This is a genomic window from Psychroflexus montanilacus (genome assembly GCF_020164535.1).
Classification (GTDB): domain Bacteria; phylum Bacteroidota; class Bacteroidia; order Flavobacteriales; family Flavobacteriaceae; genus Psychroflexus; species Psychroflexus montanilacus.
On record NZ_JAIQZC010000002.1, the window covers coordinates 1 to 57671 of the forward strand.

Sequence of the window (57671 nt, forward strand, 5' to 3'; positions counted from 1 at the left end):
AAAACAGAAGTTAAATCTACTTTACCTCTGTGTTAACCTTACTCCAATACCTCAATTAGCGGGGTGCAAAATTACAACTCTTTCCCACTACCAACCAAACTTTTTTGAAGGTTTTTTTGAGATAATTCATAACTCACACAACTCCTTTCTATTAGAGCAAAAAAATAATGGCAGGCTGTGAAAAATTGATTAAAAAAAAAGACTTTGGCTTGGTTGATATTATTAATTTATAAACTTGCAATATGAATTGGGATTTAATAGTCATGTCAATAATGTATGCTTTTGCGGGCATCATGCATTTTATAAAACCAAAGGCTTATATAAAAGTAATGCCCAGGTATCTAAAAGCAAGAAAATCTCTTGTACTACTTTCAGGAGTCTTTGAAATTGCTCTGGGTGTTGGTTTATTATTTGATGCCACAAGAAGCATTTCTGCTTTAGGCATCATATTGATGCTTATTGTTTTCTTACTCGTACATTTTAATATGCTACGTGGTAAAAAATATGCAGTTGGAGTCCCTAGGTGGGTTTTGATTTTAAGAATACCACTTCAATTTGTATTAATTTGGTGGGCATACCTATATATATAATAAGATGGAAAAGGAATTTACAGAAAGAGAGTTAGATAGAATTATAGAGATGGCCTGGGAAGACAGAACACCATTTGAAGCTATAGAATTTCAATTTGGTGTTACAGAAAAGGAAGTCATTAAAATCATGCAGAAAGAAATGAAGCCTTCAAGTTTTAGGATGTGGCGCAAACGCGTTCAAGGAAGGGCTACAAAACACAGAAAGTTGAGGAAACACTCCATGAAAAAGTTTAAATCTTCCAGACAAAAGCAGATTACTCAAAACAAAATATCCAAGCGTTAAGAGTAAATATCGTTTAGAATTACTGCCAGACGAATTCCTGCTTTTTTCATTTGAGTTTTTGCAACTCCAAACCAGTCGTACATATATCTGTAACTTAAATTCTCATCGAGATCCGCAGATTTGTAAACCTTTCTAGTCAGTTCTCTATTCTCCTCTACCCAATCTAAGAGTGTTCCTGATTTTATGGATTCAATTTCAGACTTACTAAGTTCTGGCAAGTTGTCGGTAAGCTCTGTATAACTCATGTTATAACTTTCTATCATTTGAGTATCCCAGACTCTATGGAGGTTACTTGGTTTATTGAACCACTTGACTTTAAAATCGTTTGCTCCTTTATCTTCTTTTAGACCAAAATGCAGTGGCTGGTGCATATCCCCCACCAAATGTATGAGCATCCTCAAATAGAACTGCTCTTTTTCCAGGTTCAATTCACCTGATTTCAATTGTTGGATACATTCTTCAATCCCAGAAACGATGTCCCCTTGCGGGTTTTTTTTTGCTTGAGAATAAGTTTGATCAAAAGGAATATTGGCATAATGCCAAGGCTTATATTGGTCATAAGCTCTATCACTTTTAATCTCATCCGCATAAGTTGATGCGTCTGCAATAGATTGACCATTTAAGATCTTATCTATCTTTTTTCTAGCTTTGGATTTAATATGCTGATTTGCCGTTTCACCGACAATACGGTGGCCATTTTGCCCCCAATCCTCTGAGGCTAATAATGTTTGAGAAAGTATCAGAAAAACTAGTATGTATTTCATGTTTAATTTTTTTCAAATATAAATGGAAATGTATAAAGTGAACGTATAGCCTTCAGTAAATTCTTAATATAAACGCCGTATTAATCTTACTAAAAATTATAAACTTACAATCGAAACTCTTTAATTTGAGCAGTATTAAATTCAATCTAAAAGAAAATGATAAAACTTGTTTGTAGCGACATCGATGGAACCTTACTAAATGCTGAACGTGAGCTTTCTGAGAAAACAATTTCTGAAATTGGAAAATTAAAAGACAAATTACCTATTGTTCTTATTTCTGCTAGAATGCCTTCTGCGATGAGATATTTACAAAAGCAGCTAGATATTACTAAAAACCCTTTTGTCGCCTATAATGGAGGGCTTATTTGTATAAATAACATAATAAAACAGAGCACAACAATTCCTATTGAGCTTGTAAAGGAGATTGTAAATCATAATACGGATAATTTACACCTCAGTCTTTATAACAATGACGACTGGTACGTCCCTCACCTGGACCATTGGGCTAAAAGAGAGATCAATAACACCAAAGTAAATCCTACTGTTAAAACGAATGCTGAAGTACTTGAACTATGGAAACCTAAGCAAATAGGAGCACATAAAATCATGTGTATGGGTGATGCTGAGTTAATTGGAAAATTCTATGATGAACTTGCTGAAAGATTCCCCCAAGATCTCCACCTCTACAGGTCTAAGGATACTTACATTGAAATTGCTCCTAAACAAATTTCAAAACGTTCTGCTATTGAGTTTTTAATCTCTTCTGAATTTAATTTTGAAATGAATGAGGTGATGAGTTTTGGGGATAATTATAACGATATTGAAATGCTAAAGACATCGGGGAAAGGCCTAGCTGTAAGCAATGCCAGAGAAGAGGTTAAACGTGCGGCCGATGAAACTATTGGACACGCCAAAGAAGATGGTGTAGCTGAATTTCTAAAACTTTATTTTAAAAATCAATAAGCCATAAAAATTGCTAATAATTTTTACTTTTACGCTCTAAATTTTAAAAATGGATCGAAGTCCGCTATTCACAAACGACGCTGTAGTTCTTGGGATACTTATGCTTTGCATAGCGTTGATTTTTTATACTTCCAGCATAAAAAGTGGTTTTTGGAATAAATTCTATAAGGTAGTTCCTGCGCTACTAATGTGCTATTTAATTCCTGCCATTTTCAATTCATTCAATATTATAAGCGACTCGACATCAAATCTATATTTTGTAGCGAGTCGTTATTTCTTACCCGCTTCATTGGTTTTGATGACCTTGAGTATAGATTTAAAAGCAATCAAAAACTTAGGATTCAAAGCCCTGCTTATGTTTCTTACAGGTACTGTTGGAATAGTCATAGGTGGACCTATAGCAATTATATTAATTTCGTTTTTTTCTCCAGAAACTGTCGGAGGTGTTGGTCCTGATGCGGTTTGGAGAGGATTATCCACACTTGCCGGGAGCTGGATTGGCGGAGGAGCCAATCAAGCGGCAATGCTAGAAATCTTTCAATATAATCCTGAAAAATACGGCGGTATGGTACTAGTTGATATTGTAGTCGCCAATCTTTGGTTGGCTATCATCTTACTTGGTATTGGAAGATCTGAGAAGATCGATAAATGGTTGAAAGCCGACAACTCCGCTATAGAAGAATTGAAAGAAAAAGTGTCTACCTATACCAAAAGCGTTTCCAGAACACCAGAGCTTAAAGACTATATGATAATGCTTGGTCTTGCTTTTGTTGCCGTTGGCTTTTCGCATTGGGCTTCTGAACACATATCTGATTTTTTATTGGCAAATTTTGAAGTCTTTAGCGATAAAACTTCAGCTTTAGCCTCTTTTTCATCTACTTTTTTCTGGATGATTACTATTGCCACAGCTTTTGGGGTAGGTTTATCCTTTACAAAAGCTAAGTCTTATGAAGGCACAGGAGCCAGTAAAATTGGCAGTATTTTTATTTACTTTTTGGTAGCTACCATAGGGATGAAAATGGATCTTGCAGCAGTATTTGAAAATCCAGGATTAATTGTTATTGGACTCGTATGGATGAGTATACATGCTGGATTACTAATTTTGGTTGCAAAACTAATAAAAGCACCTTATTTTTTCCTGGCTGTTGGAAGCCAAGCCAATGTTGGCGGAGCTGCCTCTGCTCCAGTAGTTGCTTCTGCGTTTCATCCCTCACTTACAAGTGTTGGCGTTTTACTTGCAGTTTTTGGTTATGTAGTTGGAACCTACGCAGCTTTAGGCTGTACAATATTAATGGAAATATCATCAAACTTATAACAAACCCACGTACATGAAAAATCTTCTATCTATCGTTATTATTATCTTCATCTTAGCATCTTGTCAAAAAGAAAAAGAGAATTTATTTATTAAAGGAGATATTGCTGGTCTCAAAAAGGGAACCGTTTATCTTCAAAAGATTGGAGATTCCAGCCTGGTAAATATAGATTCAATTCAAATCTCAGGATCTTCAGAATTTGAATTCAACACATATCTTGAAGAACCACAGTTGTTGTTCATTGAGCTTGAAAGGAACAATGGTGAAGATTATGCAGAGTTGATTAACTTTTTTGCTGAACCTGGAGAAATATCCCTAAGTACGTCTTTGAAGAATTATGGAATGGATTTGGAAATTATTTCTGAATTTGAAAACCAGCAAAAACTTGAGGAATATGGTAAGGTTGTCAAGCGATTCAATGATGAGAAATTAGAATTAATACAGGCAAACTTTGAAGCCAGCAAATCGCAGGACGAAGCGAGAATAGACAGCATCAATGATAAGTACAATTCCATTTTGAGAAGGAAATACCTGTATACCGTCAATTTTGCTCTAAACAACAAAAATCTGGAAGTTTCACCATATGTAATCCTTTCTGAAGCGTTTGATGCGAATGTGAAGTATTTGGATACCGTTTATAGCTCATTAGAAAAGCCAATTCAAAAATCACTGTACGGTAAGCAGTTGAAAGAACTGATTGAGGATAGAAAAAAGAATGATGAAGAAACAGTAAAAACTGAAGTTATTGATAGTCTCCCAGAGGCTTAAGCAATAACTTCAGTATGAATTAATTTAAAGATTGTTGAGTCTTTCTATAAACTCATCAGCCTTTTTATTCATAGACTCTCTTACAGATTTGAGGTGCTTACCTCTATTTTCAGTGTCTTTTTTGTTGATTTGCTCTATAAGTTGATCAAATTCTGCAATGATATCATCTACAAGTTGTTCAGTTTTTGAAGTTGAATCGTCTGAATTTGCTTCCTGATTGATTAATGCTCCGTCGATAATTTCACCGAAACGGTCATTCAAATCTTTTTTTAGTTCCTTTTTACTAGCCATTTTATAAAAATTAAATTTTGGCAAAAGTAAACTAATTTTAAAACTAAATACTGATTTCTAAAAGTTTGGTCGATTTTGATTCTAACCTAAGATGGTTAAGGCTTGCTGGAATAAGCAAAGTTTCTCTTGAAGACACGAAATATTTTTCATCTCCACAGTCTAAAATAGCATCTTTAGCTCCTACGTTCATTAAGATAACAAATGAATCTAAACCTGAATAATCTAAGTTTACACTCCCTTTTACCTCTAGATAGTTGGTCTTAAAATAAGGTGTATCCACTAGCAGGACTTTAGAATTAAGTTTTGACTTATAGGGAATTTTATAGTCAACTTTTCGGCTGAAATCGATAGCGTTAAGCGCTAAGTCTGTGTGCAATTCTCTGGTGTTTCCATCTGCATCTTTCCTGTTCCAGTCGAAAATACGATAAGTGATATCTGATGTTTGTTGAATTTCAGCTAACAAAACTCCAGCTCCAATAGCATGAACTAAGCCAGGTTTTATAAAAAAAGCGTCGCCTTCTTTTACTTCAAATGAATTTAACGCAGATTCTAAATCATCTTCGCTAAGCAACTTCTGGTACTTATCAATGCTTATGGAATCTTTGAAATCAACAATCAATTTAGCGTTTTTATCAGTTTCAATAATGTACCACATTTCAGTTTTACCAAAACTTTGGTGACGCTTTTTGGCCAGTTGATCGTCTGGATGTAGTTGAACCGATAGATTTTCTTTGGCTTCAATGAATTTAATCAGGATAGGAAATTCATCCTGAAAGCGATCATAGACAGATTGACCCATAAGTTCTCCCTTAAATTTATGGATAAGTTGTTGTAAATTTTGACCCTTAAACTCGCCATTTAAAACAACAGAAGTTTGCTCTTTAAGACTACTCAACTCCCAGCTTTCACCTATTTTATGATGTCCTAAGTTTGTTTGAGATTTGGAGTGCAACTTTTGGCCTCCCCAAATTTTTTCTTTAAGAATAGGTTGAAACTTAAGTGGATATAGCATTAATCCAGCTTTTTAATAGCATTTAAAGCTTTTTTCATGTGCTTTGATGCATCCAGACTATTAAACTTGAACATAACCTTTCCATTGGCATCAATGACAAATGTTTCTCTGCCGGGAACTAAGCCTAATAGACTTTTCTTGATTCCAAACTTTTTTCTTACTCTTCCATTTGCATCAGAAAGCAAAATAAAGGGTAGGTTATATTTTTTGGAGAATTTGGAGTGAGATTTCTCTGAATCGTTGCTGATGCCTATCACTTCAGCCCCAGCCTCTTGAAAGTCTTCATAACTATCTCTAAAACTACAGGCCTCTTTGGTACAACCAGGAGTAAAATCTTTTGGGTAGAAATATATGACAACTGGTTTTTTTCCAACTACATCTTCAGAATTGAATGTGTTTCCATGCTGATCTTTAAGCTCAAATTGAGGGATCTTCTCACCTTTTTCTATTGACATCTTATTCTCCTTTATAGGTTACAAAATTTCTTGGTGTTTCATAGAGCGTGATTTCAAGCTCATGATCTTCCTTCAGCTTAGACTTTAATTTATTCCAAATCACGACAGAAATATTTTCTGCTGTGGGGTTCAGATTTTCAAATTCAGGCACTTGTTCATTCAAATTTTTATGATCAAAAGCGTCTTCAACTTCAGATTTAATAAGGTCTTTCAAAATTTTCACATCCATGACATAGCCTGTTTCCGGATCAATATCACCAGTAACTGATGCTATAAGTTCATAATTGTGCCCATGATAATGTGGATTATTACATTTTCCAAAAACCGCTTCATTCTTATCAAAATCCCAATCCTTTCTATATAATCTGTGCGCAGCATTGAAGTGAGCTTTACGATGTACTGTTACTTTCATATTCTTAAATTGAAGATTTTACCATTTCACTTTTATGCTTCTCAAAAATAATCTTAAACCATTCTGTGTATTTCTTAGGATGCGCTTTGATATCAGCCTCAATATCTTCTAACTTCATCCACTTCCAGTCATTCACTTCTTCTGGGTTTGGGTTTGGTTCTTCATTGTACTCTCCCACTAAAATGTAGTCGTATTCGTGCTCAGTTAACCCGTTGTCAAAAGGAGCCTTATAAATGAATGAGATGGTTTCCTGTAGCTCTGTAGAAAAGCCCATTTCTTCATACAAGCGACGTTTGCCTGCTTCTATATTAGATTCATCAAGTCGCTGATGGCTGCAACATGTATTCGTCCATAAACCTGGTGTATGATATTTGGTCAATGCACGCTGCTGAAGCATCAATTCATTTTTAGAATTATAAATGAAAACTGAAAAAGCACGATGGAGTCTGGCTTTTTCATGCGCTTCTATTTTTTCCATGGTTCCTAGCGGATTGTCGTTTTCATCCACTAAAATCACATAATTTGTACCCGTTTCTGTCATAATCTCAAAAGTACAAAATAACTTGAATTTCGATGCAAATAAGAATAGCACCTTCGTTGAAAAGATGCTATTTATGAATTATTTAGTAATTGACCTATTCACTTTAGAATCGTTCTTCACCACGAAGTCCTACCACAAATGCACCATCAACACCCTGATTTCTTAATTGAATTTTATATTCATCAGCTTCCTTTCTGGTGCTGAATATCGATGAAAAATAGCGTTTATACCCATCGTCATAAACATGGCTAAACACGTTTTCTACCTTATCAAATTTGACATCAGATGATGCACCAAAAGCGCCAATCTGAACAGTATAAACTTCTTCAGTTGAATTTTGAAAGTCATAAAAAGAAGTCTCAGAACTGGCTTTTTTATTTGTTTTTGGGGCCTTAGCCTTTTCTTTTTCTGAAGCGATCAATTCTTTTCGTATGTCTTCTGGAGTTTCATTTTCATTTAAAATAATGAATTCCGATCTACGGTTTAAGGCATGTTCTTCCTCAGAACAATCTACGCCGTTGGAACACCTATTGACCAACTGTGTTTCTCCGTAACCTCTTCCAGAGATTCTACTGCTACTTATTCCAGATTTATCTACAATGTAGTCTTTGGTAGCAGTTGCTCTTTTATCTGATAAAATTTTATTGTAAGCATCACCTGCTCTACTATCTGTATGAGATCTTACATCTATTCTCATTTCCGGATAAGACTTCATTACAGCGATAATTTTCTGTAACTCGACTTCAGCATCTGGACGAATTTGAAACTTATCAATATCGAAATAAATTGGGTCTAGTTGAAGTAACTGACTTAAGTCGTCTCCTTTATCTGCCTTAGTAACCCCAAGTTCATCTCCTTGTTCTGCATTAAAGTCTAGTTCATTTTCAGTTGCAAAATCTGAATTGGTTTTAACTAACTCTTCAATAGTTGCAAAACCATCTTTGGAAACCCTTACCACATATCGGGTATCACAATCCACTTCAAATTGATAAAACCCTTCAGAATTGGTAGTGGTGGATTGAAGTAAATTCAAATCCTCATCAAAAAGTTCAACTTTAGCATCACTCAAGGCTTCTTCACCATTTGCTGTAAAGATCTTACCATTTAAAACCTGAGAGCAGGCAGTCATCAATTTTTCGAGTTGAGTGACTTCGTACAAATTATCATTGGATTCGGTGTCTCCTCTATTGGAAGCAAAGAAACCTTTTTTTAAATCTGAATTAATAATAAAGCTGAAATCATCTTTATTGCTATTTATAGGTCTTCCCAAATTAAAAACTTCACCCAAATCGCCGTTATCTTTGATAACAGCAACAAAAACATCCAATCCTCCTAGACCTAAATGACCATCTGAAGAAAAATAAAGTAAATTGTCTTTACTTATAAATGGAAAACTCTCACGTCCTTCTGTATTGATTAGATCGCCTAAATTTTCTGGCTCACTATAAGTGTTATTTCCTAAGATTTCTACTCTAAAAATATCAGACATACCACGCGTCCCTTCCATATCGGAGGAGAAGTACAGCGTTTTGTCATCATTGCTTAAAGCAGGATGAGCAACAGAATAGTTGTCACTGTTGAACGGTACTTCCTGTGGTTTGGACCACGTATTATCTGCTGTCAGTTTCGAACGAAAAAGTTTCAAATAACTAACACCATCTTCACCTCTGTTTAATTTATTACCAGAAAAATTATTTCTTGTAAAGTAAACAGTTTTCCCATCACTAGTAAAGGCAGCGGAAGATTCATGGAATTTAGAATTCAGCTCTTCAGAAAAATTCGTGGGCTGAGACTCAATTTCCAAAGAATCTGAAAGATTAACTGTATATAAATTGAGATAAGGCTGGTTATTCCATTCGTGAACTCTTTTTACTGAAGAGGACACTGGCCTATTGGAAGCAAAAATAAGTTGATCAGAATAAAATGAAGGTGAAAATTCTGAATATTCTGAATTAATAGAAAGCTTATTGATTTCGAATCTACCCGACTGCATATCGATAAGCTCTAAATAGTTACGTTCTTTTTTAAGTTTAGAAACTCGGCTGTCATTATCATTTAAGGCATCAAACTCTAACATAATTTGATCTGACTTATCGTATTGCTTTGCACTTTTTAAGGACTGCGCATAACGAAAAAGATATTCCTTGGGAAGATTAGAATTCAGATCATAAAGCTTTTGATACCACTCCAAAGCTTTTTCCTGGTCATTGTTGAAATAATAAGAATCTCCAAGTTTTTTGAAAAGGTTTTCAGATTTATATCCACTTTTAGCCACTTCGAGGTAAATCTTCTGAGCATCAATAAAGGCGTAACCTTCAAACATCTTGTCGGCTTCCTTCAATCTATCCTCTTGGGCATTTACCAGGCACGAAATAAGAATGGCAAATAAAAAAAAGGTATGTTTAAAATTCAATTTCATGTGTTTAGAAAAATCTGGGGGTGTACATTCTTTTGTACTTTTTAAATAATTCAAATCTTGCAAAAAACTCAAGCGATCCATCATTATAATTCGTTAATGTTGAAGTATCTCTATCGTAGGCAATTCCCATTAGAATCGAATCACTTACTTGAAAAGCAAAAAGACCCGAGAAGTTTGAATTTAATCGATAAGCAGCTCCTAATGTAAATTTATCATTAATTAAAAAATTAGATGACAATTCTGCCAATAAAGGTGCACCACTTACGTGCCTGACTAATATAGAGGGCTTGAACTTCAACATCGGATTGATATCAAAAACCAGTCCAGCAGTCAAATAATAATGTAATCTATCTGTCACTGTAGCATCTGCTACTGAATTATCTGAGAATCTATCGTTTCTAAGCAGGGCTGGAACACTTAAACCAACAAAATATTGATCATTATAAAGCAAAGCCCCAAGTCCTACTTGAGGTGAGAATTTGTTTTCAATATTATTTAAAAATTCAACATCTGCAGGTTCTAGTCGATTCAAATCGTTAAAATCAACGTTCAGCATATTCACCCCAGCGTTAAGGCCAAAAGATAATTTGGTATATCTTGAAACCTCAATAGCATAACTGTAGACTGCATTGATGTCTGTTTCCTGAGTTACCCCTATTCTATCATTCACAATGTTTAATCCTAATCCCATTTTCCCATCGCGTATCGGTGAGTGTGCAGATAGTGTCTGGGAAGCTGGTCCACCATCAAAACCTAACCACTGAGACCTGTGCAACACAGCTGCACTAAAGACATCTCTAGACCCCGCGTAAGCAGGGTTGATAGTCATGGTATTGTACATGTATTGAGTAAAGTTTGGATCTTGCTGAGCTAAAGTGGTGTTGCACCACAGAAGCAGCAAAGTCAGTAAACTCATATATAGAAATCGACATTGAGTCATCATTCAGTATTAATTTAAATGTAAGTATCCGTTTCTTCTCATGGCTTCACCTATTCTATTTACGTAATTCAAAATATAAAAGTAAGTTCCAGGTGGTAGTCGCTTATCCTTTTGAATCGTAATATTCCCATCACTAAAACCGTCAAACCTGACGCTTCCATTATCATATCCTTCGGCATCATATACCTTAACACCTTGCCTGTTAAAAATTTGCACTGAATTGTTAGGATAATTTTCAATTCCCCTGATGAAGAAACGATTCAATTGATTGCCTTCTGAGCCAACAGCATTGAAAATTTGTATATCATCAATAAAGAATCCATCTACGTCAGAATTTGTACTTTCACCAGTAACTACCAATGTTGTCGTTGGATCTGATCCTTCTGTTTGTGTCACATTAGTTGGAAAGTCGTTATCATTTGTGTCAATTTTTGAAACGGTCTCACCTGCTAAAACTTCAATGGACCAATCTCCATCAATATTAGTTTCAGTCTGAAGTTCGGTTCCTGCAGCATCAGTAATAAAGATGCGCACATTCGAAATTCCATCTTCATCAGCATCCTGTGTACCATTACCATTGTCATCATAATAAAGCTTACCTGTCAAATTCCCGGTTGTTTCCTCAACAAAGAATCCATCTACATCAAATCCATTGGCATTGGAGCCTATAAAAATTGTGGTAGGGTTAGTTCCTTGAGTTTGCACTGCTCCTTCTGGGAAATTAGGATCATTTTCATTAATAAAGGATGTAGTTGAACCTATAGTTACCGATGCAAACCATTGACCGTTCTCGTCTGTAGTAAGTGTTTGAATACTGCCATCAGACTCCTCTATTTCTACTTCAATATTTGCTATACCTGGCTCTCCAGGATCTTGTGTGCTATTATTGTTTTCATCCAGGTATAAAATTCCACTTAAAATACCAGACTGATTTTCTGTAAAGAAACCGTCAGGCTCTTCAGAAAGTTCGTCTCCAGCATTCACTTCAGTTGTAGTTGGGTTATCTCCCTGTGTTTGAGTCGCACCTTCTGGGAAATTCGGATCATTTACGTCTATGGTCGATGTTACAGAACCTTCAGCAACCTGAGCAGTCCAGTCTCCATTGGCATCTGTAATTAAATTTTGAGTAATGTTATCTCCATCAACTACTTGGACCAAAACATTAGGCATATCCGGTTCATCATTATCTTGAATACCATTGTTATTATTATCAAAATATAAGTGACCTGAAAGAAGCCCAGTAATACTTGGGTCTTGAACAAAGAATCCGTCGTTGTCTGATTGAGTTGTTGCATTTCCAACTACAAAAGTTAACGTTGGATCTGTGCCTTCGGTTTGAACCGCTCCCTGAGGGAAATCTGGATCCTGTTGATCGATGTTTGAAAAGGTGTTTCCAGCAGGAACTTCTATAGACCAATCTCCATTTACATCTGTAGTAAGCAAAGTGACATTATTAAAGACATCAATAATCTCAACATCAACATCTGGCATATCTGGCTCACCGACATCTTGTGTACCATTTCCATTATCATCAAAATAGAGATGACCAGTTAGAGTTCCTGTAAGACTTGGGTCTGGAATAAAAAATCCATCATCTTCTGAAAAAGTAGTATTCCCTACCGTTACAAAGGTTGTAGTTGGATCGGTTCCTTCTGTTTGAACTGCTCCCGCAGGAAAGTTAGAATCTTGTTGATTAATATCTGAAATTGTATTTCCAGCTGGAACTTCTATAGACCAGTTTCCGTTAGCATTTGTCACTACTGAAGAAGTATCTCCAAACACATCGGTTATCGTCACTTCAACATCATTTAAATCTGGCTCACCAGTATCTTGATTGCCATTCCCGTTTGTGTCTATATAAAGATGACCTGTGAGTGTCCCCAAAAGCTCTGGATCCGAGATGAAAAATCCATCATTATCCGACAAAACAGTTTCATCCTGTGGTACAAAAGTAAGCGTTGGATCTGTTCCTTCAGTTTGTATTGCACCAGCTGGAAAATCTGGATCCTGCTGGTCTATATTAGAAAAGGTATCGCCAGCAGGAACGGTGATTGACCAATCACCATTGGCATCTGTAGTAAGAATCGTAACGTTATTAAATACATCTATAATTTCTACATCCACATTAGGCATATCTGGTTCTCCAATTTCCTGAATTCCATTTCCATTGGTATCAAAGTACAAATGTCCTAACAAGGTACCCTCCAGACTGGGGTCTGGAACAAAAAACCCATCCAAATCTGAAAGTGTAGTTTCATCTGCAACAACAAAGGTAAGAGAAGGATCTGTACCTTCAGTCTGTATGGCTCCAGTTGGAAAATCAGGATCTTGCTGATCAATATTTGAAAATGTATTACCAGCTGGAACTTCAATAGACCAATCTCCATTAACATCTGTTTCCAGAAGCGTCACATCACCAAAAACGTCTATAATTTCGACATCTACATTTGGCATATCAGGTTCGCCTATATCCTGCGTTCCATTGCCATTGGTGTCAAAATAAAGATGCCCCTCTAAAACTCCAACCAAAGAAGGGTCATTTAAGAAAAAACCATCGTTATCTGATAATATAGTAGTATCAGCAGGAACAAAAGTGGTCGTAGGGTCTGTCCCTTCAGTTTGAACCGCTCCAACAGGAAAATCAGGATCGCTTTGAAGAATATCTGAAGTTGTATTTCCAGAGGGAACTTCAATAGACCAATCCCCATTAGCATCAGTTTCCAAAATAGTAACGTTTCCAAAGGTATCTGTAATTTGAACATCAATATTGGGCAGGTCAGGCTCACCAGAATCCTGGGTTCCATTACCATTGGTGTCTATGTACAAGTGCCCTAACAAGGTACCTTCCAGTTCTGGATCCACTTCAAAAAATCCGTCATTATCAGACAATGTATCAGAACCTGCAACAACCAAAGTTAGAGTTGGATCTGTACCCTCGGTTTGAACCGCTCCCTGAGGGAAATCTGGATCCTGTTGATCTATATTTGAAAAGGTATTACCAGCTGGAACTTCGATCTCCCAATCACCGTTTATATCTGTCTCGAGGATGGTTACATTTCCAAAGGAGTCAATAATTTCAACATCTACATCTGGCATATCTGCTTCTCCAACGTCCTGAGTCCCGTTTCCATTTTCATCAAAGTACAGATGACCTCTTAAGATTCCTGATCCAAGATAGCCGTCAAATTCTTCATAAGTCTGGCCGTTAACAACTTCTGTTGTTGTTGGATTGGTTCCATCTGTTTGTGTAGCTCCAATTGGAAAGCCTGCTGCAGTTTCATCAATCAGAGAGACTGTAGTACCTTCAGGAACTCTTGTACTCCATGCTCCATTTCCGTCAGTTACCAGATTAATAGTATCTCCCTGAGATGTTGTCACTTCCACAGGAATGTTTGCTATTCCAGGCTCTCCAGGATCTTGATTTCCACTTCCATTATCATCAAAATAAACAATTCCAGAGAGTATTCCCGATTCAAAAAAACCATCATTTTCTGTAAATGTTACTTCACCATTAGGAATTGTATGCGTAGAGGGATTGGTCCCTTCAGTTTGAAAAGCTCCTGTAGGAAAGTCTGCATCAGATTCATCAATATTCACTTCCACAGGACCAAATAAAACAGTAGCCTGCCAGTCTCCTTCAGAATCTGTTGTGACTGTCTGGTTATTACCATATTGATCGGTTACTAACACATCTACATCTGGCATGTCCAGCTCCAGAGAGTCTTGAACACCATTACCATTGGTATCAAAATATAGATGACCAGTAGCGTCACCCTGAAAAGCAAATCCTTTTGTTTCTGCCTGTACTGTATCGTTTGCAATAACAAGCACAGTACTCGGATCTGTTCCTTCAGTTTGCAAGAACCCTGCATCCAAGCTTGTTGCATCCATAATGAGAGTAGCAGTACCTTCGACTACCTGTGCGGACCATATTCCATCAGAGTCTGTAGGCGTAGTCTGACCATTCCCATTGGCGTTTACAATAATTACACGCACACCTTCCAATCCAGGTTCTCCAGAATCTCTGGTACCATTTCCATTAAAATCTGCATAAATAAGACCTTCAACTACGCCAGAAGAACTTAGCGTTTGCATGAGTTCGTCAAAAGGACTAGGCAGATAGGATCTTTCTTCTTGAGCTGTGGCTAAAGAGGTTTGAAAAAACACTATCAATAAGAATATAATAGATGAAGTAGTTATTCTCATGTAGTTGATAATTTAACACAAATATATATTAAAGATTTCAAAGTTTTTTGATTTTATTAAGCAAAAATCATCAATAAATAGGTCAATATGATTGATTTCAGCACATAAAAAATTAAATTTGCCGCATGAAGATAAATAAGGAAATCAATCGCCGAAGAACCTTCGGTATTGTCTCACACCCAGATGCTGGTAAAACGACTTTAACAGAGAAACTACTTTTATTTGGAGGTGCCATCCAGGAAGCAGGTGCCGTAAAATCCAATAAAATTAAAAAAACAGCTACCAGTGATTTTATGGAAATTGAACGTCAGCGTGGTATTTCTGTAGCCACTTCCGTACTGGGTTTTGAATACAAAAACATAAAAATCAATATACTAGACACTCCTGGTCACAAGGATTTTGCTGAAGACACCTTTAGAACCCTTACTGCTGTAGACAGTGTCATCGTTGTCATTGACGTTGCTAAAGGGGTGGAAGAGCAAACCGAAAAACTCGTCAAGGTTTGCCGAATGCGTAACATTCCTATCATCGTTTTCATCAATAAAATGGATAGAGAGGGTAAAGATGCTTTTGAACTCCTTGATGAAATTGAGCAAAAATTAGGCCTTCACGTCACCCCATTAAGCTTCCCTATCGGGATGGGTTATGACTTCAAAGGCATTTATAACATCTGGGAAAAGAATGTCAATTTGTTTACTGGTGATCCCAAAAAAGATATCGAAGAAACCGTGAAGGTAAGCGACTTATCTACAGGCGAAATTGATGAACTTATTGGCACAGATTCAGCAGATACCCTGAGAGAGGAACTTGAACTGGCACAAGGCGTTTACCCAGAGTTTGATATCGACCAATACAAACGTGGTGAATTGCAACCTGTGTTTTTTGGATCGGCTTTAAATAATTTTGGAGTTCGTGAGTTACTGGATTGCTTTATAAGCATTGCTCCTCCTCCAAGACCAAAACAAAGTGATATTCGAGAAATAAGGCCAGAAGAAGATAAATTCACAGGATTTGTCTTTAAAATTCACGCCAATATGGATCCCCGCCACAGAGACCGACTTGCTTTTGTGAAGGTGGTTTCAGGAAAGTTTGAAAGAAACAAACCTTACCTGCATGTCCGTAGTAATAAAAATCTGAAATTCTCCAGTCCTAACGCCTTTTTTGCAGAACGTAAGGAAATCGTGGACGAGATGTTTCCTGGTGATATCGTAGGCCTTCATGATACGGGAACCTTCAAAATTGGCGATACGCTTACCGAGGGTGAAATCCTTCAGTATAAAGGTATTCCTAATTTCTCACCAGAGCATTTTAGATACATCAACAATGCAGATCCCATGAAGTCTAAGCAGCTCAACAAAGGTATTGAACAATTGATGGATGAAGGAGTTGCACAACTGTTCACCCTGGAACTTAATAACCGTAAAATCATTGGGACTGTGGGCGCCCTTCAATACGAAGTGATTCAATACAGGTTAGAACACGAGTACGGAGCCAAATGTTCTTACGAAAATATCAATGTTCACAAGGCCTGCTGGATAGAGCCCGATGACCCAAAAAGTGAAGAGTTCAAAGAATTTAAACGCGTCAAGTCGAAGTTTCTAGCCAAAGACAAATCAGATCAGTTGGTATTTCTCGCCGATTCAGAATTTTCTTTACAGATGACTCAGCAAAAATATCCTAACATTACCTTTCACTTTACGTCAGAGTTTTAAAGGTTTTGGAGCCAGGAACCTGCTTTCCGCGTCAAGTCCTCCCCCCAAAGCATTGGGGGTTGCGGGCTTTCTGCTGCAATCAGGGCTAAGACAACCTACACTTAAGAAGTAAGATTTCTTTTTTGTTCATCATAAAATACATAAGCAGAAGCATAATAGGCTAAAATGCCGAGTATAGGTAAAATCCAAATTATAGATAAGAATATAACTTTATCCATCAATTTCTTCTGAACTAAAAGTATGTGAAAAGATGAAATAATGTTTAATCCTAGCAAGGACAAAAGGAAAATGTGAATCAGGGGTTCTGGTAATAGTAGGTCCATAAGCTTTATTGATTTGAAGTCATTAACATTATTAATAATTGCTAAATATATACAATAAATGCTATGTCATTTAAATATTAATGTAAATTTTTATTTATTGCTTTTATTTTTTTAAATGCTGTTTCGAATCTGGATAAATTTTATGTGTGAATCACGGTCTTTTATACAAAAAAAAAGCTCCTGATTCCTCAGGAGCTTTTTATATAGTAGTAATCGGTTTTGTGTTATTCAATATATCCTTTCTCACGCATCCAATCATCATTAAACATTTTTCCAACGTACCGGCTTCCATGATCATGAAATAAAACAACCACCACATCATCTTTTTTGAAATGCTCTTTCAGCTGTAAAAGCCCTTTGACTGCTGCTCCTGCTGAGTTTCCCAAAAACATACCTTCTTCTTTAGCTAATTTTTGAGTGTATACCGCAGCGTCTTTATCGGTCACTTTAGTAAAGCCATCAATACCATCAAACCTTACATTTAGGGGTAAGATGTCTTCGCCGATGCCTTCAGTGACATAAGGGTAGATTTCATTTTCATCAAATTCACCTGTTTCATGGTATTTTTTAAACACAGAACCGTAGGTGTCGATACCCCATACTTTAATATCTGGGTTCTTCATTTTCAAATAACTGCTTACTCCGGATATGGTTCCTCCTGTTCCAACGCCAACTACAAAATGAGTAATCTTTCCATCAGTTTGTTCCCAAATTTCAGGTCCCGTCGTCTTGAAATGTGCTTTACAATTAGAGGGGTTATCATACTGGTTTACGTACCAGGAATTTGGTGTCTCTTTCGCCAACCTAGCCGAAGTAGAATAATAAGATCTTGGATCATCGGGGGCCACATCTGTTGGGCACACATGAACTTGACAACCCACAGCTCTTAAGATATCCATCTTCTCCTTACTTTGCTTATCACTTAAGACACAAACGACTTTGTAACCTTTTACAATAGCGACCAAAGCCAACCCCATTCCTGTGTTCCCAGAGGTCCCTTCTATGATCGTTCCACCTGGCTTTAAAGCTCCACAGGCTTCAGCATCTTCTATCATTTGCAAAGCCATTCTGTCTTTTACAGAATTTCCCGGGTTGAAGGTTTCGTACTTGGCCAGTACTAAAGCATCGATGTCTTCAACTATTTTATTCATTTTCACCATTGGTGTGTTACCAATTGTTCCAATGATATTTTCAGCGTAATCCATAGTTTTTATTTAATGCGGCAAAGATAAAAAAAGTAAAACTCAAAAACGGTATGATTGGCTTTAGACTAATTCCAATCTTGTCTATTCAAATTTTATAGCCTTAACAGGAGAAATTTTGGTGATAATGATAGAAGGTATCAAAAGCATCAACACACAAAGCAATAAAGTACCTATATTGATAATAAGGATGTAATCCAGGCTTAAATAGATGGGGGCTTCAGAAACGTAATAGGTCTCTGGGTTCAAAGGAATAACTTTCAAGAACTTTTGGATCAATAAAATTGAAATTCCAATAAGGTTCCCCCAGAACAAACCTTTAAAAATTAAAAAACCAGCATTGTAAAGAAATATTTTTCGAATTGACCAATCTGTTGCTCCCAAAGCTTTCAAAATGCCTATCATTTGTGTGCGTTCCAAAATCAGCACCAGCAAAGCGGTAATCATATTAATCCCAGCCACCAAAATCATGATGCCTATGATCAAAATAATATTGAAATCAAACATTTTGAGCCATTCAAAAATGGAAGGATATAATTCGATGATAGTGCTGGCGTTTAAAAAAGAGTCGACCTCCTCGTATACCTTATAACCCACTTCCTGAATTTCTGAAAAATCCTCTACAAATAATTCAAACTGCCCAATCTGATGGTCCTCCCAGTTATTTAATCGTTGAATTTGCTTGAGGTCGCCAATGATGTAGGTCTCGTCAAATTCTTTAAAGCCCGAATCAAAAATCCCAGAAATCGTTAAGCCAACCGATCTTGGCAAACGGTCCTGGTCTTCACGTAGAAAATATACAATCAATTTATCACCAACTTTAAACCCTAAACGATTGGCTAAATAATTAGAAATTAAAACTTCTCTGCTTATCTTTTTGTCAAAAACAGGGAGCTTCCCTTCCACAAGGTACTCTTCCAGATATTCCCAGCGGTAATTCTCCTCTACACCTTTGACAACAATACCTTCGAAGTCAGTTTCCGTTCTGACAATACCGTATTTAGTAGCTACTTTTTGTATGTGTTCTATCTCAGGAATGCCAGAGAATTCTGGATAAAAATCCTGTTTTATTGTTACAGGGTTTTGAGTAATGGTAGATTGGTTATTGGAAAAATTATTGATCACAATATGACCATTGAATGCTGCAATTTTTTCTCTAATCTTATTTTGAAGTCCAAAGCCAGTGCTAATCGCTATAAACATCATGATAATACCGATAGCTATCGCTGAAATAGCAATTTTAATTATCGGAGCCGATATGTTACTTTTATGATCGGTTTTGGTGACTAGCCGTTTGGAAATAAAATATTCAAAATTCAAGCTGACATATGATTTTAAAGAGGTTCAAAAATACAGTTTATTTTATTCTTTTGGTATGTATTTCTTGCTCTGCGCAACAAGCAGAAATTAATACATATAACAGTCTAGGCGTAGGCGCCAACCGCACAGAATCCTACTTAGAATTTCTTGAAGGTAAAAACGTAGGGATAGTTGGTAACCAAACTTCGGTTATTTTCACTTCTGAAACTGATTACGTTCACCTGGTCGATTCCCTTCTGAACCGTAACATCAAGATTAAAAACGTATTTGCGCCAGAACATGGTTTCCGTGGAACCGCAGATGCTGGTGAACTCATAAAAGATGGCATAGATACCAAAACAGGCATTCCGATCATTTCACTATACGGTAATCAAAAAAAACCAAAAGAAGAACATCTAAAAGGTATCGACATCATGGTGTTTGACATTCAAGATGTAGGAGCACGATTTTACACTTACATTTCTACGCTGCATTACATCATGGAGGCCTGTGCAGAACAGGATATACCTTTGCTTATCTTGGACAGGCCCAACCCCAATGGTCATTTTATAGACGGTCCAGTTTTGGAAGACGAATTTAAAAGTTTTGTGGGGATGCATCCGGTTCCTGTTGTTCATGGATTAACCATTGCTGAATATGCTCAGATGATCAATGGAGAAGAATGGCTAAAGGACGGAATCCAGTGCCAATTAGAAATTATTGACATGAGAGGCTATTCTCCACAATTAACTTATGATTTACCCATAAAGCCTTCACCCAACCTCCCCAATGCCAAGTCCGTCAACTTATATCCGAGTTTATGTTTTTTTGAAGGCACCAATGTGAATGCGGGTCGAGGAACAACTATGCAGTTTCAGGTGTTTGGTTCACCATTTTTGGATGCTTCACTCTTTGATTTTAAATACACACCAAAATCTATGGATGGCGCTAAATACCCAAAACACGAGAATCAACTTTGTTATGGAAAGAATCTTCAAAATCATAGCGATCTCGATTATCTTAATTTGGACTGGTTGCTTCAGGCGTATCATCACACCCAGGACCAGGATTCATTTTTCAACGATTTTTTTAATAAACTGGCAGGAAATTCAAATTTGCAGGAGCAAATTCAGCAGGGAAAAACAGCAGAAGAAATAAGAAAAAGCTGGCAAACTGACCTGAACAACTACAAAGCCAAAATCAAACCGTATTTACTCTATGAGAGAGGAATCCACTAGCTCCTCGCAAGAATGGAGACTTTACTTTTCTTGTTATATTAAATAGTCCCCTTCCCTTGGGGAAGGGTTAGGGATGGGCTTTACTACATTACTCAACCTTCTCCCCGTTCAATTCCACCTGATACTGAATATCCACCGTTTGATCCAGCATCTTGGAGACCGAGCAGTACTTTTCAAAGGACAGCTGTGCTGCGCGTTTGGCCTTATTGGCTGGAATATCACCTTCAAGTTTAACGAGTAATTTAATCGTATGAAAAACTTTGGGGTCGGTGTCTTTTCTGAAACCTTCTACATCGACATTTAAATTTTTAATCTCCAGATTCTGCTTTTTCAAAATATGTACAATATCGATACTGCTGCAGCCTGCGGTTCCCATCAAAATTAATTCCATTGGACTTGGTGCCTTTGGGTTGGGTGCCGAAGAATTGTAAAGTTCAATTGTATGACCCAATGAATTTTCTGCCTCAAAATGAACGTCACTGTTGGGTTTCTTATGTAAACTGATTTTCATGATTCTCTAATTTTATACAAAGCAAATGAATCTTCAGTATAAATCTGCTAAAAATAACTTAATACAATTTAGAATGACTCAAATTTATTATGTTTGCACCGAGGAAGGATTTGACTGATTGCAACCTCTTTTTAAAATGCTAAAGCAGTATATTTTGAAGATTTTAGTCTAATTTTCCTTCCTCCCGACTATAACTTTAAATCTTATTCTATGTCCTATTTATTTACTTCAGAGAGTGTTTCTGAAGGACACCCCGATAAAATCGCCGATCAAATCAGCGATGCCCTGCTCGACTCTTTTTTAGCCTTTGATGAAACTTCCAAAGTCGCCTGTGAAACCTTGGTCACGACTGGCCAGGTGGTTCTGGCAGGAGAAGTGAGAAGCAATACTTACTTAGACGTTCAGCAAATTGCCAGAGACGTTATAAACGATATAGGTTATACTAAAGGAGCTTATCAGTTTTCTGGGGATTCCTGTGGTGTAATTTCTTTGATTCACGAGCAATCTCAGGATATTTACCAGGGTGTGGACAAAGCTTCCAAAGAAGAACAAGGCGCTGGAGACCAGGGAATGATGTTTGGTTATGCGACCAACGAAACCGAAAATTACATGCCATTGGCACTGGATATTTCTCACAAACTTCTTATCGAACTGGCCAAACTTCGTAGAGAAAACGACGACATCACCTATCTCCGTCCCGATGCTAAGGCACAAGTCACTATTGAGTATTCCGACGATAATGTACCCCAGCGCATAGATACAATTGTAGTCTCCACTCAGCATGACGATTTTGATAAAGATGCAACCATGCTTCAAAAAATTGCCGAAGACATCAAATCTATCCTGATTCCCAGAGTAAAAGCTTTGTTTGACGAGCAGACTCAAGCTTTGTTTGATGAAAATATCACATACCATATTAACCCCACAGGGAAATTTGTCATTGGTGGACCTCACGGTGATGCCGGACTTACAGGAAGAAAAATCATTGTCGACACCTACGGTGGTAAAGGTGCTCATGGCGGTGGTGCTTTTTCTGGAAAAGACCCCAGCAAGGTCGACCGTTCCGCAGCTTATGCAGCCAGGCACGTTGCTAAAAACATGGTAGCCGCAGGCATTGCAGATGAAGTTTTGGTCCAGGTGTCCTACGCTATTGGGGTAAGCGAACCTACGTCTATTTTAGTAAACACCACCAATAAACACATCAACATGAGCGATGGAGACATTGCCAGAAAAATCAGACAGATTTTTGATATGCGCCCAGGAATGATCGAGGAACGCTTAAAATTAAGAAACCCTATCTACAGAGAAACTGCCGCTTACGGCCATATGGGAAAAGAACCACGCTTTGAAACCAAAATCTACCGTTCAGATTATTCTGGGGAAGTCCGTCGTGAAGTCGAGCTTTTCACCTGGGAAAAACTGGATTATGTGGATCAACTGAAAGAAGCTTTCGATTTGTAATTTTTTTTCTGAATTTGTTTCAAGATAGCCTGAACTCTTTAAGATAACCAACTTGTACGCTAAAGTTTAATTCAATTCAGCGTCCAGGCTTGTCAACTTGTCCCAAAGCACGGGACAAGTTGACAAAGCTCAACACTGTTGAGACGAAGATGTCAGGGCTAACGCCCCTTTTTGCCTACTCTCGTTTTACTATGAAGATTTCAGGGCTAAAGCCCCTTGCAACATCTACTTCTTTACTTTTTACGAAGATTGCAGGGCTAACGCTCCTTCCACATGTTTTCATAATAAAAATTATTGGAACTCATATTCCTTTTATGTATATTAACTTAGGAAATGAAGACTATTAGGACTACGTCTTTAAAAAAAGGGCAGAGCCCACTAATCTTTGTAAAACAAGCACCTAGTTTATGTACCGAGGGGCAGAGCCCTGGCATCTAGTTCGAAGAAGAAAATTATGCAAGTGATCTTGAATTCTGTTACAGCTTATAGATCACCTAAAGCATCACAAGCCTAGACACTCTTCAACTTACTCCCTACACCTGTTAAATAAATTCCTGTCTTCTTCATTATATTTGTAGAAGCCTTTTGCAACACCTAACTTTACTCAAAAATAATCCACATGAAACATCTTTCCCTTTTATTAGTGTCGCTCCTATTCCTTGGAGCCTGCAACCAGAAAAAAGATAAGTCAGAAGAATCCAAGTCTGAGTCAACTTCTGAGGTCTCTTCAGATAAAGGAATTGGCATCTTGGAAGACATCGCTTCTGCCAATGGCTACGAGAACTGGTCTGAAGTAGATTCCATCTCCTACACCTTCAATGCCCAAAATGGTGACAATATCTCCAGTCGTACCTGGAAATGGAAACCAAAAACAGGTGAGGTCACCATGAAAACACAAGACACCACCCTTACATATAACACTAATAAGTTTGAAGAAGACATTGCCTTTGCCGATCGTGGTTTTGTCAATGATAAATACTGGTTACTATTTCCATTCCATTTGGTTTGGGACGATAACTTTGATTATGAAGTTACTGAACAGGTAGAAGCGCCGATTTCTGGTGAACTGATGCAGGAAATTGCCATCATGTACAAAGATGAAGCCGGCTATACCCCTGGCGACACCTACCATATTTATGTTGACGAGAATAAGATGATCCGCGAGTGGTCTTATACGCCCAAAGGTAGCGACGAGCCAAGACTGGCCACCACTTGGGAGGATTACGATGACTTCAACGGCATTAAAATCGCCAGAATGCACGATACCAAAGAAGGAAGCTTTAAAATTTACTTCACCGATATTAGCGTCAATTAATTTATGAAGTACATCAATTCCAGGGCTTTTGCAGCGGAACAGGATCAAAACGATCCGTTACATCACTTTAGAAGTCAGTTTCATTTTCCGGTCAAAGCAGACGGTTCACCCAAAATCTATTTGTGTGGCAATTCCCTTGGGCTTCAACCTAAGCAAACCTCAGCCTACGTTCAGCAGGAATTAAACGACTGGGCAAAATTTGGAGTGGAAGGCCATACCGATGCCGAAACTCCGTGGCTGACTTCACACGAAGATTTGGCACAACCCATGGCTAAGATCGTGGGTGCAAAGCCAGAGGAAGTCGTCATCATGAATACCTTAACGGTGAACCTTCACTTGATGATGGTATCGTTTTACAAACCGACTCAAAAGAAATTCAAAATCCTGATTGAAAGCGATGCTTTTCCTTCCGATAAATATGCAGTGGAGTCTCAGCTGAAATTTCACAATATCGATCCTAAAGAAGGCCTTATTCTTTGGAAGCCTAGGGAAGGTGAACACCTTTGCCGACACGAAGATTTTGAAGCGCTTCTGGAAACTCATAAAGATGAAATAGCCTTAGTCATGGTGGGAAGCACTAATTATTACTCTGGCCAGGCCTTTGATTTGAAACGCATCGCCAAACGTTGTCAGGACAAAAACATCACTGTTGGTTTTGATTTGGCCCATGGGGCAGGCAATATTCAACCTAACTTACACGACATCGGCGCTGACTTTGCCGTGTGGTGTACCTACAAATATTTGAATTCCGGACCAGGCAGCATTGGGGGCTGTTTTGTGCACGAAAAGCATATCCAAAACCAAAGTATCAATCGTTTTGTGGGCTGGTGGGGACATAATAAAGACTCACGTTTCAACATGAGAGTTGGATTTGACCCTACGCCAACCGCAGAGGGCTGGCAACTAAGCAATCCGCCAATTTTATCTTTGGCAGGCACACGCTCATCCCTGAATTTATTTGAAAAAGCAGGTTTTGATAACTTGAGAGAAAAATCGGTAAAACTGACGGGATTTCTAGAGTTTCTCATTGACGATTTCGACAACACCGATATTTCAATTTTGACACCTAGATCACCGGGAGAACGCGGATGCCAATTGTCTATCCAGATGAAGAATGCCGACCGCTCCCTTTTCGATCAGCTCACAACTCAAGGCGTCGTAGCCGACTGGCGAGAACCCGATGTGATCCGCATCGCTCCTGCTCCGCTTTATAATTCGTTTACAGATGTATATGAATTTGTACAACTTTTAAAACTCTGTCTGCATGGCAACTAAAGAACATATACTCATCATTGGTGCTGGACTTTGCGGTTCACTACTCGCTTTACGCATGGCCCAGCTAAGCTACAAAGTCACGCTAACCGAAAAGCGATCTGACTTGCGCAAAGCGAAACTGGCGGCTGGCAGATCCATCAATTTAGCCTTGTCCAACCGTGGGTTGAAGGGCCTTAAAATGGTAGGCTTGGAGAAAGAGGTGGAAAGTCTGTGCATCCCTATGTACGGCAGGATGCTACACAGCCTTCAGGGCGAAACTCAGCTTTCAAAATACAGCGGAAGAGAAGGGGAATACATCAATTCGATCTCAAGAACTGGTCTTAACGCCTTGCTTTTAGATAAGTTGGAAACTTATCCTAATGTCGAGATCCAATTTGAAAACACCTGTACCAACGTAAACCTTAAGCAGGCGAACGCCAGATTTAAGCCCGCAAACTCAAATTCAGAATACACTTTACAGGCAGATTACATTATCGGAACAGATGGTGCAGGTTCTGTAGTTCGACAGCAGATGGAACGAGAAAAAGGATTTCTATTTAGCCGATCGCAAGACTTCCTAACCCACGGCTATAAAGAACTGACGTTTCCAGCAACAAAAGATGGACATTACGCTACAGAAAAAGGAGCCTTACACATCTGGCCAAGAGGCGAAAATATGCTGATTGCTCTTCCCAATCAGGACAAGAGTTTTACGGTGACCTTGTTTTTGGCTTACGAAGGCGGCAAGTATAATTTCAATAATTTGACGACGGAAGCTATTGTTGAAGAATATTTTAAGGAGGTTTATCCCGATGCTTATGAATTGATGCCTGATTTGAAAACTGAATTTTTTGAAAATCCTACAGCTCCGCTGGGCACGATTCGTTGTTTCCCCTGGACTTACGGCAAAACACTGTTGATGGGCGATGCTTCGCATGCTATTGTTCCGTTTTACGGGCAGGGCATGAATGCTTCTTTTGAAGATGTCGTTGAGTTTGATAAAGCTTTAGCCGAGTCTGATTTTGATCTGGATGCCTCTTTTAAGCATTTTAGTCAACATAGAAAACCTGATGCTGATGCGATTGCAGACCTGGCTCTGGATAATTTTCATGAAATGAAATCGCATACAGCAGATGAAGTTTTTCTGGAAAAACGAAAACTGGAACTGGAGTTTGAAAAGGAGTTTCCCAATGAATACCATTCTAAATATTCGCTGGTGACCTTTAGAGCAGACCTTCCCTACACCAAGGCTATAAGCCAGGGACGTGCACAGGACCTGGTGATTCAGGAAATGCTAAGAAAAAATATACTGAAAGCTGAAATGAGTCTTCAAGAAAAATTAAATTTGGTGCGTGAAATTTCCACAAAAGCAGAAGACAACGAACTGATTTTTGATATTTAATCTCAACCCATGAAACTACTAGACGGCCGAGCAGTCTCGGGAGACATCCTAAAAAAAGTAAAAGAAGACATTGATAGCTATATTGATCAGAAACATCTGGGCTATGATTTATCTCGACCAAGCATTGCGATCGTCATGGTGGGACATAATGCGGCAAGCGAATCTTACGTCAGAGCCAAAACCAAAGCTTGTGAAAAAGCGGAGATCAATCATAAAATAATTCGGTTTGATGAATCTATTTCTACGTTTGAATTGATTTCAGAGATCAAAAAACTAAACAAATCCCATTTTGATGGTTTCATCGTTCAATTGCCATTACCAGAGCATATTGAGCCAAAAGCCATCATCAATGAAATTAGCGCCTACAAAGATATTGATGGGTTTCATCCCCTTAATTTCGGGAAAATGGCATTGGGACAAAAATCCATGCGTCCGGCTACGGCTTATGGTATTTTAAAATTATTGCAGTATTACGATATTCCAACCAACAGCCAACATGTGGTGGTGATTGGAAGATCCAACATCGTTGGTAAGCCCATTTCCATAATGCTAGGCAACGATTTTGAAGTTGGGCGCTCAACCGTAACTTCTTGTGATATTCATACTCCAAAAGAACTCCTTAAGGAAGAATCCAGTAAAGCAGATATCGTGATTGTAGCTGTAGGGCAAGCAGGTTTTTTAACGGCAGATATGATCAAAGAAGGAGCCGTTGTGATCGACGTAGGGATCAATCGCTTGGATTCTGGGAAATTGGTAGGAGATTGTGATTTTGATGATGTTTCCAAAAAAGCAGGCTATCTTACGCCTGTCCCTGGCGGCGTGGGCCCGATGACCATCGCTGGCTTGATCTTGAATACCTTTGAAGCCTGGAAAATGAAAAATTTGATTGAAGAGTAGAGCTATAGACCATAGATATAATAGGTTAGAGGGTAGATATTAGAGGATAGAGGTGTGATGTCCATAAGAGTTAGACTTGTGTAAACTAAAAAATCTTAGAAGAAGACTAAAACAGATGAAAAGAAAGCTTAGAATTAACGGTCACTCCCACCTCCTGCCCTATCCGGAAGAGATTCCGGATTTCATGCGTGAAAAGGAAATTTTCTGGATCGATGAGGATAAAAAATTTATGCTCCAAAAAGGTTGGAAACGACCTGTCACCGATTCTAGTTTTTTTCTTAATGAAAAGCTGGAATGGATGGAGCGCTACAAAATAGACCATGCTGTAGTTCTCAATTTATCTCAGCTCTATGGAAACGGCCTCCGGGTTGAAGAAATGAAGAAAGCGCTTCGTTTTCAAAATGACTTTAATGCTAAAATTCAGCAGAACCATCCGAAAAAATTTACTTGTGGGTTTGTAGTACATCCTGGTTTTGTACGTGGAGCCTTATGGGAAATTGAGCGTTGTGTGGAAGAACTGGATCTCAAGCTCTTGTGCTTACCAACTCATTATATGGATAGCATCGGGACCTGGAGGTGTATATTTGATGAAGAAAATGAACCGATCTTTGAACTGGCCAGCAAGTATAATTTAGCCGTAGAGATTCACCCTTACGATGGGGAAAAGTTCATCAAACTGGAAAATACTTCCTGGCGTTTTCATTTGATTTGGATGCTGGCTCAATGTGCAGATGCCTATCACTTTTTGACTTTAAATGGCTATCCAGACAAATATCCTAACATGCGAGTATGCTTTGCTCATGGCGGACAACTGGCACAGATCAACCTGGGAAGACGCATCCAGGGATTTGATGGCAGACCCGATCTGTTTGAGGGGAAAGTCCACCCTAGAAAATCGGTTGGTCACAAAAATATTTTCTTTGACACTTTGGTTCACGATACGCGATCGCTAAAGCTACTTCTTGAAAATCAAAAAAGCTCTCAAATCCTGGCTGGACTTGACGACCCATATCCATTGGGCGAAATGGAAAGTGAACCACAATCTTCATATCCAGGGAAAATTTTGGATCTTGCTTTAGAACAAAAGGTTATCACTGAAAAAGAAAAAGAGGAAATCTGGTCGGATAATGTCTTGCAATGGCTTTTTGGGGATGATGAAACGAGAAAAGAAGAACTAGTCAACAAAATCATTAGTTAATGGATTTTATTTCAAAAGAGCTTCAAACTTACATAGAAGCTCATACTGAAGCGGAACCTAAACTGCTTCAGCAATTAACCAAAGAAACCTGGCAAAAAGTGCTTCAGCCCAGAATGTTAAGCGGGCATTACCAGGGCCGGCTGTTGAGTTTAATTTCGAAATTGGTTCGTCCGACATCTATCCTGGAAATCGGTACTTATACAGGTTACTCAGCTTTAAGCCTTGCAGAAGGTCTTTCAGAAAAGGGGAAAATATATACCATAGACCGCAACGAAGAACTTTATGATTTGCAACGCAAGTACTTCGATTTAAGCGGTTTTGGGAAGCAAATACTCCAGTATACAGGCGATGCCAGAACTATCATTCCCGAAATTGACGCAAAATTTGATTTGGTGTTTATTGATGCTGATAAATCCTCTTACCCGATTTATTTTGAATTAATTATAGAAAAATTGAATTCTGGTGGTCTTATTTTGTCAGATAATGTTTTATGGAGCGGAAAAGTCATAGAAGAACTTAATCCAAAAGACAAAGACACAAAAGCCTTATTGGAATATAATTTAATGCTAAAAGAAGATCCTAGAATTGAAACCGTCTTACTTCCCGTAAGAGATGGGCTTACGATCTCAAGAAAATGCTAAAACATTGTGAAAATTTTAGTCTTATTTAGAGATAATTTCAGAATTTAAACAGCCTGTGTGAAATATATTTGGCAAAAAACTTAAGTCATTAAACTTCTATCCATTCTCATTACTTTTTTTCTTACACAATCGGCTTTTTCTCAAGGCTATGAATTGTCCGGTTCAGTTGTAGATGATACAAATCAGCCTGTTGCTGGTGCTAATATCATTGTTGAAAATAGCAGTACAGGAACAGTCACCAACGATAGGGGTGAATATTCCATCAAACTTGCTCAGGGCGACTTTACTCTTAAAATTACTTATTTAGGTTTTAAAACTATCCGTAGAGAAATTAATTTGAAAAGCGATAAGACTCTAAATTTTACTCTGGATCCTCAAACTGAAGATTTGGAAGAAGTCGTTGTTTCGGATAATATTGAAAAAATAAACATCCGTGATCCAGAAATGAGCGTAAGCAAGCTGGATGGATCGAGCATAAAGAAAATTCCTGTTGTTTTTGGAGAAGTAGACGTCATACAATCTTTACTCCAACTACCTGGGGTTTCTAATGCCGGAGAGGGTGCTTCTGGCTTCAATGTAAGAGGTGGTGCAACCGATCAAAATTTGATTTTGATTGACGATGCCTTGATCTACAATTCTTCACACCTTTTTGGGTTTTTCTCTATTTTCAATCCAGATGCCGTAAAGAATTTAAAATTGTACAAAGGCGGGATTCCTGCAAATTATGGCGGTAGAGTGTCTTCAGTCTTGGACATCAAACAAAAAACGGGAAACAGTCAAAAATTGAAAGGAGAAGGAGGTGTTGGAGTGATTTCAAGTAAATTAACTCTGGAAGGCCCCATTCAAAAAGATAAGAGTTCGTTTCTAATAAGTGGGCGAGGAACCTATGCACACTTATTTCTAAAGTTAACTGATAATGCAAATTCAGCTTATTTTTATGATTTGAACACAAAACTCAATTTTGATATTGACGAGAAAAACTCGTTGAGTTTTTCTGGATATTACGGTTTAGATTATGTCAATATAAACGATAGTTTTACCAATATTTATGGTAATGCTTTTGGAATATTGGACTGGAGCCATAAGTTTAATGAAAACATTACCTCAAATTTAAATTTTTCCTACAGCCAGTATAATTATGAACTTGATTTAGCTTTGGTAGGCTTTAATTTTGAAAACAGTATTTCCAACTTTGATTTGAGCTATCAAATTGATCATGAAATCAATTCGAACCTCAGTCTTTCTTATGGCTTAAGCAGCATTCAATACACTGTAAATCCAGGAGAAATTGTTCCAACCACTGCAGACTCGGGTATCAATCCACGAAAACTCAACAATAAGTATGCCTTCGATAATGCAGCTTTTTTGACGGTAAATCAATCCTTAAGCGACAATATCAATATTCAATACGGATTGAGAGTCAGTGCCTTTTTAAGAATGGAAGATGAAACTATCGATATCTATGAGGATAACAATCCACTTTTGTATGACGAGACTCGCGATATATATGTGGAAGCTGAGCCCATTGATTCCAGACAAGGAAATACCTCGAGGGTGAATGAAAGTTTCATCAATTTTGAACCAAGACTAGGATTGTCTTATATTTTGGATGACAATACTTCTGTAAAAGCTAGCTATAACCGAATGGTTCAAAATCTACATTTATTGTCCAACACCTCCTCACCTACTCCTTTTGATATTTGGACTCCTAGTGGAAGTTTTGTTAAACCTCAGAAACTGGATCAGTTTGCTTTAGGTTACTTTAAAGATTTTGAAAATATCCCATTCACCTTGGAAACAGAAGTCTTCTACAAAACCATTGCTAATAGAATTGATTACATAGACGGCGCTAACCTCATTGCCAACGACGCTATAGAACGGGTAATTTTGAATGGAGAAGGCAGAGCTTACGGACTCGAATTTTACCTTAAGAAAAACACAGGACGACTCACAGGCTGGTTGTCTTACACCTTATCCAGAAGTGAACAACGCACACCAGGACGAACGCCAAGTGAAATTGGTATCAATAATGGAGATTGGTACCTCAACGGTTATGATAAAACACATGATATTTCTTTGACGAGCAGCTATGAATTGAATGACAAATGGCAGTTGAACTCCAATTTTGTACTACAAACTGGACGCCCGGTGAATTTCCCGGTGGGGCAGTTCGAATTTCAAGATCTTAATATTCCGGTGTTTGAAGGCAGAAATCTCAACAGGCTCCCAACCTTTCATAGATTGGACCTATCTGCCACCTACACGCCAGAAAAGAAAAACAAAAACTGGTCGTCTTCCTGGAACTTTGGGATTTACAATGTCTATAATCGTAGAAATGCGGCCTCACTTAACTTTGAGCAAAATTCAACAACAGGACAAAATGAAGCTGTGAGGTTTTCGATTTTTGGAATTGTGCCTTCAGTGAGTTATAATTTTAAATTTTAAGCCATGAAAAAACTCTTGATTTTACTTGGTTTTGTGATTTTGTTTACCGCTTGTGAAGATGTGGTAGAAGTCGACCTGGAAGAAGCTCAGCCAAGGCTAATTGTAGATGCTATACTCCAGTGGGAAAAAGGAACATCTGGTGCTAACCAAACCATAAAACTAAGCCGAACTCGCGGTTTTTTTGAGCAAGAACCCAATCCGGTATCTGGGGCGGATATCGTTGTAAGAAACAGTTCTGGGGTGGAATTTAATTTTGAGGAGTTAGCTTTAGGTGAATATGTCACCGATAATTTTGAGCCAGAAGTCAATGAATCTTACAGCATCACAATAGAACTAGAGGGAAGCGTCTATACTGCAGAAGAAACTCTGAAACCAGTAGTTGAAATAGAATCTATAGAGCAAAATGATGAAGGCGGATTTTCTGGTGAAGACATCGAGTTAAAAGCTTTTTACACCGATCCGGAAGGAATTGAAAATTATTATCTATTTAAATTTTTCGCTCCTTTTTTGGCCTTTCCAGACTTTAGTGTATTTGATGACGAATTCAATGACGGAAACAGGATTTTCGGTTTATTTTCCGAAGAAGATCTCGAACCAGGTATGGAAGTTACAATTCAGATACATGGTATAACTAAAGACTATTTCAATTTCTTAGAAATTCTACTCGCACAGGCAGGAAGCGCAGGTGGGCCTTTTGAAACTCAGCCTGCCACGGTAAGAGGAAACATCAAAAATGAAAATGATTCAGAAGAATTAATTTTTGGTTATTTTGGACTTTCAGAAGTGGACACAGTCATTTATACCGTTCAGTAATGCAAGACAAGTTTAAAAAAATCACCGAGCAGTCTTCCAATTACAGGCATCTGGAACAGATGTCCACAGGAGAACTTTTAACCCATATCAATACTGAAGATCAATCAGTTCCGCTTGCAGTTCAGAAGGAGCTTAAAGCCATCGAACGTTTGGTTGAAGTCATTGTAAAACAACTTCAGAAGGGAGGAAAATTATTTTATATTGGAGCGGGGACCAGTGGGAGGCTGGGAATTCTAGATGCCAGCGAATGCCCTCCAACCTTTGGTGTTTCGGCAGAACTCGTGAATGGTCTAATCGCTGGCGGAGACAAAGCCATCAGAACGGCTGTAGAACATGCTGAAGATGATATAGAACAGGCCTGGAAAGATCTGAAAAAACACCATGTCCAAAAAGAAGATATCGTGATAGGCATTGCTGCTTCGGGCACAACTCCTTACGTAGTGGGCGGACTACAAGCTTGTCAAAACGCTGGAATTCTTACAGGATGTATCGTTTGTAATCCACATTCGCCAATTTCCAAAGTCTCCGATTATCCTATTGAAGTTGTCGTTGGACCTGAATTTGTCACGGGCAGTTCCAGAATGAAAGCAGGAACAGCACAAAAACTGGTACTGAATATGATTTCTACTTCAGTAATGATCAAGCTCGGAAGAGTAAAAGATAATAAAATGGTGGATATGCAACTGAGTAATGCTAAACTCCATCGAAGAGGAAGTTTATTGATTTCAGAAGCTCTGGGAATTTCAGAAAAAAAAGCAGCCGATTTATTGAAAACACATGGAAGTGTGAGAAAAGCAATTGATCATGAAACACACCAATAAAGACACACTTGCCAAAGGCGTAAAGTTCTTGGCAGGTGCTTTACCACTTATATTTATAGGACCTTCGATTGTGTTCAGCGCTTTCAATAATCAGGACAAACCATTATACTGGCCGATATTGATTTTAGGAATCATGTTAAGTATGGCTGCTATTTATTTGATTTTTAAGGGAATAATGACATTATTAAAAGCTTTATTCGACGAATAAAAATTATTCTTTGAAAGGTTTTTTTAACTGATTCCAAAAATCCTGAGGATAATTTTCATCATTTTCAAAACCCAGCTCTATATTTTTTCCATCTTCAGGAATATGAGCTGTTCCGAAAATATAATCCCATAAACTTAAAGTCAAACCGAAATTCATTCCATAAGGACGCTCTTCTGGCAAAGCTTTGGAGTGATGCCAAATATGCATCTTTGGATTGTTCAATATATATTTCAGCGGCCCATAATCCCAACCAACGTTGGCGTGATTGAGGTGACCAATAAGCACTCCAAACATGTGAACAATAAAAAATTCCTGAATCCCAAAACCAATCATCGCTAAAGGCACGTATTGAACTACTTTATATACGATAGTTTCCATAAAGTGAAAACGGAATTGAGCTGCAAAACCCATTTCCTTCACACTATGGTGTACCTTATGAAATTTCCACAGCCAGGAGCGTTTATGCAACTGGATATGAACATTCCATTGGATAAAATCTGCAATAAGAAACATGATTAAAAACTGGGACCAGGTGGGAAAATTTTGAACCTGAAAGGCCACCAGATTTTCAATTCCAAATAAAGCCAGGAAGTCATTGAATAGCTCAACAAATACATTGGATATAGCATTGTATCCAATAAGTGAGAAAATAAAAAAGTTGAAGAAGACATAGAATACATCCAGCCAAAAGCCCTTCCTTATAATTTTTTGGTCTTTTCTCCAGGGAATTATAATTTCCATGAGAAGCACCAAAAATGAAAGCCCAATCAGCCACCAGAAATAATTGGTTAGAGATGGGTTTTGAATTTCATCTACCAGGTAGTTGAAATAACCGCTAAAGGAGTCCAAAAAAATATCTTTGTACTTTTCCATAATCAATTGCAAAATTAAAGTCTAAATTTAATTTTGTAGGTATCATAAGTCACAATAGTCTTTTAAATTTTAGACTTACTACATTTAGAATCAAAAAAATCTATGAATATGAATTTCAAAAATAAAGCCGTATTAATTACTGGAGCTTCCAGAGGGATTGGTAAGGCCGCAGCCATAGCTTTTGCTTCAGAAGGTGCTAATGTAGGCGTCAATTACAGAAGCCGAACCCAGGAAGCTGAGAAAACTCTCTCTGAACTTTCAGGTCATGGTCATAAGCTGTTACAGCGAGATATCTCGGTGAAAGAAGAAGCGAAAGCCCTGATTGATGATTTTATAAAACAATACGGTAAAATTGATATTTTAGTCAACAATGCAGGGATAGCTATTACACACGAAGTCGACCAGATTGATTTTGAAGCCTGGGCTTCTGCCTGGGAAAATACACTGCAGACCAATCTTTTTGCCGCAGCAAATTTATCTTACTTAGCTGCACAGCACATGATTAAGTCAGGTGGTGGTAACATAATAAATGTGTCATCCAGAGGAGCATTTCGTGGAGAACCCGATCAGCCTGCATATGGTGCCAGTAAAGCAGGCTTAAATGCCTTGAGTCAGTCTTTGGCCAAGAAATTGGCATCGCATAAAATTTTTGTGGCCGTTGTCGCGCCTGGCTTCACAGAAACCGATATGGCTACAGAAACACTTACGCCTGCCTCAAAGGAGAATATGCTTAAAGAAACGCCTTTTTATCGCATGGCAAAGCCGGAAGAAGTAGCGCATGCGATTTTATTCCTGGCTTCGGAAAAAGCAGCTTACTGTTCTGGAACCATCATAGATGTAAATGGGGCTAGTTATCTAAGAAGTTAGAGTTTTGGGAAAAACCGGCCAGTTTTGGACATATAGTCTTTGTATCCCTCAAAGGTGTTTTCTAGCAGACCCTCTTCATAGCTAGTTTTATAAAAAAATAAAACTAAAATAGCCAGGCTAATGCCTAATTTGTAACCATCTCCAAGCCAAAACGAAAAACTAAACATAAACATTAAAATTCCAGTATAGATAGGATGTCGACTAAACTTAAAAACTCCATTGGTAATGAGTTTGGAGTTTGCTTTTGGAGTAGGAAAAGGAGATAAATGAATGTTCATCTGTAAAAGTGCAACCGCAGACATAGCTAAACCCAATAGTCCTAAATAAAACCAGATATGATGCTCTATAAAGCTTATAGAAAACCAATTGACATCCAGGAAAAAAACCAGCATTAAAAAAAATTGAACTGAAACAAGAAGAATATCTTTGAGTTTTGGCATTATTTCTTTTTTGCAAAGATAGCATGTTAGACTCTACTTAAATTTTCAGTTCATAGCTGATTTTTATCATTTTGCAAGACTAGATCCCATTGTACTTTTGAATAAAATGCAATAGACATGCAAGAGTTAATTCAGAAATATAATGTGCCTGGGCCTAGATACACCAGTTATCCCACAGTACCTTTTTGGGATGAGGAAACTTATAGTGCATCTTCTTGGATAAAGAGTTTACAAAAGAGCAATTCCTCCAGAGAAATTAGCCTGTATATTCACCTTCCATTTTGTGAAAGTCTTTGCACCTTTTGTGCCTGTAACAAACGCATTACCAAAAGGCATGAAGTAGAATTACCTTATATAAAAGCCCTGCTGAAAGAATGGGAGATGTACCTTGAAATACTTGAGGGAAAGCCAGTTTTAAAAGAGATACACCTTGGAGGTGGAACTCCTACTTTTTTTGATCCGAAACATTTAGAATATCTTCTAAAAACAATTAAAAACTCCTGTGACGTTCCAAAAGACGTTAGCTTCAGCTTTGAAGGTCATCCTAACAATACTACTATAAACCATCTTGAAACCCTGAGAAATCTTGGGTTTGATCGTGTGAGCTATGGTATACAGGATTATAATCCTAAAGTTCAGATTGCTATACACAGAATTCAGTCTTTTGAGACCGTCAAAAAAATTACTAAGGAATCCAGGGCTTTAGGCTACAAATCTGTGAGTCATGATCTCATTTATGGATTGCCACTGCAAAGTTTGAGAGATGTCATTGCTACTATTGAAAAAACGATTGAATTGATGCCGGATCGTATTGCGTTTTATAGTTATGCTCACGTTCCCTGGACAAAGGGAAATGGACAGCGCGGATACGATGAAAAGGATTTACCATCGGCAGAATTGAAACGTCAACAATATGAAATTGGCAAACAAATGCTGGAAGACAAGGGCTATGTTGAAATAGGCATGGATCACTTTGCACTACCCAATGATGAGTTGGCTTTAGCATTTGAACATCAAAATCTACACAGGAATTTTATGGGATATACCACCACTAAGACCAATAAAATGATAGGTCTTGGTGTATCTGCTATCAGCGATAGCTGGTTTGGATTTTCTCAAAATCACAAAGACCTCAACACGTATTACTCAAGTTTAAACAATGATATACTACCTGTTTCACGAGGTCACATTTTAAACGAAACGGATCTGATAATCAGAAGAAAAATCTTAAATTTAATGTGTCATTTTGAAACTGATTTAGAGGATTTAGAAATTGACCTTCAATTTGAAATTAAAAATGATTTAGTTGAATTCGAATCAGATCAATTACTTAAAATCATGGATAATACTATAAAGGTAAATCCTGCTGGTAAAGCTTTTATCAGAAATGTATGTATGGCCTTTGACCTTCGGTTGAAAGCTCAGCAGACAACATCACAATTATTCTCAATGACTATCTAAAACCAAAACTCATGAAAAAGATACTTGTACCCGTCGATTTTTCAACACCTTCAGAAAACGCTTTAAAAGTAGCAGCAAAGCTTGCCCAAAAAAACAATGCTGAACTACATGTACTTCATGTCATTGAGCTGGCAGAATCCCTCTTTGGTGCAGAGCAGTTTAATGTAAATGATGAGCAAATCATTTTCTTTATGAAGCTTGCAAAGAAACGATTCTCTCAGTTTCTAGATAAAGATTATCTAAAGGATATCAAGACAACAGAGCATGTAGAACCAGGCTCTACATCTGTAGCCATCAGTGAATTAGTAGACGAAAATCAGATTGATATGATCGTGATGGGGTCAAGTGGTGTTTCTGGCATTGAAGAAATCGTGATTGGCTCCAATACAGAAAAAGTAGTAAGACATTCTAAAATACCCGTCCTGGTGGTAAAAAATGAAATAAAGGACATTAACATCAAAAATGCTGTTTTTGCCTCAAACTTCGAAATTGAAAATTTGGAACCCTATAAGAAAGCTAAAAAGTTTGCAGATAGCTTCAGTGCTAAAATGCACATGCTTTACGTTAACTTACCTGGAAATCAATTCAGTAGCACTTCCGAAATTCACGAGCAAATGCGTGTGTTTTTAAACAAAGTTGAAATGCCACTTGATAGAAAATTCATAGAAATTTTTAATGACTATACCATTCAGGAAGGAGTACTGAATGGTTCCGAATATCTTAAAGCAGATTTAATCATTATACCAACTCATGGTCGAAAAGGACTTTCACATTTCTTCAATGGGAGTATTGGCGAAGATGTGGTCAACCATTCAGAGTTGCCTGTATTGACGCTGAAGATTTAATAATCAGGTAATAAAGAATTCGCTATTTTTATAGGATGGTAAAGAAATTGACTTTATTAATTCTTATGGCAATATTGACGGGATGTGTAGTTGTAGAAGACGATACAATGATTTCCTTCAAAGGTCAACTGCTAGACAGGAATGGTGAAGTTGTTGAAGGCATCAAAATAGAGCTAGTTTCCACTTCGATAAATAGCCAAGATCAACTAGAATTCATAGATTTTCATCCTTCCAGGATTGATAATTTAGATGTTTTTGATATATCAAATGATGAAGGACGTTTCCAATTTTTTTTCCCAAGATCAAATTTGAATTTAGCGATTTACATCGATGTTGAACAACATATCAAATTTTACGATGAGGACACAGAAAGGAGTTATCCATTTCTTATTGTAGAGGATGCTGAAAGCTTAGATTCTGATTTTGGAGCGCTAACTTTAACTCCTTCTGAATGAAAATAATTCTATTATCGTTTATACTCTTTTTGACTTCACTAACTTTTGGTCAAGACGAAACTAGTAATGAAAATCAGACTAATAAAAGACGTATAGATAACCCAATAGCTATTCAATTAGGATTACAAGGTTCTGCTTTTGTATCATTAGATGACAACTTTATAAGTCAAGCTTACTCTCAGGATATTGGGTTAAATGTAGATGTAAGATTTGGTATTAAAGAATTTATTGGTTTAGGTGTCAATATGAATCGGTATGAGTTTTCAATAGATAACCCGAGGTTTTTAGGATCTAGATTTCCTTCTGCCAGATTTTATTCAAAATCTATTTATGCTTTTTATCAACACCTTTTATTTAAAAAATTGACTGCTGAAATTAAATTTGGACTCTTTGAAGGAAGTATTTTAAATAGATCTTTTACAAACAGTGTTCTTAATTTTGACAAACTAAGGTTAAATTTTACAGGCTTACTCTCAGGAATAAACATGGTTTACTATTTAGACCCCAATAAACGCATCGGTCTAAGTTTGGGAGCAGATGTGTATTTTAGTTTGTCGGATAAAATTCAAACAGCACCTTCAGATGTAGATTTTATCAATAGAAATATTTTTACAACTATCAATCTTGGTATTGTTATAGGAAACTAAAGAGGCACCTCAACCGAGATGCCTTATAGCTAGTAATTTCTTTAATTAATTGGCATTAGATTGTATAACTTGTACAATCTCGTCTTTCTGTAAAACACCACTTTGCCTCCATTTTTGTTCTCCATCTTTAAAAACAATCATCGTTGGCACTCCTCTTACCTGATATTTAGCAGCCAATTGTTCGTTTTTGTCCACATCAATTTTGATGATTTTGACACCATCGCCTAGCTCTTCTTTCACCTCTTTTAAAATGGGTGCAAGCATTTTGCAGGGTCCACACCAATCCGCAAAAAAATCGATAAGTACTGGAGTTTCGCTTTGTATAATTTCATTAAATTTTTGACTCATAATCTTATAGTTTAGTGATATTTAGTCGTAAACAATTATTATTCTTTACACTTATTTAAAACGTTCAAAAGCTGCTTTTTGCAAATTTTCTCGGTGATCTGGATGCGCGATTGAAATCAGTGCTTCCGCTCTTTGTTTTAAGTTTTTGCCGTAAAGATTCACAACACCATATTCTGTAACTATATAATGAACGTGAGCTCGAGTTGTTGTTACGCCAGCTCCCTCATTTAAGAAGGGTGTTATTTTCGAAACGCCTTTTTTGGTGACTGATGGCATAGCAATTATAGCTTTCCCACCATCAGATAATGAAGCACCACGTATGAAGTCCATCTGACCACCTACCCCAGAAAATTGCATTTTTCCGATGGTATCGGCACAAACCTGACCAGTTAAATCAATTTCTATGGCAGAATTGATAGCCGTCACTTTAGGATTACGTCTTATAATTGCTGTGTCGTTGGTGTAGGCAGCTTCTTTCATATGCACCAAGGGATTATCATCCATAAAATCATAAAGTTTTTGTGAACCTACGGCAAAACAAGTGACTATTTTACCAGTTTTTACTTCCTTTTGGCTGCCGTTGATGACACCGCTTTCCACAAGTGGTAAAATCCCATCCGAAAACATTTCTGTGTGGATGCCTAAATTCTTATGACCTCCTAAATTTTTAAGGGCAGCATTGGGTATTCCTCCAATTCCCATTTGTAAAGTAGCGCCATCTTCTACAAGACTAGCCACATTAGCTCCAATTTTGCTTTCCAGTTCTGAAACCGGCGGCTGTTCATGACCAAAAATAGGTTCATCCACTTCAATGGCAAAATCCAACTCACTCATATGAATAATGCCATCCCCATGGGTTCTTGGTACTTTAGGATTAATCTGTGCAATGACAAGTTTTGCCGTTTGTATTGCTGGAATTGTAATATCTACAGAAACCCCAAGTGAACAATAACCATGACGATCTGGAGGAGAAACTTGTATAAAGGCCACATCTAGAGGCAAAATAGAGCGTCTAAATAACCTATGAATTTCACTTAAAAAAATAGGAATATAATCACCATTGCCCTGTCGAAGTGAATTTCTGACATTACCACCTACAAAAACACTATTAATTTTGAAAGCCTTGGAGTAAGGTTCCTCGGTATAAGGAGCTTTACCTTCTGTATGAAGGTGCATAATTTCGACATCTTCCAAGGTTTCGTATCTAGATACCAAAGCGTCTATTAGTCGTAAAGGTGTCATCGCTGCACCTTGTATAAAAACTCTGTCTCCTGATTTTACTTTTGAAACGGCTTCTTCCGCAGTTACTTTATTGAGTTGATGAATCATATTTTAAACTTATTTTGAAGTACAAAAATACAGCCTACATCTCAATGAAGACTGGGCTTAAACAAAGATTTATATGATTTCAGTCAGTTTTAAGAAAGGTTTCCGAGGATAAAGTGAACCATGGTAAATTCCGAAGAAAATTGAATCAGTCTTCATTCTGAAGTTGTTTCCAGGTCCAAACTTGAGCCTCCTTATACGTAGAGAAAACCTCATAAGGAACAGGTTGTTTTTGAAGGAGGAAAATCATTTTCAACACCCATTGGATGGTTTTGCTAGGGATCACATAGGCTGTGCCCAGGCAATATTCCTTCATCAATGTCGTATTTTGCTTCAGCCATTTTGCCTGAAGTTTTTGGTGTGAAAATTTTGGAATAACCGCTTGAGTAGCATCAAATACAATGGCTAGTTTTTGTTGGGAAAAATAACAATCTTCAAGGTCTTTGAGATAGGCCTTAAAATTAGCATTTGTGCTTTTTTCACCAGTAAATGTCACATTGATCAGAGGAAAAGCGGTTTGATCTACTGTAGCGTAAGAATTCGATTTCAAATTTTTGTTTAAAAATAAAATAAAGTTTTAAACTTCTAAGCTTAAAAACGAATCATTTTTGGAGGGCAGTTCTGTTGTTCCCATCAAAAATTCATCTACACCTCTTGCAGCTTCCCTACCTTCGGAAATAGCCCAAACCACCAGTGACTGACCTCTACGCGCATCACCAGCTGCAAAAATAGACTCCACATTGGTTTGGTAATTATTAGCCTCTATAATTCCAGAATTGGTTTGTGAGACGCCAAGATGTTCTAAAAGTGGACTCTCTGGCTGAGTAAAGCCAATCGCTAATAAGGCTAGTTCGCATGGAATCAAACGTTCTGTACCTTCTATTTCCTTCATTTGCTGTCTTCCTCCTTGATTGACCCATTCCAGATCGACAAGTTTGATATGAGTTAACTCCCCTTTATCATTCCCAACAAACTCCTTTGTCAAGGTACTCCACTTACGCTCTCCACCTTCTTCATGAGAGGAAGAAGTTCTCAGGGTCATAGGCCACATTGGCCATGGGTCGTTAATTCCGCGTTTACTTTGAGGCTTCGGCATTAGTTCGAGTTGTAGGACGGATGCAGCTCCCTGCCTGTGTGAGGTTCCAATACAATCGGAACCCGTATCTCCTCCACCAAGTACCACTACATTCTTTCCTTGAGCTGAGATTTTATCATCGAATTTAATTCCGTCAATTTCTTTATTCTGAAGACTTAAAAAGTCCATAGCATAATGAATGCCTTTCAATTCTCGACCAGGAATTGGCAGGTCCCTTGGAACTGTAGACCCTGTGCAAACCACAATAGAATCGAAGTCTTCTTTCAACATATCAGGATTGATGCTTTTACCCACTTCTGCATTTACTTTAAAACGAACTCCTTCATCGTCCATAATTTGAATTCGGCGATCTACAACCCATTTTTCTAATTTGAAATCAGGTATACCGTATCGTAAAAGTCCGCCAATTTTAGCTTCACGTTCATAAACTGTCACCCAGTGTCCAGCTTTGTTCAATTGATCTGCAGCTGCAAGTCCTGCCGGACCAGAGCCGATAACTGCTACTTTTTTGCCAGTCCTTTGCTTTGGTGGGTTGGCTGAGATATAACCCATTTCGTGAGCTTTTTCTGCAATTGTTTTTTCGATATGCTCAATCGCCACAGGGGGTTTATTAATTCCTAACACACAACTGGCTTCACAAGGTGCCGGACATATTCGTCCCGTAAATTCTGGGAAATTATTTGTTGAATACAAAATGGAAACCGCATCTTTCCAGTTTTCGTCATGTACGGCTTCATTAAACTCTGGTATAATATTACCTAGGGGGCAACCCGAGTGGCAAAAAGGCACCCCACAATCCATACATCTCGCGGCCTGCGTTTTGGTTTTATCCTCTGGAAAAGGCTCGTATATTTCTTTGAAGTCTCCTACTCTATCCTCTGGTGGTCTTGCGCTTGGCAACTCTCTGTCATATTTCAAAAATCCATCATGCTGTCCCATTATGCTACTATTTTTTGTTGTTGTTCTTTTTCTTTTTTCTCTTCTAAAATGCGCTTAAAATCATGTGGAATAATTTTTATGAATTGTGTCTTCACTTCCTCAAAATTTTCCAGCACGTGTTTTGCTTTTTTACTCTGCGTTAACTGATAATGATTTACAATTAGCGTTTTTAATTCTTCAAAATTTTCTTCTGAAGGGGTTTCCAGCCCTACCATTGCTTTATTACAATTGGACTCAAACTGATTATTTTCATCAAGCACATAAGCAATTCCACCGCTCATACCTGCGGCAAAGTTTTTACCCGTCTCTCCCAAAATAACGACTCTACCGCCGGTCATATACTCACAAGCGTGGTCTCCAACACCTTCTACAACGGCTTTCACCCCAGAATTTCTGACAGCAAAACGCTCCCCAGCCATTCCATTAATGTAGGCTATTCCAGAAGTTGCTCCGTAAAAAGCCACATTTCCTATGATAATATTTTCATCTGAATTAAATGGAGACGACTTAGAAGGATAGATGATTAATTTACCACCAGATAAGCCTTTACCAAAATAATCGTTGGACTCACCTTCCACTTCAAAAGTGACACCTTTGGCTAAAAATGATCCAAAACTTTGCCCTGCAGAGCCATCAAATTTGTAATGAATAGTATCCTCTTTTAATCCTTGATCTTTAAAATGTTTACTGATTTCATTGGACAATAAAGCACCAGTGGCTCGATTTGTATTTTTGATTGTGCATGAATTTTTAACTTCAATACCACTTTCAAATGCGGGTTGAGCGTCTTTCAAAAGTTGCCAGTCTAGAACCTCATCAATTTCATGATCCTGTTCTATCTGTTTGAACACACCAACCTGTTCGGCTATATTTTCTTGATAGAGAATTGGACTTAGATCTAAATCTTTCAGTTTCCAAAATGGAACATCCTTCCTCACTTTCATCACTTCAGAATGACCCACCATCTCACTAACAGTTTTGAATCCCAGTTGAGACATGATCTCTCGAAGGTCTTCAGCTAAAAACTTAAAGTAATTGACCACGTGATCTGGGTTACCAGTAAATAATTTTCTTAATTCTGGGTTTTGGGTAGCAACGCCAACCGGACAAGTATTGGTATGGCATTTTCTCATCATAATACAACCTTCCACAATCAAAGCTGCTGTGGAAATCCCCCATTCTTCAGCACCAAGTAAAGTGGCGATAGCTAAATCTCTACCTGTCCTCAATTGGCCATCGGCCTGAACTGTAATTCTACTTCGTAAATTATTTTTGACTAAAGTCTGATGTGCTTCAGAAAGCCCCAGTTCCCAGGGTAATCCTGCGTGTCGAATAGAACTTAAGGGTGAAGCTCCTGTTCCTCCGTCTGCTCCAGAAATAAGAACCACGTCTGCATTGGCTTTGGAAACTCCAGCAGCAACGGTTCCTACTCCCGCTTGCGAGACTAGTTTTACATTAATTCTTGCTTTTCGATTAGCATTTTTCAAATCAAAAATAAGCTGAGCTAAATCTTCAATGGAATAAATATCGTGGTGTGGAGGTGGAGAAATCAATCCTACTCCTGGAGTGGAATGCCTTACTCGGCCTATCCATTCATCTACTTTATGTCCAGGCAACTGACCTCCTTCTCCAGGTTTTGCACCTTGAGCCATTTTGATTTGAAGCTCTTCAGCATTGGTCAGGTAATAACTCGTAACACCAAATCTTCCTGAGGCAACCTGTTTAATGGCAGAACTTTCCCAATCCCCATTAGCTTTTCTTTCAAATCTTACCTCATCTTCCCCGCCTTCACCACTATTGCTTTTTGCACCTATTCTGTTCATAGCAATGGCTAGAGTAGAATGCGCTTCATGCGAAATAGAACCAAAAGACATAGCTCCAGTAGCAAATCGTTTCATGATATCTTCGGCAGGTTCGACTTCAGAAAGAGGAATTGGTGTTCTTTTTTTAAATTCGAATAAACCTCTTAAAGTCAAGGTGTCTTTTAACTGATCATTTACAGTCTTAGCGAATTTTTTGTATAATGAAAAATTATCAGTTTGTGTAGAATGTTGTAATAAGTGAATGGTTTGCGGATTGAATAAATGCTTCTCTCCTCGTTGTTTCCATTGATAAACTCCACCAACTTCAAGACTTCTCTTCACGTCTTCATTGCCTGGGTAGGCTTTGTGGTGTCTCACTAAAACCTCTCTTGCTAAGCCATCGAAGTCAATACCTTCTATTCTGGAGATAGTTCCTTTGAAACACTTTTCAATCACAGTAGTATGTAAGCCTAAAGCTTCAAAAATCTGAGCGCCTTGATAAGACTGCACTGTACTAATTCCCATTTTTGATAAAATCTTCAGCAATCCGTACCCAATGGCCTTTTGGTAATTGGCTTTAGCTTCTTCAATAGTAATGTCAGTTTCTAGCTTACCATTTATCTGTAAATGCTCAATGGATTGCAAAGCCAAATAAGGATGAACTGCACTGGCACCATAACCAATAAGCGTTGCATAATGATGCGTTTCTCTCACGTCACCAGCTTGTACCACAATTCCTGCTCGTGTTCTCAAATTAAGTTTTACCAAGTGGTGATGAACTGCTCCTGTAGAAAGTAAGGAGGGGATTGGTGCTTGAGTTTTACTAATGGATTTATCTGAGAGAATAAGTACTTTTTTACCAGAATTCACCGCCTCTTCGGCAGCCTTACAAATGGTATCAATGCCTTTTTCTAGACTTCCTGGCTCACCATTGGCTTCAAAAACGCAATTGATGAAGGCATAATCAAAACCTTTGTCTTTTAAATTTTTAAATTTCTCAATATCAGAATCTAACAATACTGGTTGAGAAATATGAATTTGTTTGGTGAGTAATTCCGTTTCTTCAAGAATATTGAGACTTTCTCCAACTCTTGTAAACAAAGACATCACCATTCGCTCTCGAATTGGATCAATTGGCGGATTACTCACTTGTGCGAATAGCTGCTTGAAGTAATTGGCCACATGCTGACTTTGCTTACTCAAAATAGCCAAAGGCGTGTCTGCTCCCATAGAACCGATAGGTTCGGTAGCTCTTACGGCCATATCTGCTAAAATTACTTTTAACTCTTCTGATGTATAGCCATAAGCATTCTGAAGTTGTAAAAGTTGTTCGCTTGTGAGTTGTTCTTTTTCAAACTCAGGAACAGGTTGTAACCTCAACTTGATGCGCTGATTTACAATCCATTCCTGATAAGGTTTATCTTTTACAATTCGGTTTTTAATCTCATCATCATAAAGAACTTTATTCTGATTCAAGTCAGCAAGAATCATACGTCCAGGTTGCAACCTTCCCTTCTTTACAATTTCTGATGAATCTACAGGCAGGGCTCCAGCTTCAGAAGAAATAATAAGTCTGTTGGTTGAAGTCATGCAGTATCTGGAAGGTCTTAAACCGTTTCTGTCCAAAGTTGCCCCTACGCGTTTTCCATCTGTAAAAATTAAAGCTGCCGGCCCATCCCAGGGCTCCATAATGGAGGCGTGGTATTTATAGAAGGCTTTTCGTTCTGGGTCTATGGATTTGTTGTCTTGCCAGGCTTCTGGAACCAGCATCATCATCACATGCTCTAGAGGTCTGCCATCCAGCACCAGCATTTCTACCAGGCTATCTAAATTTGCAGAATCTGAATGCTCGGGGTTAGTGACTGGAAGTAAACGCTGAAGGTCTTCTTCTGAAAAAACTTTTGATTTGAAGTTAGCTTCTTTGGATTTCATTTTGGTCACATTACCTCGTATGGTATTGATTTCACCATTATGGGCTGTGAAATGAAACGGCTGGGCCAGTTTCCAATTTGGGAATGTATTGGTTGAAAATCTCGAATGAATGATAGCAAATGCCGTTTTGAAATTGGGATTTCTTAAATCATCGAAGTAGTCTCTAAGCTGGTTTGTCCTTAATTGGCCTTTATAAATGATAGTGTTAATAGACATACTACACACATAAAAAGCTTTGTTATTACCTTGTATGTGTTTTCCTATGTAGTGAGTCGTATAATTTCTAAAAACAAATAGTTTTCTTTCAAGATCATCATCAGACATATTGTTTTTTGGCTGAATTAAAATCTGCTGTATCAAAGGCTCAACTGGCTTCGCTCCCATTCCAGGGACTTTAGAATCCACAGGAACATTTCTATATCCTAGGATTTCGAGATTTAATTCTTCCGCATGTTTGGCTAAAATTTCTTTGCATTGGTTAGCAACACTTTGCACTTTTGGAAAAAATAACATACCGATTCCAACAGGCTTATTGGTATCAATTTCGGCCTCAATTTCTTTTGCGATTTCTAAAATAAATTGCTTATCGATTTGGATAAGGATTCCAGCACCATCCCCTGTTTCCGGATCTGAACCCGTACCACCACGGTGCTCCATGTTTTCCAACATGGTAAGTGCATCGGATATAAGCTGATGTTCCCTGTTACCGTCAATATTAATGATGGTCCCAATTCCACAGGCATCGTGTTCAAAACTACTATCGTACATTGATTCTCTCTTCATAAACTATATTTAAGCATTGTTCTAAGAATTATCCCTTAAAACTAGTTAATTATGAAGAAAATTATTAGGAAATCAGGTTTAATTAAGCATTTTTTTTGTTAAAATCGACTTTTTACTAAACTAAATCGTTTTCGTGATTTCTTAGGCAGTCGAGAATGAAATATTGAATTGAAAAAATTAATGGCACTCCATAGAAGAAGTAACTTGTGTTTGAGCAGGTTTTGGGGATACATATGGAATGCCCAAACCAAGGCCTCTTAGAATAAAAAGCACACCAATAATTGCAATGGCATAAGGTATGAGGCGTTTGGGGTTAAATTTTAAAACTGAATTGAGCCATTCTTTCGCATAAATAACCACACTCATCAATGGAATAGTTCCCAGTCCAAAGAATACCATGTAGAGTGAGCTTTCCGCTAAGCCAGTGATGGCAATTGAGCCAAACACAGCCATATAAACAAGCCCACATGGTAGCAGACCATTCAGAAAACCTAAATAATAAAAGGTGTCTAGTTCTTTCTTTTTTAAGGAAGACCCAAGCTCTGACTTTAGTTGTCCTACCCACTTAAATATAGGCTTGCTCACCTTAAGCTTCCCTAAAACAGATTCAGAAAAAAGAAGAGAAGATAGCATGATAAGTCCAATGATGATGGATAGTTGCTGTTGAAAACCAAACAGGACAAAACTTTCGCCAATAAGGCCAAATACCAGCCCTATCAATGCATAAGTAGTAATTCTGCCAAGATGGTAAAGGAAAATCTGGAAGGCTTTTCTCCAGGGGTTGCTTCGATCAACTGGAAGCATGAGCGCAATAGGACCACACATCCCTACGCAGTGAAAACTACCGAGTAATCCTAATATGAAAGCCGTCCATAGCATCTAAATACTGATTTTATGCTGAATAAAGTAGTCTTCATCATCATGAGTAAACCTTAAATTCACCTCCCATCGCCCTGGCTTGAGGACTGCAGTTGGTAGCACAAAGTCATTGCTGTCCATCTGAAGTGGAACTGTAAAATCTAAAGTCTTGTCTGATGGCCTGTACATATAAAGTTCTCCTTTGATTTTAGAAAAATCAAATTCTGAAGGAAACTGCACTAGTAGTCTATCAGCTTCCAAAGTTATATCTACCTGATTAGTAAGGTCTGCAGCTTTCTGTGCTGAATCAAGATCTCCCTGAAATGTGAGTTCCTTTTGGTAGTAGGATTCTACGACCAAATCATATTCCAATTCTTTTTTGGACAGCATCTGGACGACCATGAACATGATAAATCCAATGAATAGTACAAAAGCAATAACGATAGATGTTCCCCAATTTAATTTCATAATGTTTTATCTAAAAGTTCGTGGTCCCATAAAGTTGGTCGTCGCTCTGTCGATAATTCGACCCTTGCTGTAGACTTCAACTTCAATTTTATTTTTGTCATCTTTAAGCTGTGAAGGATGTATTTCTATAAATAGTGTTCCTTTTTGCATTCCTCCTTTTTCAATACTGAAATAATCTTTCTTTACTAGTTTGATTTCTCCGGGCATGGAAGCTAATTTGAAATGAATACTATCCATTTCGGTATTGGTTTTGTTGAGTAATTTATAAGTGAACACATTGGAAATATTACCATTTTCCTTGAGTTCATATAGTTGACCAGGCAACCTTAATACTTTGGCTTCCACATCACTCCTAATAAGTAATAAACCGATAAGTAAACCTGTGAGAATCGTTAAAACAGCTGTATAGCCTTTTAATCTTGGTGTAAATTGAAATTTGGCTTTTTTCTCAATATTCTCTTCACTGGCATAACGTATGAGTCCTTTCGGCAAGTCCACGCTTTCCATAATGGAATCGCAGGCGTCGATACAGGCTGTGCAGTTCACACATTCCAGCTGAGTGCCATTCCTGATATCAATTCCTGTCGGACAAACCTGAACGCATTGTGCACATTCAATGCAATCTCCAACACCCTCTGCTGCTCGATCCTGATTTTTCTTGAATTTTTGACGCCCCTGTTCACGTTCGCCTCGTTTGTGATCGTAAGCTACGACAATTGATTTCTCATCTAGTAGAGCCCCTTGAAGTCGTCCATAAGGACAGGCTATAATACACACTTGTTCTCTAAACCAAGCAAAGACAAAGTAAAAAACTGCGGTAAAGATAAGTAGTGGTATAAATGTACCTAAATGACTTGAGGGTCCATTCGTGATGTATTTGATAAGTTCATCACTACTAATTAGGTAAGCCAAAAATACGTTTGCAATTAAGAATGATATAATTGCAAAAATAGTCCATTTGGTTCCTTTTTTAAGGATTTTGTCTTTTGTCCATGGGGCTTTATCTAATCTAATTTGTTTGCCCCGGTCCCCTTCAATAGCATATTCAATCCTTCTGAATACCATCTCTAAGAAAATGGTCTGAGGACAAATCCAACCACAAAATATTCTTCCAAAAGCAACTGTAAAAAGTGCTATAAAGACTACTCCAATAATCATGGCTATTACAAACAGGTAAAAGTCTTGTGGCCAAAATGGGAAACCAAAAATATTGAATTTACGTTCTAAAACATTGAATAGTAAAAACTGGTTCCCATTTATTTTTATAAATGGTGCGGAAAATAAAAACAATAGCAAAGCGTAGCTCACATACTTGCGGTATTTATAGAACACACCGCTTGGCTGCTTAGGGTAAACCCATCTGCGCTTTCCATCCTCATCCATTGTACCAATGGAATCTCTAAATTGTTCCTTATTATCCATTATATGATTATCTAAGATTATTATTCAGTTTCAGGCTCCCAAACTTCGCCCTCTGGCTCTTTAGGGTCTGCAGGCGTCGTTCCCTGCAGGGACAATACATAACTCGCTACCTGTTGTAATTCTGAAGGACTAAAATCATTTTTCCATGAAACCATTCCTTTACCAGGTCGACCTCCTTCAACTAAGGTTTGGTAAACGTTTTTTATACCACCACCTAAAATCCAATGTTCATCTGTCAGGTTTGGACCTATTCCACCTCCTCCATCTACCTTATGGCAGGCTACACAATTATTGAGGTAAATTTGTTGGCCAGCTTCAAGATCTGCAGGCTCTTCCATTAGCGTCACCGTTTCTAAGGTGACCAAATCTTTGGCTATTTCTTTGTATCTGGCGATATCAATTTCAGCTTGAGCAACTTCAGATTGATATTCCTCGACCTGTGTATAATCTCCAAACACATGAAATCTGGCCAGGTAAACCACAGCAAAAATGATACTTGCATAAAAACTATATAACCACCAGGGCGGCAACTTGTTATCCAGTTCACGTATGCCGTCATAATTGTGATCCAGTTCAATTTCGCCTTCTTCTTCGATAGGCTTGGACTTGGTTAATAGTTTTGGAAGCTTTTCAAATTTGACTTTTAACTGATCTACTAACTTGTTTTCTAAAGCCAAAAACTTCTCTTGTTTCTCCTCTGTAAGTGATTTAAATAACGTAAATCTAAGGGCAGCGACAGAAACCTCTATAGCGATGGCTACCAAAAATATCACACCTATAAAGAGTAAGGTTTTAGGATATTCTAGAACTGCAAGTTGTCCAGGCTCAGTTTCAAATAGAAGCTCAACGCCTCCCCACGCTATGGCCACTAAGGCTATAATTCTAAAAATGGAAGAAAGATTTCTCATAATTGATTATCGTTTTTAGATTCCAATGGTATTTGACTCACCTCTTCTACATAATCTTTCTTGGCTGTGAATACCCACCAGAAAAGCACAACAAAAAAGAGGAAAAAAATAAGCAGAGAAACGATGGGATAGATTTCTATCCCCTGAATCGTTTCCATATGTCCTTTTATAAATTTCAACATGATGTATGGTTTTAGTTAGAAGTAGTAACTTCTTGATTAGTCTTAATTTTAATGTCAGTACCCAACCTTTGTAAGTAAGCGATAAGGGCTACGATTTCCCGATCTTTCATCTCAACAAATTCGAGATTATTTTCCTCTGCATAAGCTTTGTCTGCTTCGTATGCTTTAACAAAATCCGGATCGTTGTAAAGATTATTCTGAATTTCTTCACCTTGAGTAAGCATAGATGCTTGAGCATTTTTTATTTCTTCATCAGAATAAGGAACACCCAAGTCTGCCATGGTTTGCATTTTATCTTCTGTGTTAGTTTTGTTTAATTCACTTTTTACCAACCATTGGTAAGCAGGCATAATAGAACCAGATGAAGTACTTTGTGGATCGTACATATGATTAAAGTGCCAGTTGTCTGAATATTTACCGCCAACTCTCAACAAGTCAGGCCCTGTACGTTTACTTCCCCATAAGAATGGTCTGTCATAAACAAATTCACCAGCTTTGGCATATTCGCCATAACGTTCTACCTCACTTCTAAAGGGCCTAACCATTTGTGAGTGACATCCAACGCAACCTTCTCTTATATAAAGGTCTCGACCTTCCAACTCGAGTGGTGTATAGGGTTTTACAGTAGTAATGGTAGGTATGTTAGATTTAACAAGCAATGTTGGAATGATCTGAACGATACCTCCTATCAAAATGGCAATCGTGGCCAAAATAGTTAACTGAATAGGCTTTCTTTCCAGCCAGGTATGAAACTTTTCTCCTCTCTTTCTCCTTCCACCTCTGCTTAAAGCAGCTGCTTCAGCAAGTTCATTTTCAACTTTAGAACCCGATCTTACAGTTCTAATCACGTTGTAAATCATAACGAAATTACCGAGTATATATAAACTTCCACCTATAGCTCTCATCCAGTACATTGGCATGATTTCAGTAACTGTTTCGAGGAAGTTTCCGTAGAATAAGCTACCATCTGGATTGAATTGCTTCCACATAGAAGCTTGTAAGAAACCTGCTACATACATTGGCAGAGCATACATGACAATACCCAGAGTTCCTAACCAAAAGTGTAAGTTGGCCAATCCAACTGAAAATAATTTTGTCTTAAACAATCTTGGTACCAGCCAATAAACCATACCAAAGGTCAAGAAGCCATTCCATGCCAAAGCACCTACGTGAACGTGAGCGATGATCCAGTCTGTAAAGTGAGCAATAGCGTTCACATTTTTAAGCGAAAGCATGGGCCCTTCAAAAGTGGCCATGCCGTATCCAGTAATAGCGACGACAAAGAACTTCAGAACAGGGTCTGTTCTTACTTTATCCCAGGCTCCACGAAGGGTCAAAAGTCCATTGATCATCCCACCCCAGGATGGCATCAATAGCATAATTGAAAAGGTAACACCAAGGTTTTGCGCCCAATCTGGCAATGCTGTATACAATAAATGGTGAGGGCCAGCCCAGATGTAGATAAAGATCAAAGACCAGAAGTGAATAATCGATAATTTATAAGAGTAAACTGGTCGGTTTGCAGCCTTAGGTACAAAATAGTACATCAATCCGAGAAAAGGAGTAGTTAAGAAAAAGGCAACCGCATTATGGCCATACCACCATTGAACAAGGGCATCTTGCACACCAGCATAAGCAGAATAACTTTTAAATAAGTTGACTGGCAAGGCCAAACTGTTGAAAATGTGAAGAACAGCTACAGTCACAAAGGTGGCCAGGTAAAACCAAATGGCCACATACAAGTGTCGCTGACGTCTTCTTAAAATTGTACCTATGAGGTTCCAACCAAAAACTACCCAAACCACGGCAATCATAATATCGATTGGCCATTCCAGTTCGGCATATTCTTTAGAACTTGTAAAACCAAGAGGAAGGGTAATGGCAGCGGCCACAATAATTAATTGCCAGCCCCAAAAGTTAATTTTACTTAGCACATCACTAAACATTCTGGCTTTTAGTAACCGCTGAGTGGAATAATAAACCCCTGCAAAAATAGCGTTACCAACAAAAGCAAAAATTACAGCGTTGGTGTGTAATGGTCTCAATCGACCAAAGCTTAACCAGGATATACCATCGGTAACACTAGGAAAAATAAACATAAATGCCAGTAATAGGCCAACAGACATTCCTACAACACCCCAAATAACGGTGGCAAAGAGGAAGTTTTTTACGATTTTGTTATCGTAATGAAATTGCTGTAACTCCATAGTTATGATTGTTTTTGTTGATTGTTTGAATTTTCTTTTTCCTTCACGTCTTTATCTTTGACCAGTTCATCATCAAAAAGCATCCTTACTGATGGGGTATAATCATCGTCAAATTGCCCTTTTTTTACTGAGAAAATAAAAAGCCCGAAAAAAACAAGAGCGACTAGAATACTGATGGCGAGAAGTCCGTAGATGACATTCATGAATTAAATTTTCTTCAAAATTACATGTGAAGACTTCCTTAAAAAATGACCTTAGTCATGTTTCAAAGATTTACTTATTAAGAATAGGTTTAGAAATGTATTGGGTAGCCAAAGTTGTGAAAACAACGATCGAAATTGAACTTAAAGGCATCAAAATAGCGGCGATAACAGGCTGAAGTTGTCCTGTAAGCGCAAAATACAATCCAACTACATTATAGAGGAAAGAAAATATGAAACTCAGTTTGATGATCTTTATTCCTTTTTTTGAAATGTCCACGTATTGATCCAGTTTTTGCAATTGTGAGGCATCCATAATAGCATCGCAGGCAGGAGAAAACACATTCACATTTTCAGAAATAGCAATTCCAATATCTGCTTGCTTCAAGGCCCCAGCATCATTTAAGCCGTCGCCAATCATGACTACTTTTTTATCTTCAGATTGAATTTTCTCTATCAGCCGCATTTTGGAATCTGGCTTTTGATTGAAAAACATCTGAGTTGTTTTAGGGAGCATTTTGGTAAGCACTGGCTTCTCACCTTCATTATCTCCAGAAAGAATAATTAGTTTGTAGTGCTCATCCAAAGATTGAAACAATGGCTCAACTCCTTTTCTATAAACAGTGTCAAACTCAAATTTTCCAAGATATGTTTCATCTTTACTAATGTGCACTGCTGTAGATAACGCAGCATCATCTACTTCATTAGCAACAAACTTTGCTGAACCTAGCTTGTAAGTATGATCGTTGTAAGAAGAGACAATACCTTCCCCTAGATGTTCTTCAAAAGATTCTGAAACTTGAATATTTTGGCTGTCCAAAAAAGAATACAATTCCCTACTCAAAGGATGATTAGAATTTCTGAATGAGTTTTTTAATACCATTTTATCATCCTCGGACAAAGTCATTCCAGAATAAGAAATGTCACTTTTTTGATTGGTTGTCAAGGTACCCGTCTTATCAAAAACAAACACATCCAGGTCTGCCATCTGCTCCAGTATGTTTGTATTTTTGAGATAAAACCCGTTTTTCCCGAATATTCTCAACAAATTACCCATGGCAAAAGGGGTGGCTAAAGCAATAGCACAAGGACAAGCAATGATAAGCACTGCTGTAAAGACATTTAAGGCTAAACTGGCATCATAAAACAGCCAAAACAGCAATCCGGAAAAAGCAATAGTTAACACCGCGATGGTAAATTTCTTACTGATTTTATCTATGAGGCTTTGAAATTTTGGATTGTAATCTTTTTGAAAAACATCGTTACTCCATAGCTGGGTCAGGTAACTTTGCTCAACTGACTTTTCAGCAACAACTTCAATAGCACTTCCGCTTTGTTTACCTCCAGCATAAACTTTTTCCCCAGAAACTTTTCTCACAAGTTTGGCTTCTCCCGTCACAAAACTGTAGTCAATTTCAGCCGAAGGTGACATCAAAATTCCATCAACAGGGAGCAATTCATGATTCCTTATCAGTAATCTATCTCCTCGTTCAATTTCATAAACCTGTGTGTTTTCTTCTTTTCCTTCTGAATTTATTTTCGTTACTGCTATAGGAAAGTAAGACTTATAATCCCTCTCGAAAGACATAAATTTATAGGTCTTTTGCTGTACTATTTTACCTAAAAGCAGGAAGAATACTAAACCAGTAAGGCTGTCGAAAAATCCAGATCCCAGATCGAAAATAATATCTACCGTACTTCTGATAAACAAAACTGTAACACCAAGTGCAATAGGAATATCAATATTGAGGATTTTACTTTTTATCCCTTTGATGGCAGATTCAAAATAACCTCTGCCGGCATAAAATACAACTGGCAGACTAAAGAAAAACATAAGCCATCTAAAGACAGGTTTATATTGTTCCAGCCAGTATTCTGAAACTTCAAAATACTCTGGAAAACTCAGGAACATCACATTGCCAAATGCAAAGCCTGCAACTCCAATTTTATAAATCAGACTCCGGTCTAAGCCATTTTGAGTCTGACCGTAATTCTCCAAACTGATATAAGGCTCATATCCGATTCTGGACATCATTTCAACCAAAAGTTTCAACGAAAACTCTTCAGTTTTATAGGTAATAGTAACTTTCTTTTTAGGAAAATCCACCTGAGAAGATAAAACCTGAGGATTCAATTGATGCAGGTTTTCCAGTATCCAAATACAGGAACTACAATGAATATGTGGGATATACAGTGTCACAATTTCAGTAGAATCTTCTTGAAAATCAATTAGTTTTTCTACAATTTCAGGCTTCTCCAAATAATCAAATTTTCCATCTATCTCAATTGGCGTAGCTCCAGGATTTTGCTGGAGATCGTAATAACAGGTCAGGTCATTTTCAGAAAATATTTCATAAACTGTTTTACAGCCATTGCAGCAAAACAACTTTTCATCGTAATGAATTTTGGAAGTTGTACAGGCATCACCACAGTGGAAACAGATATTTTTGGACATGAGTGTATATTATATGACAAAAATCTTACAGAAATTCACCAATAAAAATGATATGTATCAGCTCTAGTGAAATTGGAGAAATAAGTTTATATCTTTGTCATAGTCAAAAAGATAAAGACATGAAAATTCTTTTTTTTACAATTGCCAGCTTATTAATTACAGCCACTACATTTAGTCAGAAATGGCTAGATAATACATGTCCTATTGAAAAAGAAGTGTCCAATGAAGAATACACTTCTGCAAAGCCAAGTAATTTACTCACACTCATTATTGATCAAGAAGGAAAATTATTGATGAACGGGAAGAGGAATGAGGGTATGTCTGAAATACAATTTAAAGAGTCCGTTTATGATTTTTTGACAAATCCCGAAAAAGATAAAACCAAAGCAGAATCCCCTAAAGAAGCTATAATCGCACTAGGATCTTATGGTGATCATGATTCTTATGATCTCATCTTAAGATATGTGAGAGAAGTTTACTTATACGCCTGGGATACTGCTTCAGAAGAAAAATATCAAGCTATTTATGCCGATTTAGACTGTAAAAAAAGAAAGAAGATAAGATCTAGTGAATTTCCTTACAATGTTTTGCAGTTGAATACAAAAGAGAAAGACAAGAAAAAACCTAGTTTTTCACCTGGTGTACCTCCATTTGAAGGTGACGTAAAAGATAATTAGATTTCTAAATCTATTGTTTGAACTATTTGATCTCTACTGGAACCAATTTCCAGATGTAGTGAAATAAAATCTTTAAGGTTTACAAGCTTCAATTCCCCTTTTTTAATTCGTTCAAAGCCTGCATCATCGCATTCACAGACTTTACCAAAAATTACTTTTTGATTTTGTAGGCTGTGATTTCTAGAGTGTATCTCTCTAAAACTTGATGGAATCTGTAAATAAATTTCCTCGGTATAGTCCGCTTTTTTATCTGAGTTTTTGTATTGTATAAATATGACCTGAAAATCAGGATCATCTCCAAATGAAACTTCAGATATAGATTCAGAATCTTGAACCAGAATCAGTTTGGTTTCTTTAAAAACTTGAACTTCACAATTACCACCACCAGGACAATCTTGAAGAGATGGTTTATCAGTCTGGGCACTTTTACAAGCCACAAGCACAAGAAGTACCAAAAGGCTTAAATGTTTCATTAGAGGATTATATTTTGTGCAAATAAAGGCATCCTATTCTTAAACAAAAGAGATATAAAGATTTATTTATCAGTTTTTCAATCCAAGAGTCTTCAACAATAACTTTTGTTTAACTTCAAAGATATTTTATTAAACATTTAAATAATTATTTTTGAGGTATGATATATGAAATTAACACCAAACAGAAATTGCCTATTACAAAACAAGAAGCATGGCAATTCCTGTCTGATCCAAAAAACCTTCAAGAAATCATGCCAGATGATATGGGTTTTGAAATATTATCTGGTGCGGATAGAAAAATGTTTACGGG

54 protein-coding genes (1 of these 54 running past the window's edge) are annotated in these 57671 nt (G+C 37.7%); 25 read left to right on the forward strand and 29 right to left on the reverse strand.

From position 1 onward, the window contains the following. The first annotated feature begins 242 nt into the window (after positions 1-242). Positions 243-590 carry a DoxX family protein gene (locus LB454_RS06755; protein WP_224463882.1) on the forward strand — a complete coding sequence of 116 codons (348 nt, stop codon included), beginning with the start codon at positions 243-245 and terminating at the stop codon, positions 588-590. A gap of 4 nt (positions 591-594) precedes the next feature. Then, positions 595-873: a TIGR03643 family protein gene (locus LB454_RS06760; protein WP_224463883.1), complete on the forward strand. Its 279-nt coding sequence runs from the start codon at positions 595-597 to the stop codon at positions 871-873. On the opposite strand, the gene LB454_RS06765 is transcribed toward LB454_RS06760, so the two are convergent. Further along, complete coding sequence (locus LB454_RS06765) at positions 870-1637, reverse strand: S1/P1 nuclease (RefSeq protein ID WP_224463884.1); 768 nt, start codon at positions 1635-1637, stop codon at positions 870-872. The genes LB454_RS06760 and LB454_RS06765 overlap by 4 nt on opposite strands. A gap of 156 nt (positions 1638-1793) precedes the next feature. Between LB454_RS06765 and LB454_RS06770 the strand changes: the two genes are divergently transcribed. From LB454_RS06770 to LB454_RS06780, 3 genes are read left to right on the forward strand one after another with little or no spacing between them, the layout of a single operon-like run. Beyond that, positions 1794-2600 carry an HAD family hydrolase gene (locus LB454_RS06770; protein WP_224463885.1) on the forward strand — a complete coding sequence of 269 codons (807 nt, stop codon included), beginning with the start codon at positions 1794-1796 and terminating at the stop codon, positions 2598-2600. A gap of 49 nt (positions 2601-2649) precedes the next feature. Next, entirely contained in the window at positions 2650-3915 is a 1266-nt protein-coding gene (locus LB454_RS06775) for a DUF819 family protein (protein ID WP_224463886.1), read from the forward strand. A gap of 13 nt (positions 3916-3928) precedes the next feature. Then, positions 3929-4681 (forward strand): DUF4369 domain-containing protein, encoded by a 753-nt coding sequence (locus LB454_RS06780; protein WP_224463887.1) that lies wholly within the window; start codon positions 3929-3931, stop codon positions 4679-4681. Positions 4682-4705: 24 nt separating this feature from the next. Here the strand turns inward: LB454_RS06780 and LB454_RS06785 are convergent, their stop codons facing one another. From LB454_RS06785 to LB454_RS06820, 8 genes are all read right to left on the reverse strand, one after another. Beyond that, positions 4706-4972: a hypothetical protein gene (locus tag LB454_RS06785; protein WP_224463888.1), complete on the reverse strand. Its 267-nt coding sequence runs from the start codon at positions 4970-4972 to the stop codon at positions 4706-4708. Between the two features lie 43 nt (positions 4973-5015). Continuing rightward, positions 5016-5984, reverse strand: coding sequence for a type I phosphomannose isomerase catalytic subunit (locus LB454_RS06790; protein WP_224463889.1), 969 nt, complete (start codon positions 5982-5984; stop codon positions 5016-5018). Continuing rightward, positions 5984-6439, reverse strand: a complete 456-nt coding sequence (locus LB454_RS06795) for a peroxiredoxin (protein ID WP_224463890.1) — start codon at positions 6437-6439, stop codon at positions 5984-5986. Before LB454_RS06795 ends, LB454_RS06790 begins: the two co-directional genes overlap by 1 nt. A gap of 1 nt (position 6440) precedes the next feature. Then, entirely contained in the window at positions 6441-6851 is a 411-nt protein-coding gene (locus tag LB454_RS06800; RefSeq protein ID WP_224463891.1) for a 6-pyruvoyl trahydropterin synthase family protein, read from the reverse strand. Between the two features lie 4 nt (positions 6852-6855). Further along, positions 6856-7392: an isopentenyl-diphosphate Delta-isomerase gene (idi, locus tag LB454_RS06805; RefSeq protein ID WP_224463892.1), complete on the reverse strand. Its 537-nt coding sequence runs from the start codon at positions 7390-7392 to the stop codon at positions 6856-6858. Between the two features lie 103 nt (positions 7393-7495). Continuing rightward, a complete protein-coding gene (locus LB454_RS06810) occupies positions 7496-9811 on the reverse strand; it encodes an OmpA family protein (RefSeq protein WP_224463893.1) in 2316 nt (771 codons plus the stop codon). Between the two features lie 4 nt (positions 9812-9815). Continuing rightward, entirely contained in the window at positions 9816-10751 is a 936-nt protein-coding gene (locus LB454_RS06815; protein WP_224464317.1) for a PorP/SprF family type IX secretion system membrane protein, read from the reverse strand. A 9-nt stretch (positions 10752-10760) separates the two neighbouring features. Further along, positions 10761-14957 (reverse strand): SdrD B-like domain-containing protein, encoded by a 4197-nt coding sequence (locus LB454_RS06820; RefSeq protein WP_224463894.1) that lies wholly within the window; start codon positions 14955-14957, stop codon positions 10761-10763. A gap of 125 nt (positions 14958-15082) precedes the next feature. On the opposite strand from LB454_RS06820, the gene LB454_RS06825 reads away from it, so the two are divergent. Beyond that, positions 15083-16669 (forward strand): peptide chain release factor 3, encoded by a 1587-nt coding sequence (locus LB454_RS06825; RefSeq protein WP_224463895.1) that lies wholly within the window; start codon positions 15083-15085, stop codon positions 16667-16669. 101 nt (positions 16670-16770) lie between these two features. Here the strand turns inward: LB454_RS06825 and LB454_RS06830 are convergent, their stop codons facing one another. The 3 genes from LB454_RS06830 to LB454_RS06840 form a co-directional block, all read right to left on the reverse strand. Further along, positions 16771-16992: a hypothetical protein gene (locus LB454_RS06830; protein ID WP_224463896.1), complete on the reverse strand. Its 222-nt coding sequence runs from the start codon at positions 16990-16992 to the stop codon at positions 16771-16773. A 224-nt stretch (positions 16993-17216) separates the two neighbouring features. Then, positions 17217-18197, reverse strand: a complete 981-nt coding sequence (locus LB454_RS06835; RefSeq protein ID WP_224463897.1) for a PLP-dependent cysteine synthase family protein — start codon at positions 18195-18197, stop codon at positions 17217-17219. A gap of 81 nt (positions 18198-18278) precedes the next feature. Continuing rightward, positions 18279-19514, reverse strand: a complete 1236-nt coding sequence (locus LB454_RS06840; protein ID WP_224463898.1) for an ABC transporter permease — start codon at positions 19512-19514, stop codon at positions 18279-18281. An 8-nt stretch (positions 19515-19522) separates the two neighbouring features. On the opposite strand from LB454_RS06840, the gene LB454_RS06845 reads away from it, so the two are divergent. Then, entirely contained in the window at positions 19523-20731 is a 1209-nt protein-coding gene (locus LB454_RS06845; RefSeq protein WP_224463899.1) for an exo-beta-N-acetylmuramidase NamZ family protein, read from the forward strand. Between the two features lie 88 nt (positions 20732-20819). Here LB454_RS06845 and LB454_RS06850 read toward each other — a convergent pair whose 3' ends face one another. After that, complete coding sequence (locus LB454_RS06850) at positions 20820-21242, reverse strand: OsmC family protein (RefSeq protein ID WP_224463900.1); 423 nt, start codon at positions 21240-21242, stop codon at positions 20820-20822. Positions 21243-21452: 210 nt separating this feature from the next. On the opposite strand from LB454_RS06850, the gene metK reads away from it, so the two are divergent. The 11 genes from metK (at position 21453) to LB454_RS06905 (ending at position 33697) form a co-directional block, all read left to right on the forward strand. Beyond that, positions 21453-22703, forward strand: coding sequence for a methionine adenosyltransferase (gene metK, locus LB454_RS06855; RefSeq protein ID WP_224463901.1), 1251 nt, complete (start codon positions 21453-21455; stop codon positions 22701-22703). Positions 22704-23322: 619 nt separating this feature from the next. Then, positions 23323-24018, forward strand: coding sequence for a hypothetical protein (locus LB454_RS06860; RefSeq protein ID WP_224463902.1), 696 nt, complete (start codon positions 23323-23325; stop codon positions 24016-24018). A gap of 3 nt (positions 24019-24021) precedes the next feature. Continuing rightward, positions 24022-25293, forward strand: coding sequence for a kynureninase (kynU, locus tag LB454_RS06865; RefSeq protein ID WP_224463903.1), 1272 nt, complete (start codon positions 24022-24024; stop codon positions 25291-25293). Continuing rightward, positions 25283-26674, forward strand: coding sequence for an FAD-dependent oxidoreductase (locus tag LB454_RS06870; RefSeq protein WP_224463904.1), 1392 nt, complete (start codon positions 25283-25285; stop codon positions 26672-26674). The genes kynU and LB454_RS06870 overlap by 11 nt, the downstream gene beginning before the upstream one ends. A 9-nt stretch (positions 26675-26683) precedes the next feature. Next, positions 26684-27571 carry a bifunctional 5,10-methylenetetrahydrofolate dehydrogenase/5,10-methenyltetrahydrofolate cyclohydrolase gene (locus LB454_RS06875; protein ID WP_224463905.1) on the forward strand — a complete coding sequence of 296 codons (888 nt, stop codon included), beginning with the start codon at positions 26684-26686 and terminating at the stop codon, positions 27569-27571. Positions 27572-27686: 115 nt separating this feature from the next. Further along, positions 27687-28769, forward strand: coding sequence for an amidohydrolase family protein (locus LB454_RS06880; RefSeq protein WP_224463906.1), 1083 nt, complete (start codon positions 27687-27689; stop codon positions 28767-28769). After that, a complete protein-coding gene (locus tag LB454_RS06885) occupies positions 28769-29410 on the forward strand; it encodes an O-methyltransferase (RefSeq protein ID WP_224463907.1) in 642 nt (213 codons plus the stop codon). The genes LB454_RS06880 and LB454_RS06885 overlap by 1 nt, the downstream gene beginning before the upstream one ends. Before the next feature lie 153 nt (positions 29411-29563). Further along, a complete protein-coding gene (locus LB454_RS06890; RefSeq protein ID WP_224463908.1) occupies positions 29564-31855 on the forward strand; it encodes a TonB-dependent receptor in 2292 nt (763 codons plus the stop codon). A 3-nt stretch (positions 31856-31858) separates the two neighbouring features. Beyond that, positions 31859-32668: a DUF4249 domain-containing protein gene (locus tag LB454_RS06895; protein ID WP_224463909.1), complete on the forward strand. Its 810-nt coding sequence runs from the start codon at positions 31859-31861 to the stop codon at positions 32666-32668. Beyond that, positions 32668-33489, forward strand: a complete 822-nt coding sequence (murQ, locus tag LB454_RS06900; protein WP_224463910.1) for an N-acetylmuramic acid 6-phosphate etherase — start codon at positions 32668-32670, stop codon at positions 33487-33489. Before LB454_RS06895 ends, murQ begins: the two co-directional genes overlap by 1 nt. Then, positions 33473-33697: a DUF6095 family protein gene (locus LB454_RS06905; RefSeq protein ID WP_224463911.1), complete on the forward strand. Its 225-nt coding sequence runs from the start codon at positions 33473-33475 to the stop codon at positions 33695-33697. Before murQ ends, LB454_RS06905 begins: the two co-directional genes overlap by 17 nt. 3 nt (positions 33698-33700) lie before the next feature. On the opposite strand, the gene LB454_RS06910 is transcribed toward LB454_RS06905, so the two are convergent. Continuing rightward, positions 33701-34570: a sterol desaturase family protein gene (locus tag LB454_RS06910; RefSeq protein ID WP_224463912.1), complete on the reverse strand. Its 870-nt coding sequence runs from the start codon at positions 34568-34570 to the stop codon at positions 33701-33703. A gap of 108 nt (positions 34571-34678) precedes the next feature. Here LB454_RS06910 and LB454_RS06915 point away from each other — a divergent pair, with 108 nt between their 5' ends. Continuing rightward, positions 34679-35437 (forward strand): SDR family NAD(P)-dependent oxidoreductase, encoded by a 759-nt coding sequence (locus LB454_RS06915; protein WP_224463913.1) that lies wholly within the window; start codon positions 34679-34681, stop codon positions 35435-35437. On the opposite strand, the gene LB454_RS06920 is transcribed toward LB454_RS06915, so the two are convergent. Further along, a complete protein-coding gene (locus LB454_RS06920; RefSeq protein ID WP_224463914.1) occupies positions 35434-35877 on the reverse strand; it encodes a methyltransferase family protein in 444 nt (147 codons plus the stop codon). The genes LB454_RS06915 and LB454_RS06920 overlap by 4 nt on opposite strands. A gap of 117 nt (positions 35878-35994) precedes the next feature. Here LB454_RS06920 and hemN point away from each other — a divergent pair, with 117 nt between their 5' ends. The 4 genes from hemN to LB454_RS06940 all read left to right on the forward strand — a co-directional run bounded on the left by hemN (position 35995) and on the right by LB454_RS06940 (position 39285). Continuing rightward, a complete protein-coding gene (gene hemN / locus LB454_RS06925) occupies positions 35995-37338 on the forward strand; it encodes an oxygen-independent coproporphyrinogen III oxidase (protein ID WP_224463915.1) in 1344 nt (447 codons plus the stop codon). An 11-nt stretch (positions 37339-37349) separates the two neighbouring features. After that, positions 37350-38183, forward strand: coding sequence for a universal stress protein (locus LB454_RS06930; RefSeq protein ID WP_224463916.1), 834 nt, complete (start codon positions 37350-37352; stop codon positions 38181-38183). A 65-nt stretch (positions 38184-38248) separates the two neighbouring features. Beyond that, complete coding sequence (locus LB454_RS06935; RefSeq protein WP_224463917.1) at positions 38249-38638, forward strand: hypothetical protein; 390 nt, start codon at positions 38249-38251, stop codon at positions 38636-38638. Further along, the gene (locus tag LB454_RS06940; RefSeq protein WP_224463918.1) at positions 38635-39285 is read left to right on the forward strand and encodes a hypothetical protein; all 651 of its coding nucleotides are present in this window, start codon (positions 38635-38637) and stop codon (positions 39283-39285) included. Before LB454_RS06935 ends, LB454_RS06940 begins: the two co-directional genes overlap by 4 nt. Positions 39286-39330: 45 nt before the next feature. Here the strand turns inward: LB454_RS06940 and trxA are convergent, their stop codons facing one another. From trxA to LB454_RS07005, 13 genes are all read right to left on the reverse strand, one after another. Continuing rightward, entirely contained in the window at positions 39331-39633 is a 303-nt protein-coding gene (gene trxA / locus LB454_RS06945; RefSeq protein WP_224463919.1) for a thioredoxin, read from the reverse strand. 51 nt (positions 39634-39684) lie between these two features. Beyond that, positions 39685-40962, reverse strand: coding sequence for an acetyl-CoA hydrolase/transferase family protein (locus LB454_RS06950; RefSeq protein ID WP_224463920.1), 1278 nt, complete (start codon positions 40960-40962; stop codon positions 39685-39687). A gap of 145 nt (positions 40963-41107) precedes the next feature. After that, positions 41108-41509 (reverse strand): STAS/SEC14 domain-containing protein, encoded by a 402-nt coding sequence (locus tag LB454_RS06955; RefSeq protein WP_224463921.1) that lies wholly within the window; start codon positions 41507-41509, stop codon positions 41108-41110. A 27-nt stretch (positions 41510-41536) separates the two neighbouring features. After that, complete coding sequence (locus LB454_RS06960) at positions 41537-42994, reverse strand: glutamate synthase subunit beta (protein ID WP_224463922.1); 1458 nt, start codon at positions 42992-42994, stop codon at positions 41537-41539. Continuing rightward, entirely contained in the window at positions 42994-47511 is a 4518-nt protein-coding gene (gene gltB, locus LB454_RS06965; protein ID WP_224463923.1) for a glutamate synthase large subunit, read from the reverse strand. The genes LB454_RS06960 and gltB overlap by 1 nt, the downstream gene beginning before the upstream one ends. Before the next feature lie 177 nt (positions 47512-47688). Next, positions 47689-48390 (reverse strand): sulfite exporter TauE/SafE family protein, encoded by a 702-nt coding sequence (locus tag LB454_RS06970; protein ID WP_224463924.1) that lies wholly within the window; start codon positions 48388-48390, stop codon positions 47689-47691. Continuing rightward, positions 48391-48837: a FixH family protein gene (locus tag LB454_RS06975; protein WP_224463925.1), complete on the reverse strand. Its 447-nt coding sequence runs from the start codon at positions 48835-48837 to the stop codon at positions 48391-48393. 6 nt (positions 48838-48843) lie between these two features. Continuing rightward, a complete protein-coding gene (gene ccoG, locus LB454_RS06980) occupies positions 48844-50259 on the reverse strand; it encodes a cytochrome c oxidase accessory protein CcoG (RefSeq protein WP_224463926.1) in 1416 nt (471 codons plus the stop codon). Positions 50260-50279: 20 nt separating this feature from the next. Next, positions 50280-51167, reverse strand: a complete 888-nt coding sequence (locus LB454_RS06985; protein WP_224463927.1) for a cbb3-type cytochrome c oxidase N-terminal domain-containing protein — start codon at positions 51165-51167, stop codon at positions 50280-50282. Further along, positions 51164-51349 carry a CcoQ/FixQ family Cbb3-type cytochrome c oxidase assembly chaperone gene (locus tag LB454_RS06990; protein WP_224463928.1) on the reverse strand — a complete coding sequence of 62 codons (186 nt, stop codon included), beginning with the start codon at positions 51347-51349 and terminating at the stop codon, positions 51164-51166. Before LB454_RS06990 ends, LB454_RS06985 begins: the two co-directional genes overlap by 4 nt. An 11-nt stretch (positions 51350-51360) precedes the next feature. Further along, entirely contained in the window at positions 51361-53556 is a 2196-nt protein-coding gene (gene ccoN / locus LB454_RS06995; RefSeq protein ID WP_224463929.1) for a cytochrome-c oxidase, cbb3-type subunit I, read from the reverse strand. A gap of 2 nt (positions 53557-53558) precedes the next feature. After that, a complete protein-coding gene (gene ccoS, locus LB454_RS07000) occupies positions 53559-53759 on the reverse strand; it encodes a cbb3-type cytochrome oxidase assembly protein CcoS (RefSeq protein WP_224463930.1) in 201 nt (66 codons plus the stop codon). Between the two features lie 70 nt (positions 53760-53829). Further along, a complete protein-coding gene (locus LB454_RS07005; protein WP_224463931.1) occupies positions 53830-56211 on the reverse strand; it encodes a heavy metal translocating P-type ATPase in 2382 nt (793 codons plus the stop codon). A 119-nt stretch (positions 56212-56330) separates the two neighbouring features. Here LB454_RS07005 and LB454_RS07010 point away from each other — a divergent pair, with 119 nt between their 5' ends. Beyond that, positions 56331-56888 carry a hypothetical protein gene (locus LB454_RS07010; RefSeq protein WP_224463932.1) on the forward strand — a complete coding sequence of 186 codons (558 nt, stop codon included), beginning with the start codon at positions 56331-56333 and terminating at the stop codon, positions 56886-56888. On the opposite strand, the gene LB454_RS07015 is transcribed toward LB454_RS07010, so the two are convergent. Continuing rightward, complete coding sequence (locus LB454_RS07015; RefSeq protein WP_224463933.1) at positions 56885-57361, reverse strand: hypothetical protein; 477 nt, start codon at positions 57359-57361, stop codon at positions 56885-56887. The genes LB454_RS07010 and LB454_RS07015 overlap by 4 nt on opposite strands. Before the next feature lie 158 nt (positions 57362-57519). On the opposite strand from LB454_RS07015, the gene LB454_RS07020 reads away from it, so the two are divergent. After that, positions 57520-57671 carry the 5' end (the start) of an SRPBCC family protein gene (locus LB454_RS07020; protein WP_224463934.1) on the forward strand. The gene runs 322 nt beyond the window's last position, so the window shows 152 of its 474 coding nt (coding positions 1-152); the start codon lies at positions 57520-57522; its stop codon lies beyond the right edge, outside the window.

What these genes read in the sequence shown, in the direction of transcription:
- LB454_RS06770 (WP_224463885.1), top strand. Translation starts at nt 1,794, where the DNA reads ATGATAAAACTTGTTTGTAGCGACATCGATGGAACCTTACTAAATGCT.
- LB454_RS06920 (WP_224463914.1), bottom strand. Translation starts at nt 35,877, where the DNA reads ATGCCAAAACTCAAAGATATTCTTCTTGTTTCAGTTCAATTTTTTTTA.
- LB454_RS06915 (WP_224463913.1), top strand. Translation starts at nt 34,679, where the DNA reads ATGAATTTCAAAAATAAAGCCGTATTAATTACTGGAGCTTCCAGAGGG.
- LB454_RS06785 (WP_224463888.1), bottom strand. Translation starts at nt 4,972, where the DNA reads ATGGCTAGTAAAAAGGAACTAAAAAAAGATTTGAATGACCGTTTCGGT.
- LB454_RS07015 (WP_224463933.1), bottom strand. Translation starts at nt 57,361, where the DNA reads ATGAAACATTTAAGCCTTTTGGTACTTCTTGTGCTTGTGGCTTGTAAA.
- LB454_RS06950 (WP_224463920.1), bottom strand. Translation starts at nt 40,962, where the DNA reads ATGATTCATCAACTCAATAAAGTAACTGCGGAAGAAGCCGTTTCAAAA.
- LB454_RS06800 (WP_224463891.1), bottom strand. Translation starts at nt 6,851, where the DNA reads ATGAAAGTAACAGTACATCGTAAAGCTCACTTCAATGCTGCGCACAGA.
- LB454_RS06790 (WP_224463889.1), bottom strand. Translation starts at nt 5,984, where the DNA reads ATGCTATATCCACTTAAGTTTCAACCTATTCTTAAAGAAAAAATTTGG.
- ccoN (WP_224463929.1), bottom strand. Translation starts at nt 53,556, where the DNA reads ATGGAGTTACAGCAATTTCATTACGATAACAAAATCGTAAAAAACTTC.
- LB454_RS07010 (WP_224463932.1), top strand. Translation starts at nt 56,331, where the DNA reads ATGAAAATTCTTTTTTTTACAATTGCCAGCTTATTAATTACAGCCACT.
- LB454_RS06850 (WP_224463900.1), bottom strand. Translation starts at nt 21,242, where the DNA reads ATGAAAATCAGTTTACATAAGAAACCCAACAGTGACGTTCATTTTGAG.
- LB454_RS06910 (WP_224463912.1), bottom strand. Translation starts at nt 34,570, where the DNA reads ATGGAAAAGTACAAAGATATTTTTTTGGACTCCTTTAGCGGTTATTTC.
- LB454_RS06820 (WP_224463894.1), bottom strand. Translation starts at nt 14,957, where the DNA reads ATGAGAATAACTACTTCATCTATTATATTCTTATTGATAGTGTTTTTT.
- LB454_RS06825 (WP_224463895.1), top strand. Translation starts at nt 15,083, where the DNA reads ATGAAGATAAATAAGGAAATCAATCGCCGAAGAACCTTCGGTATTGTC.
- LB454_RS06765 (WP_224463884.1), bottom strand. Translation starts at nt 1,637, where the DNA reads ATGAAATACATACTAGTTTTTCTGATACTTTCTCAAACATTATTAGCC.
- LB454_RS06860 (WP_224463902.1), top strand. Translation starts at nt 23,323, where the DNA reads ATGAAACATCTTTCCCTTTTATTAGTGTCGCTCCTATTCCTTGGAGCC.
- LB454_RS06975 (WP_224463925.1), bottom strand. Translation starts at nt 48,837, where the DNA reads ATGAAATTAAATTGGGGAACATCTATCGTTATTGCTTTTGTACTATTC.
- LB454_RS06935 (WP_224463917.1), top strand. Translation starts at nt 38,249, where the DNA reads ATGGCAATATTGACGGGATGTGTAGTTGTAGAAGACGATACAATGATT.
- gltB (WP_224463923.1), bottom strand. Translation starts at nt 47,511, where the DNA reads ATGAAGAGAGAATCAATGTACGATAGTAGTTTTGAACACGATGCCTGT.
- LB454_RS06830 (WP_224463896.1), bottom strand. Translation starts at nt 16,992, where the DNA reads ATGGACCTACTATTACCAGAACCCCTGATTCACATTTTCCTTTTGTCC.
- LB454_RS06760 (WP_224463883.1), top strand. Translation starts at nt 595, where the DNA reads ATGGAAAAGGAATTTACAGAAAGAGAGTTAGATAGAATTATAGAGATG.
- ccoS (WP_224463930.1), bottom strand. Translation starts at nt 53,759, where the DNA reads ATGAATGTCATCTACGGACTTCTCGCCATCAGTATTCTAGTCGCTCTT.
- LB454_RS06940 (WP_224463918.1), top strand. Translation starts at nt 38,635, where the DNA reads ATGAAAATAATTCTATTATCGTTTATACTCTTTTTGACTTCACTAACT.
- LB454_RS06990 (WP_224463928.1), bottom strand. Translation starts at nt 51,349, where the DNA reads ATGTTGAAATTTATAAAAGGACATATGGAAACGATTCAGGGGATAGAA.
- LB454_RS06970 (WP_224463924.1), bottom strand. Translation starts at nt 48,390, where the DNA reads ATGCTATGGACGGCTTTCATATTAGGATTACTCGGTAGTTTTCACTGC.
- LB454_RS06775 (WP_224463886.1), top strand. Translation starts at nt 2,650, where the DNA reads ATGGATCGAAGTCCGCTATTCACAAACGACGCTGTAGTTCTTGGGATA.
- idi (WP_224463892.1), bottom strand. Translation starts at nt 7,392, where the DNA reads ATGACAGAAACGGGTACAAATTATGTGATTTTAGTGGATGAAAACGAC.
- LB454_RS06985 (WP_224463927.1), bottom strand. Translation starts at nt 51,167, where the DNA reads ATGAGAAATCTTTCTTCCATTTTTAGAATTATAGCCTTAGTGGCCATA.
- LB454_RS06960 (WP_224463922.1), bottom strand. Translation starts at nt 42,994, where the DNA reads ATGGGACAGCATGATGGATTTTTGAAATATGACAGAGAGTTGCCAAGC.
- LB454_RS06810 (WP_224463893.1), bottom strand. Translation starts at nt 9,811, where the DNA reads ATGAAATTGAATTTTAAACATACCTTTTTTTTATTTGCCATTCTTATT.
- LB454_RS06905 (WP_224463911.1), top strand. Translation starts at nt 33,473, where the DNA reads ATGAAACACACCAATAAAGACACACTTGCCAAAGGCGTAAAGTTCTTG.
- LB454_RS06795 (WP_224463890.1), bottom strand. Translation starts at nt 6,439, where the DNA reads ATGTCAATAGAAAAAGGTGAGAAGATCCCTCAATTTGAGCTTAAAGAT.
- LB454_RS07005 (WP_224463931.1), bottom strand. Translation starts at nt 56,211, where the DNA reads ATGTCCAAAAATATCTGTTTCCACTGTGGTGATGCCTGTACAACTTCC.
- murQ (WP_224463910.1), top strand. Translation starts at nt 32,668, where the DNA reads ATGCAAGACAAGTTTAAAAAAATCACCGAGCAGTCTTCCAATTACAGG.
- LB454_RS06880 (WP_224463906.1), top strand. Translation starts at nt 27,687, where the DNA reads ATGAAAAGAAAGCTTAGAATTAACGGTCACTCCCACCTCCTGCCCTAT.
- LB454_RS06815 (WP_224464317.1), bottom strand. Translation starts at nt 10,751, where the DNA reads ATGACTCAATGTCGATTTCTATATATGAGTTTACTGACTTTGCTGCTT.
- LB454_RS06835 (WP_224463897.1), bottom strand. Translation starts at nt 18,197, where the DNA reads ATGGATTACGCTGAAAATATCATTGGAACAATTGGTAACACACCAATG.
- LB454_RS06895 (WP_224463909.1), top strand. Translation starts at nt 31,859, where the DNA reads ATGAAAAAACTCTTGATTTTACTTGGTTTTGTGATTTTGTTTACCGCT.
- LB454_RS06845 (WP_224463899.1), top strand. Translation starts at nt 19,523, where the DNA reads ATGATTTTAAAGAGGTTCAAAAATACAGTTTATTTTATTCTTTTGGTA.
- LB454_RS06780 (WP_224463887.1), top strand. Translation starts at nt 3,929, where the DNA reads ATGAAAAATCTTCTATCTATCGTTATTATTATCTTCATCTTAGCATCT.
- hemN (WP_224463915.1), top strand. Translation starts at nt 35,995, where the DNA reads ATGCAAGAGTTAATTCAGAAATATAATGTGCCTGGGCCTAGATACACC.
- LB454_RS06755 (WP_224463882.1), top strand. Translation starts at nt 243, where the DNA reads ATGAATTGGGATTTAATAGTCATGTCAATAATGTATGCTTTTGCGGGC.
- LB454_RS06885 (WP_224463907.1), top strand. Translation starts at nt 28,769, where the DNA reads ATGGATTTTATTTCAAAAGAGCTTCAAACTTACATAGAAGCTCATACT.
- LB454_RS06875 (WP_224463905.1), top strand. Translation starts at nt 26,684, where the DNA reads ATGAAACTACTAGACGGCCGAGCAGTCTCGGGAGACATCCTAAAAAAA.
- LB454_RS06870 (WP_224463904.1), top strand. Translation starts at nt 25,283, where the DNA reads ATGGCAACTAAAGAACATATACTCATCATTGGTGCTGGACTTTGCGGT.
- metK (WP_224463901.1), top strand. Translation starts at nt 21,453, where the DNA reads ATGTCCTATTTATTTACTTCAGAGAGTGTTTCTGAAGGACACCCCGAT.
- LB454_RS06930 (WP_224463916.1), top strand. Translation starts at nt 37,350, where the DNA reads ATGAAAAAGATACTTGTACCCGTCGATTTTTCAACACCTTCAGAAAAC.
- kynU (WP_224463903.1), top strand. Translation starts at nt 24,022, where the DNA reads ATGAAGTACATCAATTCCAGGGCTTTTGCAGCGGAACAGGATCAAAAC.
- trxA (WP_224463919.1), bottom strand. Translation starts at nt 39,633, where the DNA reads ATGAGTCAAAAATTTAATGAAATTATACAAAGCGAAACTCCAGTACTT.
- ccoG (WP_224463926.1), bottom strand. Translation starts at nt 50,259, where the DNA reads ATGGATAATAAGGAACAATTTAGAGATTCCATTGGTACAATGGATGAG.